The sequence below is a fragment of the Luteimicrobium sp. NPDC057192 genome (genome assembly GCF_042670205.1).
Lineage (GTDB): Bacteria > Actinomycetota > Actinomycetes > Actinomycetales > Cellulomonadaceae > Luteimicrobium.
In genome coordinates, this window is the sequence record NZ_JBHUWD010000018.1 from 1 (window position 1) to 57,412 (window position 57,412).

Annotated in this window: 51 protein-coding genes; 5 read left to right on the top strand and 46 right to left on the bottom strand. The window is 74.8% G+C overall.

Features of this window, described 5'->3' with window-relative positions:
- Positions 1-48 precede the first annotated feature (48 nt).
- The 5 genes from rbfA to rimP all read right to left on the bottom strand — a co-directional run bounded on the left by rbfA (position 49) and on the right by rimP (position 5,500).
- Entirely contained in the window at positions 49-495 is a 447-nt protein-coding gene (gene rbfA, locus ACFT5B_RS10085; protein ID WP_386797871.1) for a 30S ribosome-binding factor RbfA, read from the bottom strand.
- Positions 496-678: 183 nt separating this feature from the next.
- On the bottom strand, positions 679-3,453 hold the full coding sequence (gene infB / locus ACFT5B_RS10090) for a translation initiation factor IF-2 (protein WP_386797872.1): 2,775 nt from the start codon (positions 3,451-3,453) through the stop codon (positions 679-681).
- A gap of 147 nt (positions 3,454-3,600) precedes the next feature.
- Positions 3,601-3,930, bottom strand: a complete 330-nt coding sequence (locus ACFT5B_RS10095; protein ID WP_386797873.1) for a YlxR family protein — start codon at positions 3,928-3,930, stop codon at positions 3,601-3,603.
- Positions 3,931-3,980: 50 nt separating this feature from the next.
- Positions 3,981-4,994 carry a transcription termination factor NusA gene (gene nusA, locus ACFT5B_RS10100; RefSeq protein ID WP_386797874.1) on the bottom strand — a complete coding sequence of 338 codons (1,014 nt, stop codon included), beginning with the start codon at positions 4,992-4,994 and terminating at the stop codon, positions 3,981-3,983.
- The gene (rimP, locus tag ACFT5B_RS10105; protein ID WP_386797875.1) at positions 4,994-5,500 is read right to left on the bottom strand and encodes a ribosome maturation factor RimP; all 507 of its coding nucleotides are present in this window, start codon (positions 5,498-5,500) and stop codon (positions 4,994-4,996) included. The genes nusA and rimP overlap by 1 nt, the downstream gene beginning before the upstream one ends.
- 238 nt (positions 5,501-5,738) lie before the next feature.
- Here rimP and ACFT5B_RS10110 point away from each other — a divergent pair, with 238 nt between their 5' ends.
- On the top strand, positions 5,739-6,713 hold the full coding sequence (locus ACFT5B_RS10110) for a DUF4439 domain-containing protein (protein WP_386797876.1): 975 nt from the start codon (positions 5,739-5,741) through the stop codon (positions 6,711-6,713).
- A gap of 104 nt (positions 6,714-6,817) precedes the next feature.
- Here ACFT5B_RS10110 and ACFT5B_RS10115 read toward each other — a convergent pair whose 3' ends face one another.
- On the bottom strand, positions 6,818-8,644 hold the full coding sequence (locus ACFT5B_RS10115; protein ID WP_386797877.1) for a proline--tRNA ligase: 1,827 nt from the start codon (positions 8,642-8,644) through the stop codon (positions 6,818-6,820).
- A gap of 92 nt (positions 8,645-8,736) precedes the next feature.
- Here ACFT5B_RS10115 and ACFT5B_RS10120 point away from each other — a divergent pair, with 92 nt between their 5' ends.
- Complete coding sequence (locus ACFT5B_RS10120; RefSeq protein ID WP_386797878.1) at positions 8,737-9,687, top strand: DNA-formamidopyrimidine glycosylase family protein; 951 nt, start codon at positions 8,737-8,739, stop codon at positions 9,685-9,687.
- Here the strand turns inward: ACFT5B_RS10120 and ACFT5B_RS10125 are convergent.
- Positions 9,645-10,913 carry an MFS transporter gene (locus ACFT5B_RS10125; RefSeq protein ID WP_386797879.1) on the bottom strand — a complete coding sequence of 423 codons (1,269 nt, stop codon included), beginning with the start codon at positions 10,911-10,913 and terminating at the stop codon, positions 9,645-9,647. The two genes, ACFT5B_RS10120 and ACFT5B_RS10125, sit on opposite strands and share 43 nt — an antisense overlap.
- A gap of 70 nt (positions 10,914-10,983) precedes the next feature.
- Between ACFT5B_RS10125 and ACFT5B_RS10130 the strand changes: the two genes are divergently transcribed.
- Positions 10,984-11,943, top strand: a complete 960-nt coding sequence (locus ACFT5B_RS10130; RefSeq protein ID WP_386797880.1) for a GlxA family transcriptional regulator — start codon at positions 10,984-10,986, stop codon at positions 11,941-11,943.
- A 69-nt stretch (positions 11,944-12,012) separates the two neighbouring features.
- Here the strand turns inward: ACFT5B_RS10130 and ACFT5B_RS10135 are convergent, their stop codons facing one another.
- Both ACFT5B_RS10135 and ispG read right to left on the bottom strand, forming a co-directional pair.
- Positions 12,013-12,915, bottom strand: coding sequence for a GNAT family N-acetyltransferase (locus ACFT5B_RS10135; protein WP_386797881.1), 903 nt, complete (start codon positions 12,913-12,915; stop codon positions 12,013-12,015).
- Between the two features lie 73 nt (positions 12,916-12,988).
- Entirely contained in the window at positions 12,989-14,125 is a 1,137-nt protein-coding gene (gene ispG, locus ACFT5B_RS10140; protein ID WP_386797939.1) for a flavodoxin-dependent (E)-4-hydroxy-3-methylbut-2-enyl-diphosphate synthase, read from the bottom strand.
- Between the two features lie 254 nt (positions 14,126-14,379).
- Between ispG and ACFT5B_RS10145 the strand changes: the two genes are divergently transcribed.
- Positions 14,380-16,347 carry a GTP-binding protein gene (locus tag ACFT5B_RS10145; protein WP_386797882.1) on the top strand — a complete coding sequence of 656 codons (1,968 nt, stop codon included), beginning with the start codon at positions 14,380-14,382 and terminating at the stop codon, positions 16,345-16,347.
- Positions 16,348-16,362: 15 nt separating this feature from the next.
- On the opposite strand, the gene ACFT5B_RS10150 is transcribed toward ACFT5B_RS10145, so the two are convergent.
- The 10 genes from ACFT5B_RS10150 to rpsB all read right to left on the bottom strand — a co-directional run bounded on the left by ACFT5B_RS10150 (position 16,363) and on the right by rpsB (position 26,101).
- Positions 16,363-17,640 carry a M50 family metallopeptidase gene (locus ACFT5B_RS10150; protein ID WP_386797883.1) on the bottom strand — a complete coding sequence of 426 codons (1,278 nt, stop codon included), beginning with the start codon at positions 17,638-17,640 and terminating at the stop codon, positions 16,363-16,365.
- Between the two features lie 116 nt (positions 17,641-17,756).
- The gene (dxr, locus tag ACFT5B_RS10155; protein ID WP_386797884.1) at positions 17,757-18,920 is read right to left on the bottom strand and encodes a 1-deoxy-D-xylulose-5-phosphate reductoisomerase; all 1,164 of its coding nucleotides are present in this window, start codon (positions 18,918-18,920) and stop codon (positions 17,757-17,759) included.
- A gap of 57 nt (positions 18,921-18,977) precedes the next feature.
- Positions 18,978-19,700, bottom strand: coding sequence for a class I SAM-dependent methyltransferase (locus ACFT5B_RS10160; RefSeq protein ID WP_386797885.1), 723 nt, complete (start codon positions 19,698-19,700; stop codon positions 18,978-18,980).
- Positions 19,701-19,710: 10 nt separating this feature from the next.
- Positions 19,711-20,259, bottom strand: a complete 549-nt coding sequence (locus ACFT5B_RS10165) for a DivIVA domain-containing protein (RefSeq protein ID WP_386797886.1) — start codon at positions 20,257-20,259, stop codon at positions 19,711-19,713.
- Between the two features lies 1 nt (position 20,260).
- Positions 20,261-21,391 (bottom strand): 23S rRNA (adenine(2503)-C(2))-methyltransferase RlmN, encoded by a 1,131-nt coding sequence (gene rlmN, locus ACFT5B_RS10170; RefSeq protein WP_386797887.1) that lies wholly within the window; start codon positions 21,389-21,391, stop codon positions 20,261-20,263.
- A gap of 59 nt (positions 21,392-21,450) precedes the next feature.
- Positions 21,451-22,542: a phosphatidate cytidylyltransferase gene (locus tag ACFT5B_RS10175; protein ID WP_386797888.1), complete on the bottom strand. Its 1,092-nt coding sequence runs from the start codon at positions 22,540-22,542 to the stop codon at positions 21,451-21,453.
- A complete protein-coding gene (gene frr, locus ACFT5B_RS10180; protein WP_386797889.1) occupies positions 22,542-23,099 on the bottom strand; it encodes a ribosome recycling factor in 558 nt (185 codons plus the stop codon). The genes ACFT5B_RS10175 and frr overlap by 1 nt, the downstream gene beginning before the upstream one ends.
- 82 nt (positions 23,100-23,181) lie before the next feature.
- Entirely contained in the window at positions 23,182-23,940 is a 759-nt protein-coding gene (pyrH, locus tag ACFT5B_RS10185) for a UMP kinase (protein ID WP_386797890.1), read from the bottom strand.
- 232 nt (positions 23,941-24,172) lie between these two features.
- The gene (gene tsf, locus ACFT5B_RS10190) at positions 24,173-25,012 is read right to left on the bottom strand and encodes a translation elongation factor Ts (RefSeq protein WP_386797891.1); all 840 of its coding nucleotides are present in this window, start codon (positions 25,010-25,012) and stop codon (positions 24,173-24,175) included.
- Between the two features lie 111 nt (positions 25,013-25,123).
- The gene (rpsB, locus tag ACFT5B_RS10195; protein ID WP_386797892.1) at positions 25,124-26,101 is read right to left on the bottom strand and encodes a 30S ribosomal protein S2; all 978 of its coding nucleotides are present in this window, start codon (positions 26,099-26,101) and stop codon (positions 25,124-25,126) included.
- Between the two features lie 444 nt (positions 26,102-26,545).
- Between rpsB and ACFT5B_RS10200 the strand changes: the two genes are divergently transcribed.
- A complete protein-coding gene (locus ACFT5B_RS10200) occupies positions 26,546-27,184 on the top strand; it encodes a murein hydrolase activator EnvC family protein (protein ID WP_386797893.1) in 639 nt (212 codons plus the stop codon).
- A gap of 15 nt (positions 27,185-27,199) precedes the next feature.
- On the opposite strand, the gene ACFT5B_RS10205 is transcribed toward ACFT5B_RS10200, so the two are convergent.
- The 27 genes from ACFT5B_RS10205 to ileS all read right to left on the bottom strand — a co-directional run bounded on the left by ACFT5B_RS10205 (position 27,200) and on the right by ileS (position 57,333).
- Positions 27,200-28,150, bottom strand: coding sequence for a tyrosine recombinase XerC (locus tag ACFT5B_RS10205; RefSeq protein ID WP_386797894.1), 951 nt, complete (start codon positions 28,148-28,150; stop codon positions 27,200-27,202).
- A 119-nt stretch (positions 28,151-28,269) separates the two neighbouring features.
- Positions 28,270-29,505, bottom strand: coding sequence for a DNA-processing protein DprA (gene dprA / locus ACFT5B_RS10210; protein WP_386797895.1), 1,236 nt, complete (start codon positions 29,503-29,505; stop codon positions 28,270-28,272).
- Entirely contained in the window at positions 29,498-31,030 is a 1,533-nt protein-coding gene (locus tag ACFT5B_RS10215; protein ID WP_386797896.1) for a YifB family Mg chelatase-like AAA ATPase, read from the bottom strand. Before ACFT5B_RS10215 ends, dprA begins: the two co-directional genes overlap by 8 nt.
- Positions 31,027-31,386, bottom strand: coding sequence for a YraN family protein (locus ACFT5B_RS10220; protein ID WP_386797897.1), 360 nt, complete (start codon positions 31,384-31,386; stop codon positions 31,027-31,029). Before ACFT5B_RS10220 ends, ACFT5B_RS10215 begins: the two co-directional genes overlap by 4 nt.
- A gap of 122 nt (positions 31,387-31,508) precedes the next feature.
- On the bottom strand, positions 31,509-31,808 hold the full coding sequence (locus ACFT5B_RS10225) for a DUF2469 domain-containing protein (RefSeq protein WP_036951525.1): 300 nt from the start codon (positions 31,806-31,808) through the stop codon (positions 31,509-31,511).
- A 7-nt stretch (positions 31,809-31,815) separates the two neighbouring features.
- A complete protein-coding gene (locus ACFT5B_RS10230; RefSeq protein ID WP_386797898.1) occupies positions 31,816-32,736 on the bottom strand; it encodes a ribonuclease HII in 921 nt (306 codons plus the stop codon).
- On the bottom strand, positions 32,733-33,533 hold the full coding sequence (gene lepB / locus ACFT5B_RS10235) for a signal peptidase I (RefSeq protein ID WP_386797899.1): 801 nt from the start codon (positions 33,531-33,533) through the stop codon (positions 32,733-32,735). Before lepB ends, ACFT5B_RS10230 begins: the two co-directional genes overlap by 4 nt.
- 138 nt (positions 33,534-33,671) lie before the next feature.
- Positions 33,672-34,031, bottom strand: a complete 360-nt coding sequence (rplS, locus tag ACFT5B_RS10240; protein ID WP_386797900.1) for a 50S ribosomal protein L19 — start codon at positions 34,029-34,031, stop codon at positions 33,672-33,674.
- 243 nt (positions 34,032-34,274) lie between these two features.
- Positions 34,275-35,102: a tRNA (guanosine(37)-N1)-methyltransferase TrmD gene (gene trmD, locus ACFT5B_RS10245; protein WP_386797901.1), complete on the bottom strand. Its 828-nt coding sequence runs from the start codon at positions 35,100-35,102 to the stop codon at positions 34,275-34,277.
- 1 nt (position 35,103) lies between these two features.
- Positions 35,104-35,652 (bottom strand): ribosome maturation factor RimM, encoded by a 549-nt coding sequence (rimM, locus tag ACFT5B_RS10250; protein ID WP_386797902.1) that lies wholly within the window; start codon positions 35,650-35,652, stop codon positions 35,104-35,106.
- A gap of 113 nt (positions 35,653-35,765) precedes the next feature.
- Entirely contained in the window at positions 35,766-36,005 is a 240-nt protein-coding gene (locus ACFT5B_RS10255; RefSeq protein WP_036951536.1) for an RNA-binding protein, read from the bottom strand.
- The gene (gene rpsP / locus ACFT5B_RS10260) at positions 36,005-36,445 is read right to left on the bottom strand and encodes a 30S ribosomal protein S16 (RefSeq protein WP_386797903.1); all 441 of its coding nucleotides are present in this window, start codon (positions 36,443-36,445) and stop codon (positions 36,005-36,007) included. Before rpsP ends, ACFT5B_RS10255 begins: the two co-directional genes overlap by 1 nt.
- Positions 36,446-36,636: 191 nt before the next feature.
- Positions 36,637-37,752, bottom strand: a complete 1,116-nt coding sequence (locus tag ACFT5B_RS10265; protein WP_386797904.1) for an amidohydrolase family protein — start codon at positions 37,750-37,752, stop codon at positions 36,637-36,639.
- Positions 37,753-37,854: 102 nt separating this feature from the next.
- Complete coding sequence (gene ffh / locus ACFT5B_RS10270) at positions 37,855-39,483, bottom strand: signal recognition particle protein (protein WP_386797905.1); 1,629 nt, start codon at positions 39,481-39,483, stop codon at positions 37,855-37,857.
- 54 nt (positions 39,484-39,537) lie between these two features.
- Positions 39,538-41,403, bottom strand: a complete 1,866-nt coding sequence (locus ACFT5B_RS10275) for a [protein-PII] uridylyltransferase (protein ID WP_386797906.1) — start codon at positions 41,401-41,403, stop codon at positions 39,538-39,540.
- Between the two features lie 3 nt (positions 41,404-41,406).
- Positions 41,407-41,745, bottom strand: coding sequence for a P-II family nitrogen regulator (locus ACFT5B_RS10280; RefSeq protein ID WP_036951550.1), 339 nt, complete (start codon positions 41,743-41,745; stop codon positions 41,407-41,409).
- On the bottom strand, positions 41,742-43,076 hold the full coding sequence (locus tag ACFT5B_RS10285; RefSeq protein ID WP_386797907.1) for an ammonium transporter: 1,335 nt from the start codon (positions 43,074-43,076) through the stop codon (positions 41,742-41,744). The genes ACFT5B_RS10280 and ACFT5B_RS10285 overlap by 4 nt, the downstream gene beginning before the upstream one ends.
- Positions 43,077-43,254: 178 nt before the next feature.
- Positions 43,255-44,427, bottom strand: coding sequence for a signal recognition particle-docking protein FtsY (gene ftsY / locus ACFT5B_RS10290; RefSeq protein WP_386797908.1), 1,173 nt, complete (start codon positions 44,425-44,427; stop codon positions 43,255-43,257).
- 130 nt (positions 44,428-44,557) lie between these two features.
- Positions 44,558-44,878, bottom strand: a complete 321-nt coding sequence (locus tag ACFT5B_RS10295; protein WP_386797909.1) for a hypothetical protein — start codon at positions 44,876-44,878, stop codon at positions 44,558-44,560.
- Positions 44,879-45,120: 242 nt separating this feature from the next.
- Positions 45,121-48,705: a chromosome segregation protein SMC gene (gene smc, locus ACFT5B_RS10300; RefSeq protein WP_386797910.1), complete on the bottom strand. Its 3,585-nt coding sequence runs from the start codon at positions 48,703-48,705 to the stop codon at positions 45,121-45,123.
- 84 nt (positions 48,706-48,789) lie between these two features.
- Positions 48,790-49,224 (bottom strand): nucleoside-diphosphate kinase, encoded by a 435-nt coding sequence (ndk, locus tag ACFT5B_RS10305; RefSeq protein WP_386797911.1) that lies wholly within the window; start codon positions 49,222-49,224, stop codon positions 48,790-48,792.
- A 54-nt stretch (positions 49,225-49,278) separates the two neighbouring features.
- Positions 49,279-49,818, bottom strand: coding sequence for a DUF4233 domain-containing protein (locus tag ACFT5B_RS10310; protein WP_386797912.1), 540 nt, complete (start codon positions 49,816-49,818; stop codon positions 49,279-49,281).
- A 93-nt stretch (positions 49,819-49,911) separates the two neighbouring features.
- Positions 49,912-50,670, bottom strand: coding sequence for a dihydroxyacetone kinase phosphoryl donor subunit DhaM (dhaM, locus tag ACFT5B_RS10315; RefSeq protein ID WP_386797913.1), 759 nt, complete (start codon positions 50,668-50,670; stop codon positions 49,912-49,914).
- Positions 50,667-51,335 carry a dihydroxyacetone kinase subunit DhaL gene (gene dhaL, locus ACFT5B_RS10320; RefSeq protein ID WP_386797914.1) on the bottom strand — a complete coding sequence of 223 codons (669 nt, stop codon included), beginning with the start codon at positions 51,333-51,335 and terminating at the stop codon, positions 50,667-50,669. The genes dhaM and dhaL overlap by 4 nt, the downstream gene beginning before the upstream one ends.
- A 65-nt stretch (positions 51,336-51,400) precedes the next feature.
- Positions 51,401-52,396, bottom strand: coding sequence for a dihydroxyacetone kinase subunit DhaK (gene dhaK / locus ACFT5B_RS10325; protein ID WP_386797915.1), 996 nt, complete (start codon positions 52,394-52,396; stop codon positions 51,401-51,403).
- A 159-nt stretch (positions 52,397-52,555) separates the two neighbouring features.
- Positions 52,556-53,980 (bottom strand): bifunctional folylpolyglutamate synthase/dihydrofolate synthase, encoded by a 1,425-nt coding sequence (locus ACFT5B_RS10330; RefSeq protein WP_386797916.1) that lies wholly within the window; start codon positions 53,978-53,980, stop codon positions 52,556-52,558.
- Positions 53,977-57,333, bottom strand: a complete 3,357-nt coding sequence (ileS, locus tag ACFT5B_RS10335) for an isoleucine--tRNA ligase (protein ID WP_386797917.1) — start codon at positions 57,331-57,333, stop codon at positions 53,977-53,979. The genes ACFT5B_RS10330 and ileS overlap by 4 nt, the downstream gene beginning before the upstream one ends.
- Positions 57,334-57,412: the final 79 nt, after the last annotated feature.

Below are 57,412 nucleotides of genomic sequence, written 5' to 3' on the forward strand. Positions count from 1 at the left end.
CCGCAGCAGCGGAACGGGCCCCTTCGAGACGGGCGAGCGCCGGCTCGCTCAGGCCTCGTCGGCCTCCTCGTCGTCCTCGTCGGGACGCTTGTAGGGGTCGGCGTCACCGGCGAAGGCCTTGCCCTCGCGGAGCTCGGCGAGCTCGGCGTCCCGCTCGCGGGCGGCGCGCAGGGCGTCCTCGAGGTGGGCGGCGTTCTCGGGGATCGCGTCGAGCTGGAACTCGAGCGTGGGCGTGAGCCGGATCCCCGTCTGCTTGCCGACCTCGGACCGGATGAGGCCCTTGGCGCTCTCGAGCGCCGCGGCCGTCCCGGCCCGCTCCTCGTCGGTGCCGCGCACCGTGTAGAACACGGTGGCGTTCTGCAGGTCGCCGGTCACGCGCACGTCGGTCACCGTGACGTACCCGAGCCGCGGGTCCTTGATCCGCCGGTCCAGCATGGTCGCGACGACCTGCTGGATCCGCTCGGCCAGCTTCCTGGCCCGCACACTCTCAGCCATCAACCCTCATCTCCGGGGCCGCGAAGCGGCCCCTTGGTCCACCCAAGCCCGCGAACGAGACGCTCGCGCCATGGTGACAGAACGAACAGAGCCCTGCCCGGGAGGGAGAGGGGTGGCGGGGACGCCACCCCTCTCCCGGACGGGCAGGGCGGAGGCGACGACGAACGTCACCTCAGCAAGAGATCACGAACGCGGCTTCTCCCGCATCTCGAAGGTCTCGATGACGTCCTCGAGCTGGATGTCGTTGAACGACCCGAGCCCGATACCGCACTCGTAGCCCTCGCGGACCTCGGTGGCGTCGTCCTTGAACCGCTTGAGCGAGTCGATGGTGAGGTTGTCCCCCACGACGACACCGCCGCGCAGCACACGAGCCTTGGAGTTTCGCGTGATGACGCCCGAGCGGACGATCGTTCCCGCGATGTTGCCGGCCTTGGACGAGCGGAAGATCTCGCGGATCTCCGCGGTCCCGAGCTGGACCTCCTCGTACTCGGGCTTGAGCATGCCCTTGAGCGCGGCCTCGACGTCGTCGATCGCCTGGTAGATGACCGTGTAGTAGCGGATGTCCACGCCTTCGCGGTCGGCCAGGTCGCGGACACGGTCCGCGGGCTTGACGTTGAAGCCGATGATGATCGCGTTGTCCACGGTCGCCAGGTTGACGTCGTTCTGCGTGATCGCACCGACGCCGCGGTGGATGATGCGCAGCTCGACCTCGTCGCCGACGTCGATCTTGAGCAGCGCGTCCTCGAGGGCCTCGACGGCACCGGACACGTCGCCCTTGAGGACGAGGTTGAGGGTCTCGACCTTGCCCTGCTCGAGCGCCTGCGTGAAGTCCTCGAGGCTGATGCGCTTGCGGCGCTTGGCCAGCGTCGCGGCACGCTCGGCGGCCTCGCGCTTCTCGGCGATCTGACGCGCGGTGCGGTCGTCGGGCGCCACGATGAACGTGTCGCCGGCGCGGGGCACCGAGGTCAGGCCGAGCACCTGGACCGGACGCGACGGGAGCGCCACGTCGAGGTTCTCGCCGTGCTCGTCGAACATCGCACGGACGCGGCCGTGGGCCGTGCCCGCGACGATCGAGTCGCCGACGGCGAGGGTGCCGGACTGCACGAGGACGGTCGCGACGGAGCCGCGGCCCTTGTCGAGGTTGGCCTCGATGGCGACGCCGCGCGCGTCCTTGTCGGGGTTGGCGCGCAGGTCGAGGGCGGCGTCCGCGGTGAGCAGCACGGCGTCCAGGAGGTCCTGGATGCCGATGTCGTTCTTGGCGGACACGTCGACGAACATGGTGTCGCCGCCGTACTCCTCGGCCACCAGGTTGTACTCGGTGAGCTGCTGGCGGATCTTGGCGGGGTTCGCCCCCTCCTTGTCGATCTTGTTCACCGCGACCACGATCGGGACGCCCGCGGCCTGGGCGTGGTTGAGCGCCTCGACCGTCTGCGGCATCACGCCGTCGTCGGCCGCGACCACGAGGATCGCGATGTCGGTGACCTGGGCACCACGGGCACGCATGGCGGTGAACGCCTCGTGACCCGGGGTGTCGATGAACGTGATCGCCCGGTCGACGCCCTCGTGCTCGTGGTGCACCTGGTAGGCACCGATGTGCTGGGTGATCCCGCCGGCCTCGCCCGCGACGACGTCCGAGGACCGGACGGCGTCGAGGAGCTTGGTCTTTCCGTGGTCGACGTGGCCCATGACGGTGACGACCGGGGGACGCGGCTCGAGCACGTCGTCGCCCTCGGCCTCCAGCTCGCCCTCGAGGTCGATGTCGAACGCCCCGAGGAGCTCGCGGTCCTCGTCCTCTGCCGACACCATCTCGATGACGTAGCCGAGCTCGGCGCCCAGGGTGCCGAAGGTGTCCTCGTCGAGCGACTGCGTGGCGGTCGCCATCTCACCGAGGTGGAAGAGGACGGTCACGAGGCTCGCGGGGTTCGCGTCGATCTTGTCCGCGAAGTCGGACAGGCTCGCGCCGCGGCGCAGCCGCACGACGGTCGAGCCGTCCCCGCGGGGGACGGTGACGCCGCCGAGCGACGGCGCCTGCATCTGCTCGAACTCCTGGCGCTTCGCGCGCTTCGACTTCCGTCCGCGCACGGGGCGGCCACCGGCGCGCCCGAAGGCGCCCTGCGTGCTGCCACGACCGGCGCCACCGCGGCCACCGCCGCCGGGACGGCCGCCGAAGCCGCCGCCACCACCGGGACGTGCGGCGCCACCGGCACCGCCGCCACCGAAGCCGCCGCGACCGCCGCCGCCACCGGGACGACCGCCACCGCCGCCGGCGCCCTGGCCGGCGCCGGGCCGGCCGAGCGACGTGCGACCCGGCATCATGCCGGGGTTCGGGCGGGGGCCACCGGGACGCGGAGCGGCGCCGCCGGGGCGAGGTGCGCCGCCGGGGCGAGGCGCCGCGGGACGCGGACCGCCGGAGCGCTCGCCCGAGCCCTCACCACGGTCGGGACGCGCCTGCGGGCGGGGCATCCCCTGCTGCGACGCGAACGGGTTGTTGCCCGGGCGCGGCCGGGGCATGCCCTGGCTGGACGCGAACGGGTTGTTGCCGGGTCGCGGCGCGGCGCCACCCGGGCGCGGGGCGCCGGGACGCGGGGCGGGCGACTCGTTGCCGGCAGCCGGCTTGGGGGCGGCTGCGGGCTTCGGGCCGGGCGTCGGCGCGGACTGGCGCGGTGCCGGACGCTCGGTGGCGGGTGCGGGGGTCTCCTCCGCAGCCGGCGCCTTCGGGGCGGCCGGGCGCGGGGCGGCAGGCTTCGCCGCCGCGGGCTTCGCCGCGCCGCCACCGGCGGCGGGCGCGCCGGCACCTGCACCGGCGGGGAAGGCGTCGCGCAGCTTGCGCACGACGGGTGGTTCGATCGTCGAGGACGCCGACCGGACGAACTCACCGAGCTCGGTGAGCTTCGTCATGATCGTCTTGCTCTCGACACCGAGCTCCTTGGCGAGCTCGTAGACGCGGACCTTGGCCACAACTCTCCTGTCTCGGCCCGCCCGGACAGGGAGGACCGTCGTTAGTGCTGAGGGGTGCTCATCGCAGGGTGCTCATCGCGTGCCCATGTGTTTCTGACCCGCTTCCTGATAGACGTGTCTGGCATGTCGTGCTGGCGCACGTGGTCGTCACTCGGTGCCGAGGCCGACGAGGAACCGGCGGACCCCGCTCGCGTCGGGGACGCTGCGCAGTCGCAGCGCCCGCGTGAACGCGTGGCGGCGTTCGGCCAGCTCCAGGCAGCGCATCCGCGGGTGCAGCCACGCGCCACGCCCCGGGAGCGAGCGTCCGTCGTCCACCACGAGCACCACCGTGGTGGCGCCCGTCGGGCCGTCGTCCGTCCGCGCCACGAGGCGCACGAGGTCGGACCGAAGGTCGCGGGACCGGCAGCCGACGCACGTCCGCACCGGAGCCCGTTCGGGCTCGCGGTCACCTGAGGGTGCGGGGAGGACGTGCGACATCGGCCGGGCCTGAGACCCGTTGTCGGACATCTTACCCCGTCGGCCCCGGGTCACCCCGCCGTCGGGCGGGGCGCGGCGGCGTCCGGCGCGCCCTCGTCGGACCGGATGTCGATCCGCCAGCCCGTGAGCTTCGCGGCGAGGCGGGCGTTCTGGCCCTCCTTGCCGATGGCCAGCGAGAGCTGGTAGTCCGGCACGACGACGCGCGCGGAGCGCGTGGTCTCGTCGACGATCGTGACCTGGTTGACGCTCGCGGGCGACAGCGCGCTCCCGACGAAGCGCGCCGGGTCCGGGCTGTAGTCCACGATGTCGATCTTCTCGCCGTGGAGCTCCGCCATGACGGCCCGCACCCGGGCCCCCATGGGGCCGATGCAGGCGCCCTTGGCGTTGAGCCCCGAGACCGTCGAGCGGACCGCCATCTTGGACCGGTGCCCCGCCTCGCGGGCGAGCGCCACGATCTCGACCGAGCCGTCCGCGACCTCGGGCACCTCGAGCTCGAAGAGCTTGCGCACGAGGTTGGGGTGCGTCCGGCTCAACGTGATCTGCGGGCCCTTCATTCCGCGCGTCACCTCGAGCACGTACGCGCGCAGCCGCTCGCCGTGGACGTACTCCTCGGTCGGCACCTGCTCGTGGGGCGGCAGGACCGCCTCGACGCCCCCGACCTCCACCAGCACGACGCGCGGGTCGCGGCCCTGCTGGATGACGCCGGCGATGACCTCGCCCTCCTTGCCGCGGAACTGCCCCAGGATGGCGTCGTCCTCGGCGTCACGCAGACGCTGGACGATCACCTGGCGCGCGGTCGCGGTGGCGATCCGGCCGAAGTCGGCGGGCGTGTCGTCGAACTCGGGGCCGAAGCTGCGGACCCCGTCCTCGTCCACGATCTCCTCGCGCGCCCAGACCGCTGCGCGGCCCGACGTGCGGTCGAGCTCGACGCGGGCGTGCGGCTGTGCGCCCGTGCTGCGGTGGTAGGCGGAGAGCAGCGCCTGCTCGATCGCGCCCACGAGGACGTCCAGGCTGATGTCCCGCTCGCGCTCGATCGCGCGCAGAGCGCTCATGTCGATGTCCATCAGGCCTCCTCGTCGTCGGTGGTTTCGGCGGACCGTGACAGCTCGACCTCGATGCTGCCGCGGGCGACGGCCGAGCGGTCGACCCGCTCGGGCTGCCCGGCCGGGACCTCCGTCAGGACGAGCTCGTCGCCCTCGACCTCGGCCAGCCGGCCCTCGTAGGTGCGGCCGTCGCGCAGGGCGAGGCTCACGCGCCGCCCGCGCGCCCGCTTGAAGTGCCGGGGCTCGGTGAGCGGCCTCGAGGTCCCGGGCGTCGAGACCTCGAGCGTGTACTGCCCGGGCAGGACGTCGGACGCCGCGTCGAGCGCTTCCGAGACCTCGCGGGAGACGTCGGCGACGGCGTCGAGGTCGAGGCTGCCGAGGACGTCCTCGGGCAGGTCGAGCGTGACGCGGACGACCGAGCGGCTGCCGGCGCGGGACACGACGACGTCCTCGAGGTACAGACCCGCGCCTTCGACCACCGGCGCGACGACCTCGCGGAGCGTGTCCGCCGGTTGCTGCCTGGGCATTGCTTCTCCTGTCGGTTCTCACGGCCCACCTGCGGGACGCGAGCTTCTGAGGACCGCGAGCCGGGTGCGCCGGGCAGCGATCGAGATCGTCTCGACCGGTGTGCTGTTGTGCGGGTCAAGACTACCGACTCGCCAGGGCATCGGCGTCCCGACGCCCCGCGGGTGGCGCGGCGCACGGTGCGCGCGGCAGCGCGTCCGAGGCCACGGACGGCCCGCGGTCATGGGATCATCGGGCGCGATGAGCCCCCACCCCGCGCCCGCCCGGCCCCTGCCCCGCCGGCCCGCCGCCCTGCTCGGTGCGGCGGCGTCCGTCGTGCTCGCCCTCGTCCTGTCGGGCTGCGGCGTCCGGCTCGAGTCCGCTCCCCCGGCTCCGCTGACCCCGACCGCGGACGAGGCCGTCCGGGCCGCGACCGTCGCGGACGTCGTCGCCGTGCGTGACCTCGCGGAGCGTGCGCTCACGGACGGCGGCAGCGCCGGCGCGACGGGCGCGCGGCTGCGCGCCGTCGTCAAGCACGCGGGGACCCAGCTCGCGGCGCTCGGCGGCGTCTACACCGGTCCGCCCCCCACGACGAGCCCCGCTGCCACCCCCACGACCGCTGCCGCGTCCGCGGCCACCGCGGGCGCCGTCGCGAACCGCTTGACGAGCGCGTCCACGGCGGGCCGCGCCCGCCTGGCCGACGCCCCCGACCCCCACCTCGCACGACTGGTCGCGCAGGTGAGCACGTCCCAGGCGCTCGACGCGCGCGCGCTCGCCGCCGCGGCGCACGTCGAGGTCGCGGCGCCGAAGGCCGTGCGGGTCGCGGTCCCGGCGACGCTGCCCGCCGGGGCGCACGCGGGCACGGCCGCGACCGTCGTCGAGAACGAGGACGCGGCCGGCTACCTGCTCGAGGTGGTGGCCGCGCGCTCGCACGGGACCACCCGTACCACCGCGGCCGCACGGGCCGCTCAGCACCGCACGCGCGCCCAGGACTGGGCCGACGCCACCGGGATCTCCGGCACCGACGGCGACCCGCGGCGCACCGCCTACGCCGTGCCGGCCGAGGCCGTGGCGCGGACGGTCGAGTCGCGCCTGGTCACGTCGTACGCGGCGCTGCTCGACACGCTCGACCCGAAGGGGCGCACCCAGGTCGCCGACCTCCTGTCCGACGCCGCCCGCGCCGCGGTCGACGCGGGCGCGCCGATCACCGCGCTGCCTGGAGGCACCCCGAAGTAGTACGGCGGCCGGCATACCTCGCGAGGTAGTACGGCGGCCGTACTACCTCGCGAAGCAGTCCTCCGCGACGGGTACCTCGCGGAGGTATCCGTCGTCCGGGGACGTCAGAGGAGGGCGGCGACTCGCGCGGCCACGCGCTCGACGGCGTCCGTCACGGGCACCTGCTCCGCGTCGTCGCCCGCGCGCCCGCGCACCTCGACGACGCCGTCGGCGAGCCCGCGACCCACGACGACGACGACGGGCACGCCGATGAGCTCGGCGTCGGCGAACTTCACACCGGGCGACGCCTTGGGGCGGTCGTCGTAGAGCACCTCGACGCCGCGCGCGGCGAGGCCGGTCGCGATCGCGTCGGCCGCGTCGAACACGTCCTGGCCCTTGCCGGCCGCGACGAGGTGGACGTGCGCGGGCGCGACGTGCGCGGGCCACGCGAGGCCCTTGTCGTCGTGGTTCGCCTCGGCGAGCGACGCCATCACGCGGGTCACGCCCACGCCGTACGAGCCCATCGTGACGACGACCTGCTTGCCGTTCTGGTCGAGCACGGTGAGGCCGAGGGCCTGCGCGTACTTGCGGCCGAGCTGGAAGATGTGGCCGATCTCGATGCCGCGCGCGAGCTCGAGCGGGCCCGAGCCGTCGGGCGCCTCGTCGCCCGCGCGGACCTCGGCGGCCTCGATGGTCCCGTCGGCGGCGAAGTCGCGGCCCGCGACCAGGTCGAACACGTGTCGGCCGGGCTGGTCCGCGCCGGTGATCCAGCGGGTCCCCGGCACGATGCGCGGGTCGAGGAGGTAGCGGACCGCAGAGACGGTCGTGCCGTCCTCGAGCGTGCGCTGCGCGCCCTGCGGGCCGAGCGCGCCCGGGCCGATGTAGCCCTTGACGAGCTCGGGGTGCGCGGCGAAGTCGCCGTCGCCAGCGGGCTCGACCTCGGCCGGCTCGAGCGAGGCGCCGAGCCGCTTCATGTCGACCTCGCGGTCGCCCGGGAGCCCGACGACGAGCACCTCACGCCGACCGTCCGGGTGCGTCGCCGCGAGGACGACGTTCTTCAGGGTGTCAGCGGCGGTCCAGGCGCGATCGGGGCGCGGGTAGCGCTCGTTGGCCAGGGCGACGAGAGAGTCGATGGTCGGGGTGTCGGGCGTGTCCTCGACGTGCGCCGCGGGGGCGTCGTCGAACGGGATCGCGTCGGGGACCGGGGTGACGACGGCCTCCACGTTCGCGGCGTAGCCGTCGGCCGAGCGCACGAACGTGTCCTCGCCGATGGGCGTCGGCGTGAGGAACTCCTCGGACCGCGACCCGCCCATCGCGCCGCTGGTCGCGGCGACGATCACGTACTCGAGCCCGAGTCGCTCGAAGATCCGCTGGTACGCGGCGCGCTGCGCGGCGTAGGACGCGTCGAGCCCGGCGTCGTCGACGTCGAACGAGTACGCGTCCTTCATGATGAACTCGCGCCCGCGGATCAGGCCGGCACGCGGCCGGGCCTCGTCGCGGTACTTCGTCTGGATCTGGAAGAGCGTGAGCGGCAGGTCCTTGTACGACGAGTACAGGTCCTTGACGAGGAGCGTGAACATCTCCTCGTGCGTGGGCGCGAGCAGGTAGTCGGCCTCCTTGCGGTCCTTGAGCCGGAACAGGCCCTGGCCGTACTCGGTCCAGCGGCCCGTCGCCTCGTAGGGCTCGCGCGGCAGCAGCGCGGGGAAGTGCACCTCCTGCGCGCCCGACGCCTGCATCTCCTCGCGGACGACGCCCTCGACCTTCGCGAGCACGCGCAGGCCCAGCGGGAGCCACGTGTAGATGCCCGGTGCGGCCCGCCGGATGTAGCCCGCGCGGACGAGCAGCTTGTGGCTCGCGACCTCGGCGTCCACCGGGTCCTCGCGCAGGGTCCGGACGAAGAGCGTGGACATCCGCAGGACGGCAGGGGACGAGGAGGTCAGGTCGTGCGACATGCGGCACAGCCTACCGGCGGCCCGGCGCCCGCCCGCGCGTCCCGCAGCGCGGTGCCGGGCGACGTCAGCGGGTCCGGGGCATGATCGGACTCATGCCGGAGCTGCCCGAGGTCGAGGCGCTCGTCGGGTTCCTGCGGGAGCGGACGAGCGGCCACCTGATCGCGTCCGCCGAGCTGGGCCAGATCTCGGCGCTCAAGACGTACGCGCCGCCGCTCGACGCGCTCGTCGGACGCCGCGTCACGGACGTCGTCCGGCACGGGAAGTGGCTCGACGTGAGGGCCGCCGCCCCCGACGAGCCTGAAGCAGAACCGCTGCACCTCGTGTTCCACCTGGCCCGCGGCGGGTGGCTGCGCTGGTCCGAGAAGGCGCCGACGACGCCGGTCCGTCCGCGCGCGGGCGGGGGCGGCGGCAACCGTCCCACCCTCGCGCTGCGCGTGCGGTTCGACGACGGCGCCGGATTCGACCTCACGGAGGCGGGCACGCGCAAGCGGCTCGCGGTCTACGTCGTGGCCGACCCGGACGACGTGCCCCAGATCGCGTCCCTCGGCGTCGAGCCGATGTCCGACGCGTTCACGCCCGAGGTCCTGGCCGCGCTCCTGGCCGGGAAGAACCAGCAGGTCAAGGGGCTGCTGCGTGACCAGGGCGCGATCGCCGGCATCGGGAACGCGTACTCGGACGAGATCCTGCTCGTCGCCCGGACGAGCCCGTTCCGCCTCACCAAGACCTATGCCGCGCCGTCCGGCGCCTCCCCCGGGACGCCGTCCGACGACGTCGTCGCCCTGCACGCCGCGATCCGGGACGTGCTGCACGAGGCCGTGACCGCGTCGTCGGGCAGGCCGGCGGCCGAGCTCAAGGACGCCAAGCGCCGCGGCATGCGCGTGCACGGCCGGACGGGCGAGCCGTGCCCGGGCTGGGACGGCGTGCCGTGCGGCGACACGGTCCACGAGGTGTCCTTCGCGGACCGGTCGCTGCAGTACTGCCCGACCTGCCAGACCGGGGGTCAGGTGCTCGCGGACCGCCGCATGTCCCGCCTCCTGCGCTGACGACGCCCCGACCATGCCAGCGCCGCGCCCACGGCCAGGGACCCGAGCGCCACGCCGCCGCCGAGGGCAGGCCATCCCGCCGCCGTCGCCAGGGCCCCGGCACTGAGCGCTCCAGCGACCTGCGCCGCCGTCGTCATGACCTCGGCGACCGGTTGGACCCGCCCGCGCTCCACGGGCCGGTACGACGCCGCGACCATCGCGCTCCCGCCGCTGAAGGCCAGGTTCCAGCCGACGCCCACCGCGGCCATCGCGAGCACGAACGCCGGCATCGACGGGCTCACGACGGCAGCCGTGCCCGCGACCACGATGACCGCGGTGCCGAGGAGCGCGACGCGCCGCTCGCCGAACCGGCCGATCCACCGGGCGACGACGAACCCCGGCGCGTACATGCCGACCATGTGGAGCTGGACCGCGAGCGCCGCCTGGCCGGCGCTGTGACCCGTGTCGGTCCCGGCGAGCGGGCCGGCGGTCATCATCGACATCATCGCGAAGGCCGCGAGCGAAGCGGCCCCCACCCCGCCGAGCAGGACGGGCTGGCGCCACAGCGCCGCGGCGGGCCGGGCGCCGTCCGCCGGTGCGCCTCCCGGCGGCGCGGTGGCGGACGGGGCGCGGCCGAGGTCCGCCAGCCGCCGGGGCAGGAGCACGTTCCAGCCCAGGGCCGCGAGGCCCGCCGCGGCGACGAGCAGGTAGGAGGCCACGTACGGGGTCGCGGTGGCGTGCGCGAGCGCGGTCGCCACGAACGGTCCGACGAGGGCCGCCGCCAGGCCGCCCGCGAGGACCGTGCTCACGGCCCGGGCGCGCGCGCCGGGCACCGCGTCGGCGGCCGCGTAGCGGTAGTAGCCGGTGCCGGCCTGGTACACCCCGACGAGCGCCGTCCCGACGCAGAACAGCCAGAACAGGTCGAGCCGGACCGCGAGCGCCGAGACGAGGCCCGCCGCGACGGCAAACACGGGGGCGACGACGAAGGCGCGGCCGTAGCCGCGGCGCCCGATCGCGCGCGACCACACGAAGGTCGCGACCGCCGCCGCGACGGGGATCAGGCTGAACGGGACGGTCGCGAGCAGCCGGGTGGGTGCGAGCCGCGCGCCGACGACGCCCGTGAGCGTCAGGTCGACGGTCGTCCCGAGGACGGCGAGGCCCTGCGCGGTGACGAGGCGGCGCACGGTCGCGGCAGCGTGGGAGGCAGGCGGCGCGGAGGTCGGGGCTGTCGTGCTGGTCGTGGTCACCAGGCAAGCGTCGCGAAGCGGGCGAGCCGGCACGAGAGGCAGGAATGCCGCTCTGTGTTAGGTTTCTGCCATGGCTCCTCTCGACGCCTCCCACCGTGTCGCGGTCCTCGCCCTCGCGGACGCGCTCCCGATGGAGGTGGGCATCCCGTTCCAGGTGCTGCAGCGGCGGCGCTACCCGTACGACGTCGAGCTCTGCGGCGAGCGGCCCGGTCCCGTCCCGACGACGGGCGGCTTCCCCGTGCACGCCGGCACCGGCCTGGAGGCGCTCGAGCGCGCCGACACCGTCGTCGTGCCGGCGTTCCACGACGTCGACCGGCCGCTGCCGGCGGACGTGCTCGACGCGCTCGTCGCAGCCCACGAGCGGGGCGCGCGTCTCGTCTCGATCTGCGTCGGCGCGTTCGCCCTCGCCCAGGCCGGGCTCCTCGACGGCCGAGCCGCGACCACCCACTGGCAGTACACGGCCCTGCTCGCGCGCCGCTACCCGCGCGTGACGGTCGACCCCGACGTCCTCTACGTCGACGAGGGCGACGTGCTGACCTCGGCGGGCGTCGCGTCGGGCATCGACGCCTGCCTCCAGCTCGTGCGCACGGACCACGGCGCCGCCGCGGCGAACGAGGTCGCGCGGGCCCTCGTGGCCGCGCCGCACCGGGACGGCGGCCAGGCGCAGTTCGTGGTGCGCTCCGACGAGCCGTCGCGCCAGGACGCGCTCGCGTCCACGCGGGCCTGGGCCCTCCAGCGGCTCGACGAGCCCCTCACGCTCGCGGACCTCGCCCGTCACGCGCACGTGTCCGTCCGTACGCTCGCGCGGGTCTTCGTCGCCGAGACCGGGCTCCCCCCGCTCCGCTGGCTCTCGACGGCTCGGGTCGACCGCGCCTGCGAGCTCCTCGAGACCACCGACTGGGGCGTGGACCGCGTGGCCCGGGCCGCGGGCCTCGGCACCCCGGCGAACCTGCGCCTGCACCTGCGGCGCGCCCTCGGAGTCAGCCCCTCGGAGTACCGCGCGACGTTCTCGCTGACGGCCGCGGCCTGAGCCGGCCGCGAACACCGAGCGCCCGGCCGGACCGCCGGCGGGCCCGGGAACCGGGAACGGGACCGGGCCTCAGAACAGGATGGTCGCGAGCGTCCCGACCTGCTCGAACCCGACCCGCCGGTACGCGGCGATCGCGGGCGCGTTGAAGTCGTTGACGTACAGCGAGACGACGGGCGCGACGTCCCGGCGGGCGGCGACGACGACGGCGGCGACACCGTTCTCGGAGAGCCGGTGCCCACGCCGGGTGGGGTCGACCCAGACGCCCTGGATCTGGGCCACCTGCTCCGTGACCGCCCCGAGCTCGGCCTTGAACGCGACGAACGGGCGCTCGTCCGCGCCGCGCTCCATCCGGACGAAGGACCGCCCGGTCGCGATGAGCTGGCGGACGCGACGCTCGTAGGCGGAGCTGCCGCCCACGACGGGCGAGTACCCGACCTCCTCGACGAACATGCGCACGCAGGCGGGCAGGATCGCGCCGAGCTCCTCGCTCAGCCCGCGTCGGACGGCAGGGTCCGGCGCGACGTCGGGGTCGCGGGCGATCGCCATGGACGGCTGGCAGGCGCGGATCTCGCGCGGCCGCGGCCAGACCGGTGCCAGCCGCTCCCACAGGCCCAGGGCGACGGCCGCGTCCCCGACGATCGAGGAGCTGCGCCGTCCCTCGAGCCTCGCGGCGGCCGCGAACGCGTCGAGCGCGGCCTCCCGCTCGGGGCCGGTCTCGGGGACCACGGGGAACAGGTTCGCGCCGGACCAGCAGATCGCCGTCGGGGGGCCCGACGACGGGTACGCCCAGATGCTGCCGCCGCCGCGCGCGCCCTGCTCGGGCCAGTCGGCGACTCGGGCCGCGGCGAGCGCCGCCGTCACGGGGTCGACGGCGCACACCGCGAGCGCTGCGGCGACCTCGTGCCGCCCCATCACCCGCGCGGGCGCCGCACGCAGGCCGTGCGCGTCGTCGCGGGCGAAGAGGCGGACCATGCGCCGATTCTCCCCCATCGGTTCCGCGGGCGCCGTCAGGCGGCCGTCGGCCGCGTCGCGGCTCGCAGCCCGGTCAGCTCACGGTGACGACGGGACCGGACGGCGTGCGCTCCTCGGCGGGCATCGAGTCGGCGATCCGCATGGCCTCCTCGATGAGGGTCTCGACGATCATGGCCTCGGGCACGGTCTTGATGACCTCGCCCTTGACGAAGATCTGGCCCTTGCCGTTGCCGGACGCGACCCCGAGGTCCGCCTCGCGGGCCTCGCCCGGGCCGTTGACGACGCAGCCCATGACCGCGACGCGCAGCGGCACCTCCATGCCCTCGAGCCCCGCGGTGACGCGCTCGGCGAGCGAGTAGACGTCGACCTGGGCGCGACCGCACGACGGGCACGAGACGATCTCGAGCTTGCGGGGGCGCAGGTTGAGCGACTGGAGGATCTGGATGCCGACCTTGACCTCCTCGACGGGAGGCGCGGACAGGGACACGCGGATGGTGTCCCCGATGCCCTTGCTGAGCAGCGCACCGAACGCCGTCGCGGACTTGATGGTGCCCTGGAACGCTGGCCCGGCCTCGGTGACGCCGAGGTGGAGGGGCCAGTCGCCGGCCTCGGAGAGCAGCTCGTAGGCGCGCACCATCACGACGGGGTCGTTGTGCTTGACCGAGATCTTGAAGTCGTGGAAGTCGTGCTCCTCGAAGAGCGACGCCTCCCAGATCGCGGACTCGACGAGCGCCTCGGGCGTCGCCCTGCCGTACTTCGCGAGCAGGCGCGGGTCGAGCGAGCCGGCGTTGACGCCGATCCGGAGCGACGTGCCGTGGTCCTTCGCCGCCTGGGCGATCTCCTTGACCTGGTCGTCGAACTTGCGGATGTTGCCCGGGTTGACGCGCACGGCCGCGCAGCCGGCCTCGATCGCGGCGAACACGTACTTCGGCTGGAAGTGGATGTCCGCGATGACGGGGATCTGGGACTTCTTCGCGATCGCGGGGAGCGCGGCAGCGTCGTCGGCACTGGGGACGGCGACGCGGACGATGTCGCAGCCGGCCGCGGTCAGCTCGGCGATCTGCTGGAGGGTGGCGTTGATGTCCGAGGTCAGCGTCGTCGTCATGGACTGGACGCTGATCGGCGCGTCACCGCCGACCTCCACCTTGCCGACGCGGATCTTGCGCGTCTTGCGGCGGGGGGCGAGGACGGGTGCGGGAGCCTCGGGCATGCCGAGGTTGATCGGGACGCTCACGGGTCAAGTATCCCTCGCCCCGCCGACGTCGCGGGCTGCCAGGGGCGCGACGGGCCGTCGGATCTCGTGGCGATCCGGGAAAGGCGGCCCGCCGAAAAGCCCGTGACACGCGTGCGGACCCCGCCTAGCGTCGCCCACGACCCCTCGAACCCACGGCTGGAGGCCCGCGATGCGGCAGACGACGACCGACCCCTGCGTCCCTGTCGCCTGCCCGAGGAGCCCCCGCCCGTATGAGGACCGTCACGATCGGCGTGCTCGCGCACGTCGACGCCGGCAAGACCACCCTGACTGAGCGCCTGCTGCTGCACGCGGGCGCGATCGACCACGCCGGCAGCGTCGACGCCGGCGACACCCAGACCGACACGCTCGAGCTCGAGCGCCGTCGCGGCATCACGATCCGCTCGGCCGTCGCGACGCTGCGCGCCGGCGACCTCACCGTGAACCTCGTCGACACGCCCGGGCACGCGGACTTCGTCGCCGAGGTCGCACGCGCCGTGACCGTGCTCGACGGGGCGGTCCTCCTCCTGTCGGCGGTCGAGGGCGTCCAGGCCCGGACACGCGTCCTGCTGCGGACGCTGACCCGCCTGCGCGTGCCGACGATCCTGTTCGCGAACAAGGTCGACCGGGCGGGGGCCCGGACCGACGGGCTCGTCGCCGAGGTCCGCGACCGGCTCACGCCGCACGTCGTGCCGCTGAGCACCGTCGCCGGTGCGGGGACGCGCGGCGCGCTCGTCGGGCCGCGCGACCCGGGGGCCCTGCCCGACGACGTCGCGACGGCCCTGCTCGACGACGACCGGTCCGCGCCGCTCCTCGAGGCGTATCTCGCGGGCGAGGGCCCCCTCGCGCACGACCCGAGATCGGTGCTGAGGGCAGGGGTCCGCGCGGGCACGCTGCACCCGCTGCTGTTCGGCTCGGCGGCGACGGGCGTCGGGGTGCCCGCGCTGGTCGACGCCGTCGGGCGGTGGTTCCCGTCGACGGACCCGGCCGGAGACGCGGCCGCCGGGGCGGCCCGTGGCACGGTCTTCGCGGTGGACCGCGGGCCGGGCGGCGCCCGCGTCGCGGTCGTGCGCCTGCGCACGGGCACGCTGCGCGCGCGGGACCGGGTCCGGCTCCACTCCCCCGACGACACCGCCGGCCGTCCCGCGCTGGCGACCGCCGTCCAGGTCTACGAGGCCGGCACACGCACTCGCGAGGGGGTGCTCGGCCCGGGCGGCGTCGCTCGGGTCACCGGGCTCGCCGGCGTCCGGGTGGGGGACGCCGTCGGCGACCCTGGGCTCGTCGCCCGGACCGGCCTCTTCGCGCTCCCGACCCTCGCGGCGGCGGTCGTCCCGGTGCGCCCGGGCCAGCGACTCGCGCTGCGCGACGCGCTGGAGGACGTCGCGGCCCGCGACCCGCTCGTCGCGGTCCGGCTCGACGACACGACGGGGGACCTCGTGGTCAGCCTGTACGGAGAGGTCCAGAAGGAAGTCCTGGCGGCCACGCTCGAGGGCGAGTACGGCGTCGCGGTGCGGTTCTCCGACCAGGGCGTCCTGCACGTCGAGCGGCCGCGGGCCACCGGCTCCGCCCTCGAAGTCATGGGCTCGCACCCGTTCGGGCTCGTGACCGTCGGGCTCCGGGTGGAGCCGGCGCCGGCCGCGTCGGGCGTGACGTACCGCGTCGAGGCCGAACGCGGCCTGCTCCTGCGCGGCTTCCACGGCGCCGTCGAGGAGACCGCCCGGGCGCTCCTGCGCCAGGGCCGGTACGGCTGGCCCGTGACCGACGTCCGCGTGACGCTGACGCACGCCCGGTACGGCACGGGCGCCACCGCGGGTGCGTTCCGCGACCTGACCACCGTCGTCCTCGCCGACGCGCTCCGCTCGGCGGGCACCCGCGTCTGCGAGCCGGTCGTCCGGTTCGAGGTCGAGACCCCCGACGACGACGTCCCGGCCGTGGTCGCCGTCCTCGCCGGGGCGGGGGCGACGCTCGAGAGCGGGCAGGACGGGCGTCCGCAGCCCGACGCCGCGGCGCTCGTGTGCGGACGGGTCGCGGCGGCGGCCGTGCCCGACCTGGAGCGGGCCCTGCCCGGCCTCACGCGCGGCGAGGGCGTCCTCGTCACGGAGCCCGCCGGGTTCGAGCCGGTCCGGGGCGCGCCGCCCCGCCGCGTGCCCGGCGAGCCCGACCTCCTCGCGCGTGCGGCGCGACTGAGGCGGCTGTGGTGAACCCGGCCGAGCGCCTCAGGTCAGGCGGACGGGATCGACGATGTCCGCGTAGATGAGGAGCACGCCCATGACCGTCAGCAGCCCGAACATCGCGTACGCGACCGGCATCATGCGCGCGGTGTCCGCGGGGCCCGGACGCGGGAGGCGCCGCACGCGCGCGACGGTGCGCTTCGCACCCTCGTAGAGCGCACCCACGACGTGCCCGCCGTCGAGCGGCACGAGCGGGATGAGGTTGAAGACGAACAACGCCACGTTGAGGCTCGCCAGCAGCAGGAGCATGGCCTGGACCCGCGCGACGACGGTCGCCTGGTCCGCGCCCGCGACGTCCACGGCGACGCGCCCGACGCCCACGACGCTCATCACCGAGTCGGCGCTGCGCGGCTCGTCGCCGAACGTCGCGCGGGCGACGTCGACGACCTTGACGGGCAGCTGCGCGACGAGCTCGACGGTCCCCGTGGTCATGTCCCACGTCTGGCTCACGGCCGTCGCGGGCGACTGGTGGACGCGCTCCGCCGTCGGATAGATCCCCAGGTAGGGCACGGTCTGCGTGGTGACGGAGCCGTCGGACGCCGTCGTCTGCGTCGTGTGCTCGGCGGGCGTCACGTCGAGCGTGTCCTGGGTCCCGTCGCGGTCCACGACGAGCGTCGTGGGCGCGGTGCCGCCGTCGCGGATCGCGCTCGACAGGTCGTCCCAGCTGCTCACCGGCGAACCGTCGTACGCGACGATCGTGTCTCCCGCCCGCAGCCCCGCCTTCGAGGCGGGCGACGCGGGGTCGCCCGCCTGGCACGAGTCGTCCGACGACGTCGACACGCACGCGGGCACGGCGCCGACCGTCGTCGTGGGGGTCTGGACCCCGATCGCGGACAGGGCGATCAGGGTGAGGACGAACGCGATGACGAGGTTCATCACCGGGCCGCCGAGCATCACGACGACCTTCTTGGGCGCGGACAGGCGGTAGAACGCGCGGGACTCCTGGCCGGGGAGGATCTCCTCGGCGGACGCCTCGCGGGCCGCCGACGTCATCTCGCCGAACCAGCCCTTGCGGGGCCGGTGCCCGGGCGGCGCGGGCGCGTACATGCCGACGAGCCGCACGTAGCCGCCCGCGGGGATCGCCTTGAGCCCGTACTCGGTCTCGCCGCGGGTCCGCGACCACAGCGTCGGCCCGAAGCCCACCATGTACTGGCTCACCCGCACCCCGAAGAGCTTGGCGGGGACCATGTGGCCGACCTCGTGCAGGGCGATGGACACCAGCACGCCCACCACCACGACGAGCACCGCGATCACGACGGCCATACGGTTCGATCCTCCGGGGACGGACGGGAAGTCAGGACGGCCAGGATGCACCGTGCGCCTGGGCGCGCGCTGAAGAGATCCTGGGGCGGCTCGGACGGCGGGCGGCGCCCGGTGCGTCAGCGCCGCGCGAGGACGGCGCGTGCCTCGTCACGGGCCCAGGCGTCGGCGCGCAGGACGCCGTCGACGCTCGACGCGTCGAGGCCCGCGGCCTCGTGCGCGTCGACCACCCGCGCGATCGTGTCCACGATGTCGAGGAACCCGATCGCGCCGTCGTGGAACGCGTCGACGCACACCTCGTTCGCGGCGTTGTAGACGGCGGGCGCGACACCGCCTTCCGTGCCCACCCGCCGGGCGAGCCCGACGGCCGGGAACTGCTCCTCGTCGAGCGGCGCGAACTCCCACGACGCCGCGCGGGTCCAGTCGATCGGGACGTCCACGTCCGCGAGCCGGTCGGGCCACGACAGCCCGAGCGCGATCGGCACCAGCATGCGCGGCGGGCCGGCCTGCGCGATCGTCGAGCCGTCGTGGAACTCGACCATCGAGTGGATGAGCTGCTGCGGGTGCACGACGACCTCGATCCGGTCGAACGGGACGTCGAAGAGCAGGTGCGCCTCGATGACCTCGAGGCCCTTGTTCACGAGGGTCGCGGAGTTCGTCGTGACGACGCGCCCCATCGCGAAGTTCGGGTGCTGGAGCGCCTCGGCGGGCGTCGCCTTCTTCATCTCGTCGCGCGACCGCCGCAGGAACGGTCCTCCGCTCGCGGTGATCACCAGCCGGCGCACCTCGCCCGGCGCGCCCGAGCGCAACGCCTGTGCGATCGCCGAGTGCTCCGAGTCGACGGGCACGACCTGGCCCGGGCGCCGGACGGCCCCCGTGACCAGGCGGCCCCCGATCACGAGCGACTCCTTGTTCGCGAGAGCCAGCGTGGAGCCGGCCTCCAGCGCCGCGAGGGTCGGCCGCAGGCCCACGGCGCCGGTGATGCCGTTGAGCACGACGTCGCTCCCCCGGCCCGCGGCCTCGGCGGCCGCGTCCGGGCCGTCGAGCACCTCGACGTCGCCCAGCGCGTCCCGCACGACGCGCGCCGCCTCCGGGTCCGCGACGGCCACCGTCCGCACGCCCAGGGCGCGCGCCTGCTGGACGACGAGGCCCGGGTTCGCGCCACCGGCGCTGACGGCCTCCACGTCGAACCGGTCCGGGTTGCGACCGATCACGTCGACGGCCTGGGTGCCGATCGACCCGGTCGAGCCGAGGAGGGTCACGGTGCGCGGGCTGGCGGTCATGTCGTCATCCTCGCAGGCTCCGGGGACGGGTCGGCGCCGTGCGCCGGCGCGGCGGGCTCAGCGCGGCGCGGTCCACTCGAGGGTGTACCGGAAGAACAGCCGGCGGCGAACCCGGGCCCCCGGCAGCACCGTCCGGGCCGCCGCCGCGATCTCGTCGACGGTCTCGGTCGCGTCGCGCACCACCACGGGAGGTGCCGCGGACGAGGCGTCGTCCGCGTCCGGCCTCACGTCGCCGCCCGTGGGACGCACCGCACGCGGGTGCTTGACCAGGCCCACGACCGGGTTGGCGAACGCCGAGACGAGGTCGACGGCCACGTCCCGGCGCGTGGCGACCCGCGCCAGCCCGACGACGAGCAGCCGGCCGCCCGGAGCGAGGAGCCCTCGCGCGTGCTCGAGCGCCGGGACGAGGTCCAGGTGGTGGAGCACCGCGACCATGGTGACGAGGTCGTAGCCGCCCACGCCCGCGGGGACGCGGACGTCCCCGAACGACGCCTCCCGCACGCTCACGCGGCCGTCGGACGCGAACCGCTGCGCGGCCCAGCGCGCGGCGGCGGGGTCCGCGTCGATCGCGTCGACCCGGTCGAACCGGCCCGCGAGAGCGGCGACCAGTCCCCCGAGCCCGCAGCCCACGTCGAGCGCCGCCCGACGACGCCGCGGCAGGCGCCGGAGCACCCAGCCGTGGAAGTGGTCGTTGTGGCTCCACGGGTGGCGCGCGTTGAGCCGCGCGAGAGCGGCCGCGAGCGAGCGCACGGCCGGGCTCGTCGTCGTGCGGTGGCTCACCGGAGCGACGTCACTCGACGCCGAGCAGCACCTCGACGGCCCGCGACAGGTAGGCGTCGACAGGCCCTTCGCCGTACGCGTCCGCCCCGCGGCGACGGCGGAACGTCGCCGCGCGGATCTCGGCGGCGGTGATCGGCACCTGGCGGTCGAAGTAGTCGACGAGACGGTCGAGGAGAGCGTCGACGTCGTCCATGTCGTAGCCCGCCTCGCCGCGGCCGGCCGGCGCGAACTTCTCGCACGCGGGACGGTTCAGGCGCGGGTAGAGGGTGCGCGCCTCCTCGGCGATGCGGTCCATCCAGGCCTGCGGCCCGTGCTGCGTGACGAACGCGCCCCGGTCGCGCACCGAGAACGCCGCCTCGAGGCGGTCCAGCGCGGCGTCGACCTCGTGCGTGTCGTACCCGCCGCGGACGAGCTCGAACGAGACCGCCTGGATGTCCGCGCTCGTGAACGGCCCGGCCTCCCGGCCCTCGTAGACCGCCCGCGCGTAGTCGAAGAAGTCGTCGACCTCGTCGGGGTCGTAGCCGGTCGTGAGCTTCCCCACGGTGCTGAACCTGGACACGTCACTCCTCTTCCGCGGCGAGCTGACCGCACGCGCCGTCGATGTCACTGCCACGGGTGTCCCGGATCGTCGTCGGGATCCCGTGCTCGCGCAATCGTGCCACGAACTCCGCCTCGACCGCGGGGTCGCTCGCGGTCCAGATGGAGCCGGGCGTCGGGTTCAGCGGGATCGGGTTGACGTGGACCCAGCCGCGGCCGCGCGCGTTGAGCTTGTCGCCGAGCAGGTCGGCGCGCCAGGCGTGGTCGTTCATGTCGCGGATGAGCGCGTACTCGATGCTGACGCGACGACCCGTCACCTCGAAGTAGTGCCGGGCCGCGTCGAGCGCCTCGTCGACCGACCAGCGCGTGTTGATCGGCACGAGCTCGGAGCGCAGCTCGTCGTCGGGCGCGTGCAGCGACAGCGCGAGCGTCACCGGGATGCCCTCGTCGGCGAGCTTGCGCATCGCCGGTACGAGGCCGACCGTCGACACGGTCACGTTGCGGGCCGACATCCCGAGGCCCTCCGGCTCCTTGGCGACGAGCGTGCGCACCGTCCCCATGACCGCCTTGTAGTTGGCGAGCGGCTCCCCCATGCCCATGAAGACGAGGTTGTTGAGCCGCGTCGGGCCGCCGGGGACCTCGCCGTCGGCCAGCGAGCGCGCCGCCGAGCGCACCTGCTCGACGATCTCCGCCGTCGACAGGTTGCGCGTCAGGCCGAGCTGGCCGGTCGCGCAGAACGGGCACGCCATGCCGCAGCCCGCCTGGCTCGACACGCAGAGGGTCGTGCGGTGCGTGTACCGCATGAGCACGGACTCGACCTTCGCGCCGTCGAACAGGTGCCAGAGCGTCTTGACCGTCGTGCCGCCGTCCGCCTCGAGCACGCGCGCCTTCTCGAGCAGCGGCGGGAACAGCGTCTCGGCGAGCACGTCGCGCGTCGCGGCCGGGAGGTCCGTCATGGCCTGCGGGTCGGACGTGAGATGCGTGAAGTAGTGCGTCGCGAGCTGCTTGGCGCGGAACGGCTTCTCGCCCAGGTCGACGACGGCCTGCGCCCGCTCCTCGGAAGTGAGGTCCGCGAAGTGGCGTGGCGGCTTGCCACGGCGGGGGGCGGCGAGCTGCAGCGGGGTGCGGCCCGCGGGCGGGGTGACGGTCGGCATGTCGGGGTCCAGACGGTGGTCGGAGGTCGGTCGGGGACGGGCGGGCCGCTGGGGGCGGGTCAGCTCCCCGGGACGGCGGCCGCCAGCAGCACGTACACGAACGGGGCCGTGATGAGCAGCGAGTCGAGGCGGTCCAGGATGCCGCCGTGGCCCGGCAGCAGGCGTCCCATGTCCTTCAAGTCTAGGTCGCGCTTGAGGAGCGACTCGGCGAGGTCGCCGAGCGTCGCCGTGAGGGGCGCGAGCACACCGAGCGCGATGCCGACCCAGGGGTCGGCGTCGAGCAGGTGAGCACCCACCAGGCCGACGACGATCGCGAGCACGAACGAGCCCATGAGGCCCTCGATGCTCTTCTTCGGGCTGACGGTCGGCGCGAGCGGGTGCCGGCCGAACAGGACGCCCGCCACATACCCGCCCGTGTCGCTCGCCACGGCGAGCAGGACGAACAGCGCGACCCGGAGCTCGCCGTCGGGCTCGGCGAGGAGCAGCATGACGAACCCGGCCATGAACGGCAGCCACGCCGTCGCGAACACCCCCGCAGCGGCGTCACGCACGCCCGCCGCCCCCGCCTCGTCGAGCGCGCACCAGACGACGACGCCGCCCACCGTGAGCAGGAACGAGACCATGAGAGCCTCGGAGCCCGAGTAGTAGGACGAGACCAGGATCCCCGCCGTGCCCACGAGCAGCGGGAGCAGCGGCAGGCGGATGTCCTTGAGCTTGAACGCCTGCGCGAGCTCCCAGACCGCGCTACCGACCGCGAGCACCGCGAACGCCACGAAGAACTCGGGACGGAAGACCAGGGACGCTGCGACGACGCCGAGCAGGATCACGCCCACGGCGATCGCGGCCGGGAGGTTCCGGCCCGCCTTGGGGACGGGTGGCGGCGGGTCCTGGAGCGGCACGGGGGCATCCAGGGCCTCGGCAGCCGCGACGGGCGACGCGATCACCGCGGCGAGGTCCACGTTGCCGGGCTCCGGAGCCTCGGGGTCACGGCGCTCGACGTCGTGCGTGCCGCCGTCGGCCGGCTGCGCGCCGAACCCGGACGCGGCCGGGGTCCAGGCCGACGGGTCGGCCCCGTCGCCCGCGTCCGCGGACCCGCGTCGCCGGTACGACGGCGTCGGGCGCTCGGACTTCCTTCGCTTCGCGGCCGCCATCAGACCTCGAGCAGCTCGTTCTCCTTGCCCGCCAGGAGCGCGTCGATCGCGTCGACGTGCTTCTTGGTGAGCGACTCGAGCTCCTTCTCCGCCCGGGCGACCTCGTCCTCGCCCGCCTCGCCGTCACGGACGATGCGGTCGAGCTCCTCCTTGGCGCGACGACGCACGTTGCGCACCGAGACGCGCGCGTCCTCGGCCTTGCCCTTGGCGAGCTTCACGTAGTCGCGGCGACGCTCCTCCGTGAGCGCGGGCAGCACGACGCGGATGACGTTGCCGTCGGTCGCCGGGTTGACGCCCAGGTCCGAGTCGCGGATCGCCTTCTCGATCGCAGGCGTCGCGGTCTTGTCGAACGGCGACACGAGGATGGTCCGCGCCTCGGGCGTGTTGAACGACGCCAGCTGCTGCAGCGGCGTGGGCGCGCCGTAGTAGTCGACGGAGATCTTCGCGAACATCCCGGCGCTCGCCCGGCCCGTGCGGATCCCCGCGAAGTCCTCCTTGGCGACCTCGATCGCCTTGTCCATCTTGTCCTCGGCCTCGAGGAGGGTGTCGTCGATCACCGGTGCTCCTTGGTTCGGTCTGTCGCGGTTCTGGTCTGTGGTCCGTCCGTCCGGGGTCCGCTGCGGACCGCGGTCGAGCGGCTCAGCTCGTCGTGAGCAGCGTGCCGATCTTCTCGCCCACGAGCGCCCGCGTCACGTTGCCGGGCTCGTTCATCCCGAACACGCGCATCTCGACGTCGTTGTCGCGGCACATGCTGAGGGCCGTCGTGTCCATGACGCCGAGGTCCTGGACGAGCGCGTCGGTGTACGTGATGTGGTCGAGCTTGCGCGCCGTCGGGTCGCGGCGCGGGTCCGCCGTGTAGACGCCGTCGACGCCGTTCTTGCCCATGAGGACCTCGTCGCAGTGCGTCTCGAGCGCACGCTGGACGGCGACCGTGTCCGTCGAGAAGTACGGCATGCCCGCGCCGGCGCCGAAGATCACGACGCGGCCCTTCTCGAGGTGACGGATCGCCCGCAGCGGGATGTAGGGCTCGGCGACCTGCCCCATCGCGATCGCGGTCTGGACGCGGGTCTTCACGCCCTGCTGCTCCAGGAAGTCCTGCAGCGCCAGGCAGTTCATGACCGTTCCCAGCATGCCCATGTAGTCCGCACGGGCCCGGTCGAGACCGGACTGGGACAGCTCCGCGCCACGGAAGAAGTTGCCGCCGCCCACGACGATCGCGACCTGGACGCCCTCCGCGACCGCCGCGGCGATCTGCGCCGCGGTCGCCTGCACGACGTCCACCGCGAGCCCCACCTCGCCGCCGCCGAACACCTCGCCCGAGAGCTTGAGGAGGACGCGCCTCGACTTGACCTGACCTGTCGCGGCCACCTCGCCGCCCGTCACGACACCGTCCGTCACGACCTCACCCGTCTTCTCTCGTCGTCTGCGCCCGTCACCGGGAGGGCGCACGTGCCGTCCTGCCTCGGGGTTCCGGTCGTCCTGGTGGTGCCAGGCGCCCGTCCCACCCTAGCGGCGCTGTGCGCCGCGGCCGCGGCGCCGCAGCGCCGCGCGTCCGGTGCGCACCGGGGCCCGGGCCGCTGTGAGAGCGGCGACCCGGGCCCCGGGGTGCGCGTCGGACGTGGGTCGCGCGTCAGCTGCCGACGCGGAACCGGACGAAGCCGAGCAGGTTGCCACCGGTGGCGGCGACGTGCTTGGCGACCGTCGTCTTCGTGTCCTTGGCCAGCGGCTGGTCCACGAGGACGGCGTCCTTGAAGAAGCCGTTCAGGCGGCCCTCGACGATCTTCGGCAGCGCGGCCTCGGGCTTGCCCTCGGCGATCGACACCTCGCGGGCGATCTCGCGCTCCTTGTCGACGACGTCCGCGGGGACGTCCTCGCGGGACAGGTACGTCGGGGCCATGGCCGCGATGTGCTGCGCGACGTCCTTGGCGACCGGCTCGGCCGCCTCGTCCGTGGCGACGACCACGCCGATCGACGGCGGGAGGTCCTTGGCCGTCTTGTGCAGGTACGTCGTGACCTTGGGGGCCTCGACGCGCGCCACGCGGCGCAGCACGACCTTCTCGCCCATGGTCGCGCCCTGGGCGGCGATCGTGTCGGCGACGGTGCCCTCGGCGGCCGGGGCCGCGAGCGCCGACTCGGCGTCGGTCGCACCAGCGGCCGCGGCGGCCTCGAGGACGGCGTCGGCCAGCGCGATGAACTTCTCGTTCTTGACGACGAAGTCCGTCTCGGCGTCGAGCTCGATCAGCGTGGCGACCTGGCCGGCGGCGGTGTCCTCGACCTTGACGGCGACGAGGCCCTCGGTCGTGGCGTTGCCCTCGCGCTTGGCGGCACGCGCCAGGCCCTTCTTGCGGATGATCTCGATCGCCTTGTCGGCGTTGCCGTCGGCCTCGTCGAGCGCCTTCTTGACGTCGAGCATGCCGGCACCGGTGCGCTCGCGCAGCGCCTTGATGTCAGCGGCGGTGTAGTTCGCCATGTCTGTTCCTTCGGCTGGTCGGACGCCCGGCGCGGGCCGGGCGATGCGTGGGGCGGGACGAGCCCGCGGGACGGGGGTGCGCCGCACGGTCAGCGCGGCGCACCCGTCACGTCACTTCGCGTCGGCGTCGCCCTCGGCCGGGGCGGCGGTCTCCTCGGCGGCGGCCTCGGCCGGAGCCTCGGCGGCGGGCGCCTCAGCAGCAGCCTCCTCGGCGGCGGGCGCCTCGGCAGCGGCCTCCTCGGCGGCCGGCGAGTCCGCCGGAGCCTCGGCGACGGCGGTCGCGGCGGCGGCCTCGTCCTGCTCGAGCTGCTTCTCGGCGCCGGCGAGGAGCTCACGCTCCCACTCGGCGAGCGGCTCGGCGTCGGCGTCCGGACCGGCCTCGGTCGTGGCGCGGCCCGAGTGGCGCTGCAGCAGGCCCTCGGCGACGGCGTCGGCGACCACGCGGGTCAGGAGCGTCACGGCGCGGATCGCGTCGTCGTTGCCCGGGATCGGGAAGTCGACGACGTCGGGGTCGCAGTTGGTGTCGAGGATCGCGACGACCGGGATCCCGAGCTTGCGCGCCTCGTCGACCGCGAGGTGCTCCTTGTTCGTGTCGACGATCCACACGGCCGAGGGAACCTTGGCCATGTCGCGGATGCCGCCGAGGGTGCGGGCGAGCTTGTCCTTCTCGCGACGCAGGACCAGGAGCTCCTTCTTGGTGAGGCCCGAGCCGGCGACGTCGTCGAAGTCGATCTCCTCGAGCTCCTTGAGGCGCTGGAGACGCTTGTGCACCGTGGTGAAGTTGGTGAGCATGCCGCCCAGCCAGCGGTGGTTCACGTACGGCATGCCGACGCGCGCGGCCTGCTCGGCGACGGGCTCCTGCGCCTGCTTCTTGGTGCCGACGAAGAGGATCGACCCACCGTGGGCGACCGTCTCCTTGACGAACTCGAACGCGCGGTCGATGTACGACAGCGACTGCTGGAGGTCGACGATGTAGATGCCGTTGCGCTCCGTGAGGATGTGGCGCTTCATCTTCGGGTTCCAGCGGCGGGTCTGGTGCCCGAAGTGGACACCGCTCTCGAGGAGCTGGCGCATGGTCACGACGGCCATGGCACGTCCTTTCGTCGTGCGCCGCGAGTCCCTCGCCGTGCGCACGGGTTGCGCGGCCCTCGCGGGGAGGACCGCTGTTCCGGTTGTCGACGCCGGCCGGTCGGCCGTCGTCCCTGGCACCACGCGGCGGGACGCCACCGGGTCCTGTCCGAGGACGGGTTCCGGAAGACCGTCGCCCACGCCGCGGCTCCGGTGCGAGCGGCGCGGCGGACGACGTCCGGCGGGCTGCGCGCGCGCCGACGGGAAGCCGGCAACGGGAGCGTGTTGTGGTGCGCGATGTCATGCGCAGGGCGCATGCGCCGACAAGTCTACCGGATCGCGGACCTGCGCCGGTGCCCGTCCGGGCGGGCCCTGCGCCGTCCCCCGCGCCCGCCCGCACGGCCGTCGTCCACAGGGGCGGTCCGGGCGCGCGCACCGGTCGCGCGGGCCCGGCACGCTGGCCCGATGACGCTCCCCCTGCCCGCCGGCCCGGCCCGCCGGGCGCCTCGTCCGACGCGGCGTGCGGCGGCCGTCCTCGCTGCCGTCGTCGCGCTGGGACCGGCGCTCGGGTCCGCCGCGGGCGCCGCCGAGCCTCCCTCGACCGCGGTCCGGGTCCCGGCGACGGCGCCGCTCGGCGCAGCCGCGCGGGCGGCACCCGTCACCGAAGCGCCCGGCTCGTCGACGACGCCCGACGCGCGGTACCGCGTCCCGGTGCCCGGCGGTGTGCTGCGCGCGTTCGACCCGCCGGCCGTGCGCTGGGGCTCCGGGCACCGGGGGGTGGACCTCGCCGCGTCCGCCGGCGACGTCGTGCGGGCGCCCGCGGCCGGGGTCGTGGCGTTCGCCGGCTCCGTCGCGGGGCGGCGGGTGCTGACGCTCCAGCACGACGACGGGCTGCGCAGCTCGTTCGAGCCCGTCACGACCGACCTGCGCGTGGGCGACCGCGTGCGGGTGGGCGACGCCGTCGCGACGCTCGACGCCGCCGGTCCGGGCGGTCACTGCCTGCCGCGCTCGTGCCTGCACTGGGGCGTGCGCCGCGGCGAGACCTACCTCGACCCGATGGCGCTCGTCGCGAGCGACCCGATCGTCCTGCTCCCGCTCGGCTGAGGCCTCCGGCCGCGGTCAGGCGCGGGGGAACGCCTGGCTGTACGAGGAGCGCAGCCGCTCGGCGCTGACGTGCGTGTAGCGCTGGGTCGTCGCGAGGCTCGCGTGCCCCAGGACCTCCTGGACGCTGCGCAGGTCGGAGCCGCCCTCGAGCAGGTGGGTCGCGGCCGTGTGCCGCAGCGCGTGCGGGGCGAGGTCGGGCACGCCGGCGTCGGCGGCGAGGCGGTGGACCGCGTCGCGGGCCCGCCGCTGGTCCCAGCGGCCCCCGCGGTCCCCGAGCAGCAGGGCAGCCCCGCTGGCCGCGGAGACGAAGGCGGGCCGCCCGGCCCCGAGCCAGCGTTCGACCGCCCGCGCGGCCGGGACACCGAACGGCACGACCCGCTCCTTGCGGCCCTTGCCCAGCACGCGGACGGTCCGGGTGGTCAGCTCGAGGTCGTCGACGTCGACGGACACGAGCTCCCCCACCCGCAGGCCCGTCGCGTACAGCAGCTCGACGGTGACCCAGTCGCGCAGCGCCGCCGGGCCGCCGTCGGCCGCGAGCGCCCCGGCGTGCTCGACGAGGGTGCGGGCCGCGTCGACCGACAGCACCTGCGGGAGGTGGCGGTCGACCTTCGGGGAGCGCAGGCGGGACGCCGGGTCCTGGGGCGTGCGCCCCGTGCTCGTCGTCCAGGCGAAGAACGCGCGGGCGGCGGCGCTCCGGCGGGCGAGCGTCGTGCGCGCGTGACCGGTCGCGGCGAGGTCGGCGAGCCAGGCGCGCAGCAGCTGCAGGCCGACGTCGCGGGGCGCGCCGGCCCCGTGGGCCGCGGCGAACGCCGCGAGCCCCGCGAGGTCACCGGCGTACGCGCGGGCGGTGTGCACGCTCGCCCCACGCTCGAGGTCGAGGTGCCGGACGAACGCCTCGATCGCGGCGTCGAACCCGGCGTCCTCGTCCGGGCTCGGGCCCAGGACCGGGGTCTGCGGTGCACTCACGCCCCCAGCGTCACGGAGCCGCGCGTCCGGGGCAAGGCGCCGCGCGGAGGGCGGACGGGGGGCGGCGCGAGCCGGCGCTGCACCCTCCGCGGCGCGGGGACCGGACGTCGGCGCGTCGCTCATCGGGACGGGCGCGGGATGCGCCTCCAGGCGCCGGCCTCCTGCACCGCGAACCCCGCGAGCTCGAGCAGCCCGAGACCGCCACGGGTCTCGTCGAGCGCGAGCCCCGCGGCCCGGGCGATCGAGCCGACGTCCGCCGCGCGGCGCACCGGGAGCGCGTCGAACAGGCGTCGCCCGACGCCGTCGAGGTCGTCCAGATCCTCGGCACCCGGTCGCCCACCACCCTGGCGGGCATCGGCCCCCGACGTCCCGCCGCCCTCGCCGGCAGGCAGGGCGAGCTCGGCCACCTCGTCGGCGTCGGTGACGCAGACCGCCATCCCGTCCCGCAGGAGCCGGTGGCAGCCGCCGGACGCCATCGAGGTGACGGGCCCGGGCACGGCGCCGACCGGCCGGAGCAGCTCGGCGGCGCGCGTCGCGGTCGAGAGCGCGCCGGACCGCCAGGCCGCCTCCACGACGACCGTCGCGCGGGCGGTCGCTGCGATCAGCCGGTTGCGCAGCAGGAACCGGACGCGGCTCGGCACCGATCCCGGCGGCACCTCGCTCACGACGGCCCCGCCCGCGTCGATCACGCCGCGCAGCAGGTCGGCGTTCCCGGCCGGGTAGAGCCGGTCGACGCCGCCCGCGAGGAACGCGACGGTCGGGCCGCCCGCCGCCAGCGCCGCGCGGTGAGCGGCGGCGTCGATGCCGTAGGCGCCGCCCGAGACGACCGTGATGCCGCGTCCGGCGAGCCCGTGCGCGAGCTCGGCCGCGACGTGCCGCCCGTACTCCGTGCACGCCCGCGCCCCGACGACGGCCACCGACCGCGCCGAGAGAACCTCGAGATCGGGTGCGCCCCGCACCCACAGGCATTGCGGTCCGCCCGCACCGAGGTCGTCGAGCGCGCGCGGCCAGCGGGGATCGCCCGGCAGGAGGAGCGTCCCGCCGAGGAGGTCGAGTGCGCGCAGCTCGCGTCGGGGGTCGAGCCCGCGCGTGCGCGGGGCCCAGCGGGACACGGCGCGCAGCAGCCGCGCGGGGGCCAGGTCGGCCGGCAGGTCGGGCCGGTCGGCGTGCAGCCGGCGGATCGCGCCCTCGGCGACGTCGGGGCCCGGGGCTGCGCCCAGCAGCCAGCCCAGCGCCGCCGCGGGCCCGAGCGCCCGTACGAGGTGCCCGGCGGCCGTGTCCGACGGCTCGACGACCCGGCTCCAGGCGGCCGCGACCGCGCGCGGGTCGCCGAGGTCGACCACGCCGTCAGCCACGGTGGCCCCGGGTCCGGAGCGTGAGGGCGCGCCCGACGTCGGTGCGGCTCGGCGCCTCGCGGCCCGCGAGGTCGGCCAGCGTCCAGGCGAGCCGCAGCACACGGTCCGCGCCCCGCAGGCTCAGGGAGCCCCGCTCGAGCGCGCGGTCGACGTCGACGAGGAGCCCCGGCGCCGCGCCGAGCCGCTCGCGCAGCCACGACCCCGGCACCTCGCCGTTGAGGGTCCACGGCGTGCCGCGCAGCCGCTCGGCCGAGGCCGCTCGGGCCGCGGCGACCCGGCCCGCGACGGTCGCGCTCGGCTCGCCCCGCTCGGACCGGTCGACGGCGCTCACGCGCGGCAGCTCGACCTGCACGTCCACCCGGTCCAGCAACGGCCCCGACAGGCGCGCGAGGTAGCGCCGACGCTCAATGGGGGTGCAGGTGCAGTCGAGCCCCTTGCCGACGGCCTTGCCGCACGGGCAGGGGTTGGCGGCGAGGACGAGCTGGAACCGCGCCGGGTAGCGTGCCGTCCCCGCCGCGCGGTGGATGACGATCTCCCCGTGCTCGAGCGGTTGGCGCAGCGTCTCGAGGACGCGCGACCCGAAGTGGGGGACCTCGTCCAGGAAGAGCACACCGCGGTGCGCGCGGGACGCGGCGCCCGGGCGCGGCAGACCCGAGCCTCCCCCGACGACGGACGCGGGCGTGGCGGTGTGGTGCGGGTCCTCGAAGGGCGGCCGCCGCACCAGCCCCTGCGCCGCGTCGAGGGTCCCGGCGACCGAGTGGATCGCGGTCACCTCGACGGCTGCCGCCTCGTCGAGGTCCGGCAGGATGCCGGGCAGCCGGGACGCGAGCATCGTCTTGCCCGCGCCGGGCGGGCCGACCATGAGCAGGTGGTGGCCGCCCGCGGCCGCGACCTCGAGCGCCGCGCGCGCCTCCGACTGCCCGAGGACGTCCGTGAGGTCGCCCGCCACGCCGGGGGCCGCGCGGCGGACGGCCGGGGCGTCGTCCAGCGGGTCGGGAAGCTCGTCGACCTCGGCGCCGTAGTGCGCGGCCAGCTCTGCCAGGTGCCGGACGCCCAGCACCTCGGCGCCCGGCACGAGCCGGGCCTCGTCGGCGTCCTGCGCGGGCACCACGACGCGTGGGTACCCGGCGGCGACGGCCGCGGCCACCGCGGGCAGGACGCCTCGTACCCGGTGGACGCGGCCGTCGAGGCCCAGCTCGCCCAGGTGGACGACCTGCTGGGGCCGGGCGTCGTCAACGAGCCGCGCGCCCGCGAGCATCGCCACCGCGATCGCGAGGTCGAAGCCGGAGCCGGTCTTGGGCAGCGCCGCGGGCGACAGGTTGACCGTGATCTTCTTGTTGGGCCACGCGAGCCCCGACGACGTCACGGCGGCGCGCACCCGGTCGCGCGACTCGCTGAGCGCGGCGTCGGGCAGGCCGACGAGCGTGAAGCCGGGCACCGACGCGGCGAGGTGCGCCTGCACCTCGACCAGGTGACCCGCGAGCCCGACCAGCGCGACGGCGCGCGTCGTGCCGAGGCCGCTCACGCGACGTCCTCGAGGTGCTCGATCCGCGCCGCGCCGGCCCGGGGTAGCTGCACCGCGACGACGTCGATGCGGACGGACCGGTACCGGACGTCCGGGTGCGCGCTCAGCCAGCCCGCGGCCAGGCGCCGCAGGCGGGCCAGCTTCACCGGTGTCACCGCCTCCGCGGGATGCCCGAACCCGAGGCCGCGCCGGGTCTTGACCTCGACCACGACGAGCACGTCCCCGTCGAGCGCGACCAGGTCGAGCTCACCGCCCGGTCCTCGCCAGTTGCGGTCGACGACCCGCCAGCCGCGCCCCTCCACGTGGCGCGCCGCCACCTTCTCGCCGTACCGTCCGACCGCGTCCTTCGCCCGCACGGGCCTCACCTCCGCGGGCCAGCCTGCCGAGGGGACGGGCGCGCGTGCGGCGGCCGGTACGGACGCTGTGCGCAAGCGGGCGGGGCCGCCACCTTGTGGTCAGCGCCCGCGCGGGACGTCCGCTACAGCTGGAGCTCCGCCTTGGCGAGCTCCTCGACGTTCACGTCCTTGAACGTCACGACCCGCACCGACTTCACGAAGCGCGCCGACCGGTACACGTCCCACACCCACGCGTCCGCGAGCCGCAGCTCGAAGTAGACCTCACCCGCCGCGGACCGCACCTGCAGGTCCACGTGGTTCGCCAGGTAGAAGCGTCGCTCGGTCTCCACCACGTACGAGAACAGTCCGACGACGTCCCGGTACTCGCGGTAGAGCGCGAGCTCCATCTCGGTCTCGTAGTTCTCGAGGTCCTCCGCACTCACGCGTCCATCATGGACCATCGAGGAGCCGGGAGGCGCCGTCGTCCGCGCGAGTCGGGCCCGCGTCCGCCGCCCGACCCGGCAGCGCCGGCTCGCCGGCCACCGGGCCCGACGACGTCACACCGGGCAGGTTCCAGCTCGTCCGGTGGAGCGCGCTGGGGCCGTGCGCCTCGAGCGCCCGGACGTGCGCGGCCGTCGCGTAGCCCTTGTTCTGCTGCCACTCGTACGCGGGGTGCTCGGCCGCGAGGTCGCGCATGAGGGCGTCGCGCTCGCACTTCGCGAGCACGCTCGCGGCGGCGACCGACGCGCACTGCACGTCGGCCTTGACGAGCGTCCGCACGCCCAGGGGTGGGACGGGCGCCGGGAGGGACGCGGGGTCGAGCGTCCGGTAGGCGCGGGCGCCCGGCAGCGCCACGCCCGAGGGGACGACGTCGGCGAGATCCGGCGGTTCGAGCTCGCCCAGGACGTCGAGCAGGTCCGGCTGGGGGTCGGACAGCCAGTCGTGCGAGCCGTCGAGGAGCACGGCGTCGACCTCGATGCCGGCGGCCGCCACCGTGGCCAGCGCACGCCGGCCCGCGAGCCGGAGGCCGCCGATGATGCCGACCTCGTCGATCTCGGCGCTGCTCGCGTGCCCCACGGCCCAGGCCACGCCCCAGCGGCGGACGCGCGGCACCATCTCCTCGCGCGACGCGGGTGCCAGGAGCTTGGAGTCGGTCAGGCCGCGCGGCGCCCGACGCGTCGTCGCGTCGACCACGACCACCCCGACGGTCACCGGCCCGGCGAGCGCGCCCCGCCCGACCTCGTCCATGCCCGCGACCGTGCGCGCGCCCGTCTCGAACCACGCCGTCTCGCGCTTGAGGTGCGCGGTGCGCACGCGAGCCGCCGGACGACTCGACGTCGTCCGGGTGGTGCGGGCGGGCGTCGTCGTCACGGGTTCGGCACGTCCTCGAAGGTGTCGCCGGGGTTCCGCAGGAGGCCGGCGTCGGACAGGGGCCACACCTTGATGAAGGCCGTCCCGACGACGTCGTCCATCGGGACGAACCCACCGCCCGGCTTACCCGTGTTGTAGCGCGAGTCGCTCGAGTCCTGGCGGTTGTCGCCCATGACGAACAACGAACCCGCCGGGACCTTGTGGCTGAATGCGTCCTGGCTCGGCTCCGACCCCGGCTTGAGGTACGGCTCGTCGATCGCGACGCCGTTCACCGTGACGGGCTTGCCGGGGCCCGCGCACGCGACGGTGTCGCCCGGGAGGCCGATGACGCGCTTGATGAGGTGACCGACCGCGTCGTTCGGCCGCAGCCCCACGAACGTGAGCGCGTCGACGACCGCGTTGCCCACCGGCCCGTGGTCGGCCTTCTCCTGGGCGGGCAGCCAGTCGCCCGGGTCCTTGAACACGATGACGTCGCCACGGTGCAGGTCGAGGTGCGACGGGACGAGGCGGGAGACCATCACCCGGTCGCCGATCTGGAGCGTGTCCTCCATGGACTCGCTCGGGATGTAGAACGCCTGGACCAGGAACGTCTTGATGAGCCACGACAGGACGAGGGCCGCGACGACGATGATCGCGGTCTCGCGCAGCACCGACGACCGGCGCGGTGCCGCCGCCGTGGGCCGCGACGCCCCGCCGCCGTCACCGTCGGAACCACCGGAGCGCTCCGTCTCGGGTGAGGCCGGCTGGGCGGTGCCCGGGACGGGCTGGGCGTCGTCGGACGACGTGGATGGGGTCACGCGCCAACTGTGCCATCCCCACCTGTGACGGGCGAAACGCGGGTCACCCCGCGGACCGCACGACCCGGGACGCACGACGGGCGGCCGTCCGGAGAGGACGACCGCCCGTCTGAGATGCTGCAGGGGTGCTGCGAGGCCTTACTTGGAAGGCGTGGTCTCGCGCTTCTCCTTGATCTTGGCCTTCTTGCCGCGGAGCTTGCGCAGGTAGTACAGCTTGGCGCGGCGCACGTCACCGCGCGTGACGACCTCGATGGTGTCGATCTGCGGGGAGTGCACGGGGAACGTGCGCTCCACGCCGACACCGAAGCTGATCTTGCGCACGGTGAACGTCTCGCGGACGCCGCCGCCCTGGCGGGCGATGACGACGCCCTGGAACGCCTGGACGCGGGAGCGGTTGCCCTCGACGACCTTGACGTTGACCTTGAGGGTGTCGCCGGCGCGGAATGCCGGGACGTCGCTGCGCAGCGAGGCTGCGTCGACGCTGTCGAGCGTGTGCATGTCGGTCTCCTGGCCTGCCACGGGTCAGGTCCGATCTCGTGGCCGTCGGCGGGCGTGCCGCGGACGGTCCGGTGCGGGATGCGGGTGCGGTGCGCGGTGCCCGTGCGTCCCTTGCTCCCCCGTGGCAGAGCGGGCGGGACGGCTGCGCCGGGCGCACACCAGTCGTCAATCTTGCCACAGGGACGCGGCCTCGGACGAATCCGCCCGCGTCCCGGTGACCAGAGGCGAAGCCTCGCCCGAGCGTCAGGACGCCGGGGGCTCCCACCCCGCCGCCCGGAGCACCTCGCGGTCGTGCGCGTCGAGCGCGTCCGCTCCGAGGGCCTCGATGAGGTCGGGACGACGCGCGGCGGTGCGCTCGAGCGCGCGGTCCCGACGCCAGCGGGCGATCTTCGCGTGGTGCCCGGACAGCAGGACCTCGGGGACCTCGTGGCCCTCCCAGGCGGGCGGCTTGGTGTACACGGGGTACTCGAGCAGCCCCGCGGCGCCGTGCGACTCCTCCACGAGCGACTCCGGGTTCCCGACGACGCCCGGCAGCAGCCGGCCCACCGCCTCGACCACCACGAGCGCCGCGACCTCGCCCCCGTTGAGGACGTAGTCGCCGATCGACACCTCGCTCACGACGACGCCGCGCTCGCGGAAGCGTTCGGCCACGCGCGCGTCGATGCCCTCGTAGCGGCCGCACGCGACGACGAGGCGCGCGTCCTGCGCCCACGCCTCCGCGGTGCGCTGCGTGAACACCTCGCCGGACGGCGTCGGGATCACCAGGCGCACCGGTGCGCCGACGACGTCGCCCGCCACCCCGGCCTGCTCGCCGTCCGAGCCGGCGTCGGCGTCCGAGCCGGTGTCCGCGATCACGTCGTCGAGCGCGCGACCCCACACGTCGGGGCGCATGACCATGCCCGCTCCCCCGCCGAACGGGGTGTCGTCGACGGTGCGGTGCCGGTCGGTCGCCCAGTCGCGCAGGTCGTGCACGCGCAGGTCGAGCAGGCCTGACTGCCGCGCCTTGCCGACGAGCGAGAGCTCCAGCGGCGCCAGGTAGTCGGGGAAGATCGAGACGACGTCGACGCGCACGTCAGGCCTCGCCGTCCGCGTCGGGCAGGTCGACGTCCACGAGCGCGGCGTCGCGGGCCAGGAGGCCGCCGGGCGGGTCGAGGACCACGCGGCCGCCGGGCACGTCGACCACGGGGACGATCGCACGCACGAAGGGGACGAGCGTCCGCTCGCCGCCGGTCTCGCGGACCACGAGGAGGTCGTGCGCCGGCGACGGGTCGAGCCCCTCGACGGTCCCGACGACGGTGCCGTCGGCGAGCTCGGCCCGGAGGCCGGCGAGCTCGTGGGGGTACCACGCGTCCTCCTCGTCGGAGACGTCCGCGTCGACGACGAGCTCGACGCCGCGCAGGGCCTCGGCGGCCGTCCGGTCACCGGCCTCCGCGAACCGCACGTACCAGGCGCCGTTCTGGGTGCGGACGCCGTCGAGCGTGAGCGGGCCGGCCGCGGGCGGCACCGTCGCGAGCCGGGCGCCCACCTGCAGCCGGGTCGCGGGGTCGTCGGTGCGCAGGTCGAGGCGCACCTCTCCGCGCAGCCCGTGGGCGCGGCCGATGCGTGCGACGGTCAGCTCCATGGCGGCCCGCCCTCCTTCTGGTCGATGGTGCGCGTGAGGCCCGGTCCCCCGAAAGGAACCGGGCCTCACGCGTCGTGCTGGGCGGCGCGGAACGGAGTCCGCGCCGCGAGGCGTCAGCGGCGGTCGACGTCCACGACGTCGACGCGGACGGGCTCGTCGCCCGCGAGCGCACCCACGACGGTGCGCAGCGCGCGGGCCGTGCGGCCGCCACGACCGATGACCCGCCCGAGGTCGTCCGGGTGGACCCGGACCTCGAGGAGGTCACCGCGACGCGTCGCACGCGACGCGACACGCACGTCGTCCGGGTTGTCGACGATCCCCCGGACGAGGTGCTCGAGCGCGTCGGCGAGCATCAGGCCTGCTCGTCGGAGGCCGGCTCCTGCTCCTCGGCACCCTCGGCCGGCTCGGTCGCCTTGGCGGCGGCCTTCTCGGCGACGGTGGCCTTGTGCTTCTCGGCGGCCTCGGCGGCAGCGGCGACCGCGGTCGCGGCGTCGGCCTTCTCGCCCTTGACCTTCAGCGTGCCCTCGGCACCCGGCAGGCCCTTGAACTTCTGCCAGTCGCCCGTGATCTTGAGGAGGGCGAGGACCTGCTCGGTCGGCTGCGCGCCGACGCCCAGCCAGTACTGCGCGCGCTCGCTGTCGATCTCGATGAGCGACGGCTCCTCGGTCGGGTGGTACTTGCCGATCTCCTCGATCGCGCGGCCGTCGCGGCGGGTGCGCGAGTCGGCGACGACGACACGGTAGTACGGGGCCCGGATCTTGCCGAGGCGCTTCAGACGGATCTTGGTGGCCACTGTGGTGGTCTCTCCTGGTTCGTGTGGGGAGGTCCGCGTTCGCTCCCGGTGGGGCCGAGGGCGGTGGTTGGACCAGGGACGCGGCGGTGCGCGGAGAGAGGGGCCGGGCACGCCGAGTACGGCTCCATTGTGCCAGACGACGACAACCGGTTCCAAGCCGGGCCGTGTGGCCCGTCCGTGGGTCCGAGCGACTACCGGCGCGGGTTCTCGCCGCCGACGATGACGGCCTTCGGTGACCGGAGCACGCCGATGTCCTCGCGCGGGTCCGCGTCGTAGACCACGAGGTCCGCGACCGCGCCCTCGACCAGGTGCCCGAGGCCGAGGAACTGGCGCGCGCGCCAGCTCGCCGCCGCGACCACCTCGGCCGCCGGGATGCCGGCCGCCACGAGCTCGGCGCACTCGTCGGCGAGCCGCCCGTGCTCCACGGTCGTCCCGGCGTCGGTGCCGACGAGCAGCGGGACACCGGCGTCGAACAGCGCGCGCACCTGGGCGTAGCGGTTCTCGTGCATGCTCCGCATCCGCTCCGCGAAGCGGGGGTACTTGCCGTCGGCCTGCGCGGCGAACCGGTCGAACTGGCCCACCTGCAGCAGCGTCGGCACGACGGGGATCCCGCGGGCGGCCAGCTCCCCCATGAGCTCGGGCGGCACGCCCGTGCCGTGCTCGAGGCAGTCGACCCCGGCGGCCAGGAGGCCGGGCAGGGCCTCTGCCGAGAACGTGTGCGCCGTCACGCGCGCCGCCTCGGAGTGTGCGACGGCGACCGCGTCGGCGAGCACGTCGTCCGGCCACAGGGGCGTGAGGTCCGCGTCGGCGCCGAGGTCGCGGTCGATCCAGTCGGCGACGAGCTTGACCCAGCCGTCCCCGGCGCGAGCTTCGCGCCGGACGGCCTCCGGCAGCTCGGCGACGTCGGCCAGCTCGTGGGCGAGGCCGCGGACGTACCGCTTCGGGCGGGCGAGGTGCCGGCCCGCGCGGACGATGCGCGGCAGGTGGGGACGGTGGACGAGCGGAGACGTGTCCGTCGGCGAACCGGCGTCGCGGACGGCCAGCACGCCCGCCCGGCGGTGGGCACGCGCCTGCTCCTCCGCCTCGGGGAGCCCGACGGCCCCCGTCTCACCGAGCCCGACGTGCGCGTGCATGTCCACGAGGCCCGGCAGGACCCAGCCCTCGATGGTGCGCTGGTGGGTGCCCGGCGCCGACGGCCGCGTGAACGTGACGACCCCGTCCTTGACCCACAGCTCCGCGACCTCACGGTCGTCGCCGAGCAGCACCTGCCCGCGGATGTGCAGGGACGGACCCTCGAGCGCGGACATCTGGCTCCTTTATGACTCACGACGCGGACAGCGGCGGCCGCTGACCGGGTGGTCAGCACGGCGAGCGTCCCGGCGACGAAACGATAGCGGCTCAGCAGGCCGTCATCGACCCAGGTACTTCTCCAGGTCAGGGGGGAGCTCGAGACCGTCCAGGCCCGGGCCGGCCGCGTCGGACGAGCCGGCGCCGCGGCCGACACCGAACGCCGAGCCGGGTGCGCTCGGCTCGGCGACCGTCTGGCCCGCCGCGCGCGCGGCCGCGGCGCGCTCCTGCGCGGCCCGCTTGGCGGGGTTGCCCGACTTGCCCTTGACCTTGCGCTGCGGCGCCTGCCGTCCACGCGCCTTCTTGCCGCCGCCGAGCCCGGGGATGCCGCCCATGCCCGGCATGCCGGGGACGCCGCCGCCGCGCGCCACCTGGCGCATCATCTTCTGCGCGTTCTCGAACCGCTCGAGGAGCTGGTTGACGTCCGTGGTCGTCGAGCCGGAGCCGCGCGCGATGCGGGCGCGGCGCGACCCGTTGATGATCTTCGGGTTCTCGCGCTCGGCGGGAGTCATCGAGCGCACGATGGCCTCGATGCGGTCGACCTCGCGCTCGTCGAAGTTCTCGATCGCGTCGCGCATCTGGCCCATGCCCGGGAGCATCCCGAGCATCTTCTTCATGGAGCCCATGTTGCGCAGCTGCTGCATCTGCACGAGGAAGTCGGCGAGCGTGAAGTCCTCCCCGGCCTCGACCTTCGCGGCCATCTGCGCGGCCTGCTCGGCGTCGAACGCCTTCTCGGCCTGCTCGATGAGCGTCAGCACGTCGCCCATGTCGAGGATGCGCGACGCCATCCGGTCGGGGTGGAAGACCTCGAGGTCGGTGAGCTTCTCGCCCGTCGACGCGAACAGGATCGGGCGGCCCGTGACGCCCGTGACCGACAGCGCGGCACCGCCGCGCGCGTCGCCGTCGAGCTTGGACAGGACGACGCCGGTGAAGTCGACGCCCTCCTCGAAGGCCTTCGCGGTCGCGACCGCGTCCTGGCCGATCATCGCGTCGATGACGAACAGGACCTCGTCGGGCTGCGTCGCGTCCCGGATGTCGGCGGCCTGGCGCATGAGGAGCTCGTCGACACCGAGGCGACCCGCGGTGTCGATGATCACGACGTCGTGCTGGCGCTGGCGCGCGGTCTCGACGCCGTCGCGCGCCACGCCGACCGGGTCGCCGATGACCGGGCCGTTCTCCGCGTCGGCGCCGCTCTGGTTGCCCGGGTGCGGCGCGAACACCGGCACGCCGGCGCGCTCGGCGACGACGGAGAGCTGGGTGACCGCGTTGGGGCGCTGCAGGTCCGCAGCGACGAGGAGGGGCGTGTGGCCCTGGTCCTTGAGCCAACGCCCGAGCTTGCCCGCGAACGTCGTCTTGCCGGCGCCCTGGAGGCCCGCGAGCATGATCACGGTCGGCGCGGTCTTCGCGAAGCGCAGCGTCCGGGTCTCGCCGCCGAGGACGCCGACGAGCTCCTCGTTGACGATCTTGACGACCTGCTGCGCCGGGTTGAGGGCGCCCGACACCTCGGCCGACAGCGCGCGCTCGCGCACCTGGCCCGTGAACTCGCGCACGACGGGCACCGCGACGTCGGCGTCGAGCAGGGCCCGGCGGATCTCGCGGATGGTCGCGTCGATGTCCGCCTCGGACAGACGACCCTTGGTGCGCAGGTTCTTGAAGGTCTGCGCGAGCCGGTCGGAGAGCGTGTTGAACACCAGGGGACCTCGGGGGTTCGGGGACGGGGGGCTCGGGATCCGAGCCACCCCAGCCTACCCGGCGGGCTCGGCCCCGCGGGCGCCCGCTCCCCCGCTAGGCCCGTCGTCCGGCCCGTTCCCGGGCCCGGAGCCGAGCGCGCGCAGCGTGAGCCCGGTGAGGTCGTCGACGAGCCGGCGCCGCCACGCGGTCCACGCGCCCGGTCCGAGCGACGACGCGTCGGCCTCCGTGAGCGCGCGCAGCGCCTCGAGCAGGTCCGCGCGGTGGTCCACCGCCGTCGCCAGCGCCTCGACGGTCGCCGGGTCGTCCGGGTCCGAGCCCACGGCGAGCCGGGACAGCGTCAGGTGTTCGCGCACGAGGAGCGCGACGTCGTCGCGGGTCCCCGGCTCGAAGCCCATCCGGTCCAGGATCGCCGGGACGAGCCGCGCGCCCTCGACGGCGTGGTCCGTGGCGCCGGCCCGCTTGCCGATGTCGTGCAGCAGGGCGGCGAGCAGGAGCACGTCCGGGTGCGCGACCTGCCGCTTGTCGCGGCCGGCGCGCGCGACCACCTCCACGAGGTGCCGGTCGACGGTGTGCCGGTGGATCGCGGCCCGCTGGGGGCGGTTGCGCACGCCGGCCCACTCGGGGATCCAGGTGGTCACGACGCCCGCGAGGTCGAGGGCCTCCCACACCGGGACCTGGGCGGGCCCGCTGCCGAGCAGCGTGAGGAAGGCCTGCCGGGCCGCGCGGGGCCACGGCTCGGGCGGGGCCGGGCAGCGTGCGAGCGACCCGACCGAGACCGGCGAGAGCACGAGGCCGGTGCGCGCCGCGGTCGCCGCGGCACGGAGCGGGAGGACCGGGTCGGCCTCGGGGTGCGCGTCGACCGCGAGGACCAGCTCGCCGTCGTGCTCGACCAGCCCGTCGCCCACGGGGCGCAGGCGGGGCGCGGCACGCCGGCCCCGCACGAGGACGGGGCGGGCGAGCCGGGGGCGCTGGAGCGCCTGGCGCGCGCGGCGCACGGTGGTGTCGAGCGCGTAGCTCACCTCGCGTCCGGCCTCGGCGAGACCGGCGAGGAGCGCGTCGCCGTCGTCGTAGCCGGAGACGTCGGCCACCTCCTCCAGGTCCTGCAGCACGAGCCGGTTGGTGTGCCGCCGCGCGACGACGTGCACCGCGTCGCGGACGTCGAGCAGGTGCGACGCGGCCCGGTCGACGTCGCCGTGCGGGCGGTCCGTGAGCCACGTCGCCGCGAGCGCCGAGAGCACCACGGCGTCCCGGATCCCTCCGCGCGCCTCCTTGAGGTCGGGCTCGATGAGGTACGCGAGCTCGCCGAACCGGTCCGCGCGTTCCTTCGTGGACGCGAGGAGCTCCGGGAGGCGGCGCCTCGACGCCGACCGCCAGTCCCCCAGCACCGCCGACGCCGCGCGGTGCACGACGACGGCGTCACCGGCGACCGGGCGCACGTCCAGCCACCCGACGGCGGCGGGCAGGTCCTTCGACGCCACCTGGCGGCACTGGGAGAGGGTGCGCACCGCGTGGTCGAGCTCGAGCTTCGCGTCCCACACCGGGTACCAGAGACCGTCGGCGACCCGTGCGACGGTCTCGGCGTCGTGGGTCCGGCCGTCGTGCACGAGCACGAGGTCGAGGTCGCTGGCCGGGCCGAGGTCGCCCCGACCCAGGCTCCCGACCGCCGCGAGCGCGAGGCCGGGAACCGCGCCGTCGTCGTCCTCGAGGCCCTGGGTCGCCTCGGCCCAGAGCCCTTCGAGCGCGGTGTCGACGAGGGCGACGAGAGCCGCACGACGCGCGACCCCGCTCCGACCGGGCCCCGAGAGCCGGGACCCCGTCTCGAGGAGGGCGAGCCGCAGGTCCCGGACCCCGACGGGGTCCGGGACCTGCGGCTGCTCCTCGACAGGCTGCTGCCCCCCGGCAGGCTGTCCGTCGGTCATCGGCTAGAGCGCCTCCGCGCCGGTCTCACCGGTGCGGACCCGGGTGACCGCGTCCACCGGGACGGTCCACACCTTGCCGTCGCCGATCTTGCCGGTCTGCGACGCGGACACGATGGCCTCGGTCACGGCGGAGGCGTCCGGGTCGTCGACGAGGACCTCGACACGGACCTTCGGGACCAGGTCGACCGTGTACTCCGCGCCGCGGTAGACCTCGGTGTGACCCTTCTGGCGCCCGTAGCCGCTCGCCTCCGAGACGGTCATGCCCTTGACGCCGGCGGCCTCGAGGGCCGACTTCACGTCGTCGAGCCGGTGGGGCTGGATGATTGCGGTGACGAGCTTCATGCCGAGATGCCCTCCTTGACGCGCCCGCCGGTGGCGGGGGTGGTGTCGTACGCGGTCTCACCGTGGAGCGCGAAGTCGACGCCGCCGACCTCGTCGGCCTCCGCGACCCGCAGACCGGTGATGGCCTTGATGATGAGGCCGATCACGTAGGTCAGGACGAACGAGAAGACGACCGCGATGGCCGCGACCACGACCTGGGTCGCGAGCTGGGTCACGCCTCCACCGTAAAGGAGGCCCCGCTCCGCGCCCTCGGGCAGGAACCCGCCCTGCTTGTCGGTGGCGAGGAAGCCGATCAGGACGGTTCCGACGATGCCGCCGACGAGGTGGACGCCGACCACGTCGAGCGCGTCGTCGAAGCCGAACCGGAACTTCAGGCCCACCGCGAGAGCGCACAGGACGCCCGCGACGAGACCGATGATCATCGCACCGTACGAGTCGACCGCGGCCGCGGCCGGCGTGATCGCGACCAGGCCGGCGACGACGCCGGACGCGGCGCCGAGCGAGGTGGCCTTGCCGTCACGGAACTTCTCCGTGGCCATCCAGGCGAGCATCGCGACGCACGTGGCCACGAACGTGTTGATCCACGCGCGGCCAGCAGTGCCGTCCGCGGCCCCCTCCGAGCCCGCGTTGAACCCGAACCAGCCGACCCACAGGAGCGCGGCGCCCAGCATCACGTAGGGCAGGTTGTGGGGCCGCATCGGCTCCTTGGGCCAGCCCTTGCGGCGGCCCAGGATCAGCGCGAGCGCGAGGCCCGCCGCACCGGCGTCGATGTGGACGACCGTGCCGCCCGCGAAGTCGATCGGCGTGGAAAGCGCGCTCGCGATCGGGCCGTCGCCGCTGAGCAGACCGCCGCCCCAGACCATGTGCGCGAGCGGGAAGTAGACCGCCGTCACCCAGACCGCCGAGAAGGCGATCCAGCTGCCGAGCTTGATGCGGTCGGCGATCGCGCCGGTGATGAGGGCGACCGTGATGACCGCGAAGGTCGCCTGGAACCCGACCGCGACGAGCGCCGGGACCCCGCCGCCCCCGAGGAGGCTGTTGTCGTCGGTGAGCCCGACGAGCCCGAAGTACTTGAACGGGTTCGCGAAGATCTCGTTGATGCCCGACGTGTCCGTCGAGAAGGTCATCGAGTACCCGTAGAGGATCCAGATGAAACCGACGATCCCGGCGGCGACGAAGTTCATCACCATCATGTTGAGGACCGACTTCGAGCGGACCATGCCGCCGTAGAAGAACGCCAGCCCGGGGACCGTCATCATCAGGACGATGACCGCGGACGTCATCATCCAGGCCGTGTTGCCCGTGTCCAGCTTGAAGGCGTCCGCCGCCATCAAGGCTCCTGTTGCCATGTGCCCGTCTCTCCCTCCGCCGACCTGGGCGGCCGGTCGGGGACAACGTTCTCGGCGACGGGTTTCGCCCGGTCGCGGCACGTGTTACAGGCAGGTGACATGCGCCGCCCGGGAGTAAATGTTGGGTTTCACGGGTGCGAGACGGTCGGCCGGGAGGCCGTCACTCGCCGAGCAGCCCGTCCACGAACGCCTCGGGGTCGAACGGGGCGAGGTCGTCGGGACCCTCGCCCAGGCCGACGAGCTTGACCGGCACCCCGAGCTCGCGCTGCACCGCGACGACGATCCCGCCGCGCGCGGTGCCGTCGAGCTTGGTCAGGACGATGCCCGTGACGCCCGCGACCTCGCCGAACACGCGGGCCTGCGTGAGCCCGTTCTGGCCCGTCGTCGCGTCGAGCACGAGCAGCACCTCGGTGAGCGGGGCCTCCTTGGTGATGACGCGCGTGATCTTCCCGAGCTCGTCCATCAGGCCGGCCTTGTTCTGCAGGCGCCCGGCGGTGTCCACGACGACGACGTCCACGCCCTCGCGCCGCCCCGTGCGGACCGCGTCGAACGCGACCGCGGCGGGGTCCGCGCCGTCGCGGTCCGAACGGACCGTCGGCACGCCGACGCGCGAGCCCCACGTCTCGAGCTGGTCCGCCGCCGCCGCGCGGAAGGTGTCCGCGGCGCCGAGGACGACGCTGCGCCCCTCCGCGACGAGCACCCGGGAGAGCTTGCCGATGGTCGTCGTCTTCCCGGTCCCGTTGACGCCGACGACGAGCAGCACGGCGGGCACCTCGGTCCCGTCCGGGCCGGGGTGGCGCTCGGTGGCGAGCGAACGGTCGAGGCTCGGGTCGACGATCGCCAGGAGCTCCGAGCGCAGGAGCTCGCGGACGGCCGCCGGGTCCTTGACGCCCTCGACCCGCACACGCGTCCGCAGCGCCTCGACGATCTCGCCGGTCGGTCCGGCGCCGACGTCCGCGAGCAGGAGCGTCTCCTCGAGCTCGTCCCAGTCGTCCTCCGTCAGGTGGTCGCGCGACAGGACCGCGAGCAGGCGCGCGCCGAGCGGCGACCCCGAGCGCGCGAGGCGGCCACGGAGCCGGACGAGCCGGCCTGCGACCGGCTCCGGCTGCTCGAGCGCGGGCGTCTCCGGGGCCGCCTCGGGCTCCGCAGGGGCCTCCGGGGCAGCGGTGGTGGGGGCCGGAGCCGAGGAGGGTGGCGCCTCAGCGACCGGAGGGGCCGCGGGCGCACCGCCTGCACCCCGCCGACGCGAGGCGACGACCCGGTTCCCCACGAAGCCCGCCACGAGGGCGACGAGCACGACAGCGACGACGATCCACAGCCAGAGGTCCTTCACGCGGACCAGTGTTCCAGGCGCAGCGGCCTCGGCCTACCCGAGCCGCGACGCGCCGCGCAAGGTGGGCGCGCCGAGGGCCGTCGTCGTGCGCTGATGAGGGTGGCCGGTGGGTGTCCCGGTCACGGTGCGCTCAGCCGCGCGCGGCGTGCCGCCAGTCGTGCCAGTCCCGGTTCGCGTCGTCGGGCTCCGACCACTCGAAGACCTCGTCGAGCTGGGTGTCGACGACCGGCGGCGCGAGGTGCGAGGCGACGTTCGGGGCGCGGTCGGGGTGACGTCGCGCGAACCGCTCGGCGCGGATGTCCTGCCAGCCGGCACGGAAGTCGTTCACGAACGTGCGGAGCCCGGTCTCGGGCAGCTCGGGGTTGTCCCGACGCTCGACCCGGTGCACGGCGTAGAGCACCGCGACGGCGGCGACGAGAGCGAGGACCATCCAGAACCAGAGCTGCACCACGGTTCAAGTATCGCGGCCGGCCCTGGGGGCGCACCTCGGGCACCCTGTGCGTTTCCGAATCGATATCGACCTTCACCCGGGGCACACAACTGCTCCCGATCCGTGACCCTCCCGTGATGTGGGGGCTCCGCGTTCCCGACCTGGGGGCGCAGGGCGGGATGGGAGCGCGCGGTCGTGGCGTCACCACGACCTGTGGTTGCGCGACAGACCCGCGGCGTCGTCGTCGAGCGGACCTCCACCAGCTACGCGCCGACGGGCTCCTCGGACCGCAGCCGCTGGCTGATGACCGTCGTCACGCCGTCCCCCCGCATCGTGACGCCGTAGAGGGCGTCGGCGATCTCCATGGTGCGCTTGTGGTGCGTGATGACGATGAGCTGCGAGTCGCGCTGCAGCTCGGCGAAGATCTCGAGGAGCCGTCCGAGGTTGGTGTCGTCGAGCGCGGCCTCGACCTCGTCCATGACGTAGAAGGGGCTGGGCCGGGCCTTGAAGATGGACACGAGGAGCGCGACGGCGGTGAGCGACCGCTCGCCACCGGACAGCAGGGACAGCCGCTTGACCTTCTTGCCGGCGGGTCGCGCCTCGACCTCGATGCCGGTGGCGAGCATGTCGGCCGGGTCGGTGAGGACGAGCCGCCCTTCACCGCCGGGGAAGAGCCGCGGGAAGACCTGCTCGAACTGGGCGGCGGTGTCGGCGTAGGCCTCGGTGAAGACGCGTTCGACGCGCTCGTCGATCTCCTTGACGATCTCGAGGAGGTCGGCGCGCGACTTCTTGAGGTCGGCGAGCTGCTCGGTGAGGAACGTGTGCCGTTCCTCGAGGGCGGCGAACTCCTCGAGCGCGAGGGGGTTGACGCGCCCGAGCTGGCCGAGCCGGCGTTCGGCGCTCCGGAGGCGCTTCTCCTGCTCGGCGCGGTCGTAGGGCACCTCGCGCGGGGGGACGTCGGAGCCGTCGTCGTCGGTCGCGGGCCCGGCGGGGTCGAGGACGGGGACGGTCCGGTGGGGCCCGAACTCGTCGACGAGCACCTCGGGGTCGAGGCCGAGCTCGTCGACGGCGCGCTGCTGGAGCTGTTCGACGCGGAGCTGCTGCTGGGCGCGGGCGACCTCGTCGCGGTGGGCCACGTCGGTGAGCTCGCGGAGCTCACCGGTGAGCTTCTCGACGTCGGCACGCGCGGCGACGAGGCCGGTCTCGCGTTCGGCGCGGGCCGCCTCGGCGGCGGCGCGCTCGTCGGCGGCGTGGGTGACGGCCTGCTCGACGGCGGCGAGCGCGACGGCGGCCCCGGCCCCCACCGCCTGGGCGCGGGCAGCCTGGACGGCACGGGCCCGTTCGCGTTCGGCGGCCACGCGGCGGGCCTCGCGCTCGGCGGCGGCGGCGCGGGCGAGCGACTGGGCGCGTCCCGACAGCGCGCGGGCGCGCTCCTCGCTGGTCCGCAGCGCGAGCCGCGCCTCGGTCTCCTGCTGGCGCGCGGCGGTCGCGGCCTGCGCGCTCTCGTCGCGTCGCACGCCGGCCGCCTCGATGGCGTCCTCGGACTCCTCGGGGGCCCGCTCCGCGGCCTCGAGCCGGGCGGCGAGGGCGCTGAGCGCCTCGTCCTGCTCGACGAGCGACGACTCCGCGGTGGCGAGCCGCTCGCCGGCGCGCTCGGCCTCGGCCCGGGCGGCCCGGGCGGTGGCGCCGAGGTGCCCGAGCTCCTCGGCGACGGCGGCCAACCGCGCGTCGGACTCGTTGAGGCGGCCGAGGGTCTCCTCGTGGCGCTCGCGCGCCGCGTCCTCGGCCTGCGTGGCACCCGCGAGCTCGAACCGGGCGCGCTCCCCCGCTGCCACCGCGGCGTCCAGCGCCTGCCGGCCCTCCTCGAGCGCGGCCTGCAGGTGCAGGACACCGGGCGAGGACGCGGAGCCGCCCGCGGCGTGCGCCCCGGCGAGGAGGTCGCCACCGCGCGTCACCACACGCAGCGCGGGCTGCGCCGCGACGAGCGCGCGTCCGTGCGCGAGGTCGGGCACGACGACGACGTCCGCGAGGAGCGCCTCGAGGCCCGCGCGAGCGCCCGCGGCCGCCGTGACGACCGCGGCGGCCCAGCGGGCGCCGTCGGGCAGGGAGACGTCCGCAGGTCGCGGGACGGCCACGCCGGGGTCGCCGACGACGAGCGTCGCGCGGCCGGCGTCCTGCTCGCGCAGCCAGCGCAGGGCGTCGACCGCGACGTCGAGGGACTCGACCGCGACGGCGTCGGCGAGCGGGCCCAGCGCCGCGGCGACGGCGTCCTCGAAGCCCGGCTCGACGGCGAGCGTCGCGGCGACCGAGCCGAGCGTTCCGGGGCGGTCGCCGGACAGGAGCGCGCCCGCCCCGTCCTTGCGGTCGAGACTGAGCTCGAGCGCCTCGACGCGCGCCGACCACTGGGTGCGGTCGCGCTCGGCGGCGGCCGCCTGGTCCTTGAGCTCCGCGACCCGCGCGGACGCCGACTCGAGCGCACCGACGGCGTCCTCGTGCTCGGCGTCGAGGTCGACCTCGCCCGCCTCGTCCCCGACGACGCGCGCCTCGAGCTCGGTGAACCGTGCCCCGGCCTCGGCGCCCCGGCGCTCCGCCTCGGCCACCGCCTCCCGGAGGCGCCCGAGCTCGGCGTGCGTGGCCTCGACCCGGCTGCGCTGGGCCGCGACCTGGCCCGAGAGCCGGGCCAGGCCTTCGCGCCGGTCGGCGGACGCGCGCTGCAGCGAGGCCAGCTCGCGCTCGGCCGCGGTCGCCGCCTCCTCGGCCCCGGTCCGGGCGGCGACCGCGGCCTCGAGGGCGGCCCGGGCGAGCTCGACCTCGCTCGTGAGCTCGCGCTCGGCGTCGCGGGCCCGCTCGGCCTGCGCGTCGAGGTCGTCGGGGTCGGCGCCCCGCTGCACGGGCTCGGCCGTGCCGAGCAGGCGCAGCCGTTCCGCCGCGAGGGTCTGGGTGCCGCGCAGCCGCTCGCGCAGCGCGGACAGCCGGTAGAACGTGTCGTTCGCCTCCGCGACGGCAGGGCTGGCCGCGGCGGCCTGCTGCTCGAGCAGCGCCAGCGCCTCGCGCCCTGCGGCGAGCGCCTCCTCGACCCGGGCCTGCTGCTCCCGGAGCGCCGTCTCCCCCGCGAGGTCCTGCTCGAGCGACGCGAGCGCCTGGGCGAGGTCGTCCGCGAGGAGACGGGACCGGGCGTCGCGCACGTCGGCCTGGATGAACTGGGCCTTGCGCGCTACCTCGGCCTGCCGCCCGAGCGGCCCGAGCTGGCGCCGCACCTCGGCCGTGAGGTCCGCGAGCCGCGTGAGGTTGCCCTGCATCGCGTCGAGCTTGCGCACCGCCTTCTCCTTGCGCTTGCGGTGCTTGAGGACGCCCGCGGCCTCCTCGACGAACCCGCGGCGCTCCTCGGGCGTGGCCCGCAGGACGGCGTCGAGCTGGCCTTGGCCGACGACGACGTGCATCTCGCGCCCGATACCCGAGTCGGACAGCAGGTCCTGGATGTCGAGGAGCCGGCACGACGACCCGTTGATCGCGTACTCGCTGCCGCCGCTGCGGAACAGCGTGCGGCTGATCGTCACCTCGGAGTACTCGATCGGCAGCGCGCCGTCGGCGTTGTCGATGGTGAGCGAGACCTCGGCGCGGCCGAGCGGCGGACGCCCCGCGGTCCCGGCGAAGATGACGTCCTCCATCTTGCCGCCGCGCAGCGACTTGGCGCCCTGCTCGCCCATGACCCAGGCGAGCGCGTCGACGACGTTCGACTTCCCCGAGCCGTTCGGGCCCACCACGCACGTCACGCCGGGCTCGAACCGCAGCGTCGTCGCCGACGCGAACGACTTGAAGCCGCGGAGCGTGAGGGTCTTGAGGTGCACGACGCCGAGCCTAGTTCGGGAGCCGCGGGATTCCGGGGACCTCGGCCCCGGGCCGGGTCGCCGGCGCCTCCGTCGACCGGTGCGTCACAGGCCGGGGAACCAGAGCCCGATCTCGCGCTCGGCCGACTCGGTCGAGTCCGAGCCGTGGACGAGGTTCTGCTGCACCTTGAGGCCCCAGTCGCGGCCGAGGTCGCCCCGGATCGTGCCGGGCGCGGCGGCGGTCGGGTCGGTCGCGCCGGCGAGCGAGCGGAAGCCGGCGATCACGCCCTGGCCCTCCGCGACGACGGCGACGACGGGCCCGGACTTCATGAACTCGACGAGCGGGCCGTAGAAGGGCTTGCCCTCGTGCTCGGCGTAGTGCGCCGCGAGGAGGTCGTCGGAGGCGGTGAGCAGCTGGACGGCTGCGAGCGTGTAGCCCTTGGCCTCGACCCGGCGCAGGATCTCCCCCACGAGGCCGCGGCGGACGCCGTCGGGCTTGACGAGGACGAGGGTGCGTTCGGTGCTGTTCGGCGTGCTCATGGGCCACACCCTACCGGCGCGGCGGGCCTGTCCCGCCCGCGGCGGACGCCGCCGTCAGTCCGCCGTCGTGTCGCTCGACGAGCGCGTGCCACGCACCCGCGGCGGCACGTTGGGGGCGGTCTCCGGGTGCTCGGCGTCGTAGGCAGCGCGCTCCGCGTCGACCCGTCCCCCGAGCCGCAGCGCGGCCACCCAGAGCACGGCGAAGATCCCACCGGCGAGGAACATGAACGGCACCGCGAGGCCCCCGGCGATGACCGGGACCTGGACGACCGTCCCCGCGACGTAGCCGCCCGGACGCGTCACGAGACGGGACAGGACGAGCAGGACGACCGAGAGCACGAGCCCGATGGTCCAGATCACCGCGCCGCTCGGCGGGTCGAACAGCGGCCACGCGTTCGGGACCGTCCGCAGGCCGTACGCCACGAGGGTGCAGAAGAACACGACGAACGCCTCGAGCAGCAGCACCGTCTGGGTGAACTGCGGCTTGGCGGGGGCGCGCGGCTTGATCCGGTCGCCCGGGAGCGGCACGTCCTTGGGCAGGGTGCGGCGCTGGGGCTCGGGCCGCGCGGGGCCGTCGGAGGAGGTGCTGCTCACGCCTCCAGGATACGTGGCCCACCCGCCGCCCGGAGTTGTCAGAACCTCGCGGCAGCAGGGTGCCGTGAGGTTCTGACAGGTCGGTGCGCGTGCTCAGGCCTCGCCGAAACCGCCTTCGATCGCTCCCGTCACGGCGTCGAGCGCGGCACCCGCCTCGGGGCCGCTCGCGGTGACCTCGACCTCCTGGCCGCCGGTGGCGCCGAGCGCCATGAGCTCCAGCACGCTGGCCGCCTCGACCCCGCCGACCGTGACCTCGGCGTCGAAGCCGGACGCCGTCCGAGCCAGCTCGGCCGCGGGGCGCGCGTGCAGCCCGAGGGGGTTGCGGATCGTCACCGTCCGGCGCAGCACCTCGGCGGCCGCACCGGGGGCGCCCGGGCCCGCTTCGCCGCCACCCTCGACGGGCGGCACCGCGGGCGGCGGGCCGGGGCTCGGCGTCGGCACGAACGTCCTGCCCGCGTCCTCGGCGACGCGCAGCACCTCGTCGGCGTGCGCTCCCCCGTTCGCCGACACCGCGGCCGCGACGGCCCCCTCGACGAACGGCGCGGTGGCCAGGTGGACGCGCGCGGCGTCGTCGGGCTCGAGGAACTCGACCACCGACTCGACCGTGAGGATCGCGGACCCGAGGTCGGCGAGCACGACGACGCCGTCCGCCGCCGCCAACGCCCGCCGCAGGGCTTCCTGGACCCGGTCGAAGTCCGTACCCAGGCCGCCGTCGGGCAGGCCGCCCGCGGCCTCGATCAGGACGGCCGGCGCCATCTGCCCCGCGAGCCGGGCCGTGCCGCGTGCGAGCTCGTCGGCGTGCGAGACGAGGACGAGCGCGGTCGGGGTACGGGCCGCGCCCGGAGCCGTCACGATTCGGGCTCCGACGACGTCGCCGCGCCCTCGGTCTGCGAGGCCGTCACGCCCGCCGCGAGGACGAGCGCGGTGGACGTGGCGCCCGGGTCCTGGTGCCCGATGCTGCGCTCGCCCAGGTAGCTTGCCCTGCCCTTCGTCGCGAGGAGCGGGATGGTGGCCTCGGCCCCCTGCTGGGCCGCCTCGGCGGCCGCCGCGAACACGGCACGGGCGTCGCCGCCGGCGTCCGCGGCCCCGACCGCGGCCTGCACCGCCGGGCTCAGCGCGTCGACCATCGTCTTCTCGCCGACGGTCGCCTTGCCCCGCGCCTGAACCCCCTCGAGCGCGCCCTCGAGGACGGCCACCACCCCGCGACCGTCGAGCTCGGGCAGGTCGGCGACCTTCGCTGCACGCAGGAACGCCGTCCCGTACAGCGGGCCGGCCGCCCCGCCGACCGTCGACATGAGCGTCGTCGCGACGAGCTTCAGCACGTCCGAGACGTGCGCCGGCGGCTCCGGCAGCGCATCCAGCTTCGCGACCACCGCCGTGAACCCGCGGTTCATGTTCTCGCCGTGGTCGCCGTCACCGATCTGCCGGTCGAGCTCGGTGAGCTCGTCCTTGTGCTCAGCGATGCTGCGGGCCGTCTCCCGGACCCAGCGTTCCGCCCAAGCCACGTCAGCCGCCATGCCGCCCTCCTCGTACTCGTCGTCCGCTCTCGCCTGCTCCGGGGTACCAGCGTGGCCCGCCGGCGTCACCAGCGCAGCGCGGCCGTGTGGACCGGGGCGTCCCACAGGGTCGTGAGCTCGTCGTCGAGCCGCAGGACGGTCACCGACGCGCCCTGCATCTCGAGCGACGTCACGTAGTTGCCGACCAGCGAGCGCGCGACGACGACACCACGTGCCTCGAGCAGCTTGCGCGCCTGACGATAGACGACGTACAGCTCCGACGACGGCGTCCCGCCCATGCCGTTGACGAACAGCAGCACGTTCTCGCCGCTGGAGATCTGGAGGTCGTCGGCGACGGGGTCGAGGAGACGCTGCGTGATCGCGTCCGCGGGCTCGAGCTTGATCCGGTGCCGACCCGGCTCGCCGTGGATCCCGATGCCGATCTCCACCTCGTCGTCCGGGAGGTCGAAGCTCGGCTTGCCTGACGCGGGCACCGTGCACGCGGTCAGCGCGACGCCCATCGAGCGCACGTTGGCGTTGACCCGCGTCGCGACCGCGGCCACGCCGGCCAGGTCGTCCCCGCGGTCCGCCGCCGCGCCCGCGATCTTCTCGACGCACACCGTCCCCGCCACGCCGCGGCGGCCCGCCGTGTAGAGCGAGTCCTCGACGGCCACGTCGTCGTTCACGACGACGCTCGCCACCTCGACGTCCTCGGCCTCCGCGAGCTCGACAGCGGTCTCGAAGTTCAGGACGTCGCCCGTGTAGTTCTTCACGATCGCCAGGACGCCCGCACCGCCGTTCGCCGCGACGAACGCCGGGGCGATCTGGTCCGGCGTCGGCGACGTGAACACCGCGCCCGGGACGGCCGCGTCGAGCATGCCCTGCCCGACGAAGCCGGCGTGCAGCGGCTCGTGGCCCGAGCCGCCCCCGGACACCAGGCCCACCTTGCCCGCGACGGCACCGCCCGCCCGCGAGACGTAGATGGGGTCGTAGTGGGCCTCGACGATGTCGGCGTGCGCCGCGACGAAGCCCTCGACGGACTCGACGACGGCGTTCGCGGGATCGTTCAGCAGCTTCTTCACTGTGCTCGTCCTCCGTGACAGGGCCTCGAGCGCCCCGGAGGTCTCCGGGACGACGTCGTCGGCGGTGCGCCGCCCCCGTTCGTGCCCGCCGCCTGGCACCATCAAACACCGGCGCGCGCGTCCGCGCGCGCCACCTGGGAGAACGTGCAGCGAGGCCGCTCAGCCGCGGCCGAGGAGGATCCGCGCGTCCGCCGCCATGATGACCGAGCCCGTGACCAGGACGCCCGTGCCCGTGCCCACGCCCGTCTCGTCGCCGGCCTCGGCGAGGTCGACGGCGATCTGCAGCGCCTCGGAGAGCTGGTCGGCCACGTGCACGCGGTCCTCGCCGAACACGTCGCGCGCGACCTCCGCGAGCTCGTCGGGCGGCGTCGACCGCGGGGACGACGACTGCGTCACCACGACCTCGGCGAGCACCGGCTCGAGCGCGGCCAGGACACCCTCGGCGTCCTTGTCGCCCAGGACGCCGACCACGCCGACCAGGCGCGTGAACGCGAACGCCTCGTCGAGCGCGGCGACGAGCGCCTCCGCGCCGGCCGGGTTGTGGGCGGCGTCGACCACGACGGTCGGCGACGAGCGCACCACCTCGAGCCGGCCGGGCGACGTGGCTCCACCGAAGGCCGCCTCCACGACGGCGCCGTCGAGCGCCCGGCCGCCCGTCAGCAGGGCCTCGCCCGCCGCGAGCGCCAGGAGCGCGTTGTGGGCCTGGTGCTCGCCGAACAGCGGCAGGTAGACGTCCTGGTAGACGGCGCCGGCGGTGCGCAGCGTGAGCTGTTGTCCGCCGACGGCCACGGTCCGCTCGACGACCGCGAGCTCCTCGCCCTCGCGCAGCAGCCGCGCGTGCCGCGCGGCGGAGGCCGCGGCCAGCACCTCCGCCGCCTCGTCGGTCTGCTCCGCCGAGACGACCGTCGCACCCTCCTTGATGATCCCGGCCTTCACGCGCGCGATCTCACCGACGGTGTGCCCGAGCCAGCGCTCGTGGTCGAGCGCGACAGGCGTGACGACGGCGACCTCCGCGTCGATGACGTTAGTCGAGTCCCACTCGCCGCCCATCCCGACCTCGACGACGGCCACGTCGACGGGCGCGTCGGCGAAGGCCGCGAACGCGACCACGGTCAGCACCTCGAAGAACGACAGCTGGGACTGACCCGAGGCCTGCAGCTCGCCGTCGACGATCTGGATGTACGGGTACACGTCGTTCCACGTGTCGACGAAGCCCTGCGCGGAGATGGGCTCACCGTCGATCTGGATCCGCTCGGTCACGCTCGTCAGGTGCGGGCTCGTGAAGAGTCCCGTCCGCAGTCCGTGCTCTCGCACGAGCCGCTCCGTCATCCGCGCGGTGCTCGTCTTGCCGTTGGTCCCCGTGAGGTGGATCGACCGGAACGAGTGCTGCGGGGCCCCGAGGATCTCGAACACGCGCGCCACCCGCGAGAGCGTCGGGTCGAAGTCGTGCTCGGGGGCCCGCGCCTCGATGTGCGCCCAGATCCGGTCGAGGTCCGCCTGGGCGGCCGAGTCCTCGGCGGCGCGTCTCGCGTCGGCGCCCTTCCTGCGCTGCGGGGCCCCGCCCGCGGCCGGACGCGCGCTCATGCCCGCACCGCCTTGCTCACGACGACGACCGGGCTCCGGTCCTGCGCGGCGTCCGGCAGCGGGGCGAGGTCCAGGTTGGTGGCGAGCGTCTCGGACGAGAGGAACTCGCCGAGCTTCTCGACGTCCGCCAGGTGCTCCGCGGGAACCTCGACGCGCAGGTCGATGCGGTCCGCGACGTCGAGGCCGGCGGCCTTGCGGGCGTCCTGGACGGCCCGCACGAGGTCGCGCACGTATCCCTCGGCGCGGAGCGCGTCGTCGAGCGCGAGATCGAGCACGACGAAGCCCCCGCCCGCGAGGACGGCTGCCCCGATGCTCTCCCCCGCGTCGGCGGCGTCTCCCCCGACGACCGTGCTGAGCTCGTACTCGGTGGGCTCGAGCGGCACGTCACCGTCGGGCGTGCGGACGACGACGGCGTCAGCGTCGGACACGAACCAGTCCCCGGCCTTCGCGGCCTTGATGACGGCCTGGACCCCGCGTCCGAGGCGCGGGCCGGCGGCGCGCGCGTTGACGGCGAGCCGCTGGCTGATGCCGAACCGCTCCGCCGCGCCCGACTCGAGCCCCGCGAGCTCGACTGCCTTGACGTTGAGCTCCGACGCGATCAGGTCCGTGTAGGGAGCGAGCGGCTCGGGCTCGGCGACCACGACGGTGAGCCGTGCGAGCGGCTGGCGCACGCGCACCTGGTGCGCCTTGCGGACGGCGTGCGCCGAGGACACGACGGCGCGGACCTCGTCCATCGACGTGACGAGCGCGTCCGCGTCGTCACCGAGACCCGCGAGCGCCGGCTCGGCCGCGGTCGGCCAGTCGGTCAGGTGCACGGACCGGCCGCCCGTGAGCCCGCGCCAGACCTCCTCGGTGACGAGCGGCGCGAGCGGCGCCATCACGCGGGTGAGGAGCTCGAGCACCGTGAACAGGGTGTCGAACGCGGCGTGGTCCTCGGCCCAGAAGCGGTCGCGCTGGGTGCGCACGTACCAGTTGGTGACGACGTCGAGGTGCTCGCGGACGGCCTCGCACGCGCCCGCGACGTCGTACGCGTCGAGCAGCTCCGTGGTCCGCTCGACGAGCCCCCGCGTCCGGGCCAGCACGTAGCGGTCCAGGGCGTCGAGCCCCTCGGCGGACGCGCCGCCGTCGGACCCGACCGACCGTGCCACGTACCCCTCGCCGTCGTTCGCGGCGCCCGCGTACAGCGTGAAGAAGTAGTACGTGCTCCACAGCGGCAGCAGGACCTGGCGCACGGCGTCGCGGATGCTCTCCTCCGCGACGACGAGGTTCCCGCCGCGCAGCACCGGGCTGCTCATGAGCGACCAGCGGACGGCGTCCGAGCCGTAGGCGTCGAACATCTCCCGGGGGTCGGGGAAGTTCCGCAGCGACTTGCTGGCCTTGCGGCCGTCGTCGCCGAGGATGATGCCGTGCGACACGGCCGAGCGGAACGCGGGCCGGTCGAACAGCGCCGTCGACAGGACGTGCAGCAGGTAGAACCAGCCGCGCGTCTGCCCGACGTACTCGACGATGAAGTCGCCCGGGAAGTGGTGCTCGAACCACTCGGTGTTCTCGAACGGGTAGTGCACCTGGGCGAACGGCATCGAGCCGGAGTCGAACCACACGTCGAACACGTCGGGGATGCGGCGCATCGTCGAGCGGCCCGTCGGGTCGTCCGGGTTGGGGCGCGTCAGGTCGTCGATGAACGGGCGGTGCAGGTCGGCCTCGCCGGCCTCGTTCACGGGCAGGCGGCCGAAGTCGCGCTCGAGCTCGGCGAGCGACCCGTACACGTCGGTGCGCGGGTAGGCCGGGTCGTCGCTCTGCCAGACCGGGATCGGCGAGCCCCAGTAGCGGTTGCGGCTGATCGACCAGTCGCGCGCGCCCTCGAGCCACTTGCCGAACTGGCCGTCCTTGATGTGCTCGGGGGTCCAGGAGATCTCCTGGTTGAGCTCGACCATGCGGTCGCGGAACGCGCTGACGCGCACGAACCAGCTCGACACCGCCTTGTAGATCAGGGGGTTCCGGCAGCGCCAGCAGTGCGGGTAGGAGTGCTGGTACGTCTCGTGGCGGACGAGCACCGGGCGCTCGTCGGCGGCGCGGCGCCCGACCGGGCCGGCGACGCGCTTGAGGTCCGCGATGATCATGGGGTTCGCGTCGAAGACCTGCTCGCCCGCGTAGTCGCCGACCTGGTTCGTGAACCGGCCGCGCTGGTCGACCGGCACGACGGGCGTGATCCCCGCCGCGTCGCACGCCGCCATGTCGTCCTCGCCGAACGCGGGCGCCATGTGCACGACGCCGGTGCCGTCCTCGGTCGTGACGAAGTCGCCGAGCAGCACCTGGTGGGCGTGCTCGTGGCCCACGAAGTAGTCGAACGGCGGGTGGTAGGTGGCGCCCGCGAGGTCCGAGCCGCGCACGGTCGCGAGGACGGTCGGCTCCTCGCCGAGCTCGCGCGCGAACGCCGCCAGCCGCGGCTGGGCGAGCAGCACGCGCTCGCCCGGGTGCTCGTCGGCGAACGGCGAGCCGTCCTGCGGCTGCACGACGACGTAGTCGACGTCCGGCCCGACGGCGACCGCCAGGTTGGAGGGCAGCGTCCAGGGGGTCGTGGTCCAGATCAGTACGAGGGCGCCGTCGACGACCGAGCGCGTCGCCTGGGGCAGGGCCGCGGCGGGCGAGCCGTCGCGCGCGCCCGCAACACGCAGGCCCACGGTGACGGCGGGGTCCTGGCGCGACGCGTACACGTCGTCGTCCATGCGCAGCTCGTGGTTGGACAGCGGGGTCTCGTCACGCCAGCAGTACGGCAGGACCCGGTAGCCCTCGTAGGCGAGGCCCTTGTCGTACAGCTGCTTGAACGCCCACAGCACCGACTCCATGAAGGTGACGTCGAGCGTCTTGTAGTCGTGCTCGAAGTCCACCCAGCGGGCCTGCCGCTCGACGTACTCCTCCCACTCCTTCGTGTACCGCAGCACGGACGACCGGCACGCGTCGTTGAACGCGGCGATGCCCATCTCGTCGATCTGCGACTTGTCCGTGATGCCGAGGATCCGCTCGGCCTCGAGCTCGGCGGGCAGGCCGTGCGTGTCCCAGCCGAAGCGCCGCTCCACCCGGCGGCCCTTCATGGTCTGGTAGCGCGGGACGACGTCCTTGACGTACCCGGTGAGGAGGTGGCCGTAGTGCGGCAGGCCGTTCGCGAAGGGCGGGCCGTCGTAGAAGACGAACTCGTTGCTGCCCTCGTCGCCCGCGGGCCGCTGGTCGATCGACGCCTGGAACGTGCCGTCCGCCTTCCAGAAGGCGAGCGTGCCCTGCTCGACGGCGGGCAGGTTCGGCGAGGCGGGGACGCGCGCGTCGTCGCCGGAGCGGTGCTGGGGGTAGTGGGCCATGGGTTCGGCTCCCGGAGCGGTGGAGAGGGTGGTCGCGTGCTGCCGTGCTGCGAGGACGACCCGGCCGACCGGTGACCCG

What these genes read in the sequence shown, in the direction of transcription:
- rbfA (WP_386797871.1), bottom strand. Translation starts at nt 495, where the DNA reads ATGGCTGAGAGTGTGCGGGCCAGGAAGCTGGCCGAGCGGATCCAGCAG.
- ACFT5B_RS10095 (WP_386797873.1), bottom strand. Translation starts at nt 3,930, where the DNA reads ATGTCGCACGTCCTCCCCGCACCCTCAGGTGACCGCGAGCCCGAACGG.
- nusA (WP_386797874.1), bottom strand. Translation starts at nt 4,994, where the DNA reads ATGGACATCGACATGAGCGCTCTGCGCGCGATCGAGCGCGAGCGGGAC.
- rimP (WP_386797875.1), bottom strand. Translation starts at nt 5,500, where the DNA reads ATGCCCAGGCAGCAACCGGCGGACACGCTCCGCGAGGTCGTCGCGCCG.
- ACFT5B_RS10110 (WP_386797876.1), top strand. Translation starts at nt 5,739, where the DNA reads ATGAGCCCCCACCCCGCGCCCGCCCGGCCCCTGCCCCGCCGGCCCGCC.
- ACFT5B_RS10115 (WP_386797877.1), bottom strand. Translation starts at nt 8,644, where the DNA reads ATGTCGCACGACCTGACCTCCTCGTCCCCTGCCGTCCTGCGGATGTCC.
- ACFT5B_RS10120 (WP_386797878.1), top strand. Translation starts at nt 8,737, where the DNA reads ATGCCGGAGCTGCCCGAGGTCGAGGCGCTCGTCGGGTTCCTGCGGGAG.
- ACFT5B_RS10130 (WP_386797880.1), top strand. Translation starts at nt 10,984, where the DNA reads ATGGCTCCTCTCGACGCCTCCCACCGTGTCGCGGTCCTCGCCCTCGCG.
- ACFT5B_RS10135 (WP_386797881.1), bottom strand. Translation starts at nt 12,915, where the DNA reads ATGGTCCGCCTCTTCGCCCGCGACGACGCGCACGGCCTGCGTGCGGCG.
- ispG (WP_386797939.1), bottom strand. Translation starts at nt 14,125, where the DNA reads ATGCCCGAGGCTCCCGCACCCGTCCTCGCCCCCCGCCGCAAGACGCGC.
- ACFT5B_RS10145 (WP_386797882.1), top strand. Translation starts at nt 14,380, where the DNA reads ATGAGGACCGTCACGATCGGCGTGCTCGCGCACGTCGACGCCGGCAAG.
- ACFT5B_RS10150 (WP_386797883.1), bottom strand. Translation starts at nt 17,640, where the DNA reads ATGGCCGTCGTGATCGCGGTGCTCGTCGTGGTGGTGGGCGTGCTGGTG.
- dxr (WP_386797884.1), bottom strand. Translation starts at nt 18,920, where the DNA reads ATGACCGCCAGCCCGCGCACCGTGACCCTCCTCGGCTCGACCGGGTCG.
- rlmN (WP_386797887.1), bottom strand. Translation starts at nt 21,391, where the DNA reads ATGCCGACCGTCACCCCGCCCGCGGGCCGCACCCCGCTGCAGCTCGCC.
- ACFT5B_RS10175 (WP_386797888.1), bottom strand. Translation starts at nt 22,542, where the DNA reads ATGGCGGCCGCGAAGCGAAGGAAGTCCGAGCGCCCGACGCCGTCGTAC.
- tsf (WP_386797891.1), bottom strand. Translation starts at nt 25,012, where the DNA reads ATGGCGAACTACACCGCCGCTGACATCAAGGCGCTGCGCGAGCGCACC.
- rpsB (WP_386797892.1), bottom strand. Translation starts at nt 26,101, where the DNA reads ATGGCCGTCGTGACCATGCGCCAGCTCCTCGAGAGCGGTGTCCACTTC.
- ACFT5B_RS10200 (WP_386797893.1), top strand. Translation starts at nt 26,546, where the DNA reads ATGACGCTCCCCCTGCCCGCCGGCCCGGCCCGCCGGGCGCCTCGTCCG.
- rplS (WP_386797900.1), bottom strand. Translation starts at nt 34,031, where the DNA reads ATGCACACGCTCGACAGCGTCGACGCAGCCTCGCTGCGCAGCGACGTC.
- rimM (WP_386797902.1), bottom strand. Translation starts at nt 35,652, where the DNA reads ATGGAGCTGACCGTCGCACGCATCGGCCGCGCCCACGGGCTGCGCGGA.
- ACFT5B_RS10255 (WP_036951536.1), bottom strand. Translation starts at nt 36,005, where the DNA reads ATGCTCGCCGACGCGCTCGAGCACCTCGTCCGGGGGATCGTCGACAAC.
- ACFT5B_RS10265 (WP_386797904.1), bottom strand. Translation starts at nt 37,752, where the DNA reads ATGTCCGCGCTCGAGGGTCCGTCCCTGCACATCCGCGGGCAGGTGCTG.
- ACFT5B_RS10275 (WP_386797906.1), bottom strand. Translation starts at nt 41,403, where the DNA reads ATGACCGACGGACAGCCTGCCGGGGGGCAGCAGCCTGTCGAGGAGCAG.
- ACFT5B_RS10280 (WP_036951550.1), bottom strand. Translation starts at nt 41,745, where the DNA reads ATGAAGCTCGTCACCGCAATCATCCAGCCCCACCGGCTCGACGACGTG.
- ACFT5B_RS10285 (WP_386797907.1), bottom strand. Translation starts at nt 43,076, where the DNA reads ATGGCGGCGGACGCCTTCAAGCTGGACACGGGCAACACGGCCTGGATG.
- ndk (WP_386797911.1), bottom strand. Translation starts at nt 49,224, where the DNA reads ATGAGCACGCCGAACAGCACCGAACGCACCCTCGTCCTCGTCAAGCCC.
- dhaL (WP_386797914.1), bottom strand. Translation starts at nt 51,335, where the DNA reads ATGGCGGCTGACGTGGCTTGGGCGGAACGCTGGGTCCGGGAGACGGCC.
- ACFT5B_RS10330 (WP_386797916.1), bottom strand. Translation starts at nt 53,980, where the DNA reads ATGAGCGCGCGTCCGGCCGCGGGCGGGGCCCCGCAGCGCAGGAAGGGC.
- ileS (WP_386797917.1), bottom strand. Translation starts at nt 57,333, where the DNA reads ATGGCCCACTACCCCCAGCACCGCTCCGGCGACGACGCGCGCGTCCCC.